The sequence below is a fragment of the Dorea sp. AGR2135 genome (genome assembly GCF_000420885.1).
In the GTDB taxonomy this organism is placed as follows: Bacteria; Bacillota; Clostridia; order Lachnospirales; family Lachnospiraceae; genus Dorea; species Dorea formicigenerans.
Genome location: NZ_ATVU01000010.1, coordinates 1 through 57,671 on the forward strand (window position 1 = coordinate 1; position 57,671 = coordinate 57,671).

Sequence of the window (57,671 nt, forward strand, 5' to 3'; positions counted from 1 at the left end):
GAAAACGTCGCGGTCACAAGAAAGCAATCATTGCAATAGCAAGAATGCTTCTAACAGCATTATACAATATGCTGAAAAATAAGGAACCCTATAATGCTGAACTTTACCGAAAAAGTGATGCTCTCCCTGTCAATCGTGAGATTACAATTGAACAGGCAATCTTAATTGCACAGTTCCAAGGTTATAAAATCAAGTCAGCTACTGAATAGACCTTAACTTTGCTACATATTCAATTTTAAATGACCACCATCTGATGGTCTTTTTGTGATGTCCTTAATGGAATGGATATCCTCTACTATTCTTTTTCAACCTTTGTTCTCCTTAGCATATATTTTACATAATCTGTATCCATATACAATTACATGTCTTTATAATCTGCCTGCTTTCCTTATATTATCTATGCTTAAAGCGTAGATTCAAAGCAAGCAATATCTAAGCAAGCAATATCTAAGCAGGCAATATCTAAGCAGGCAATATCCTTGTTCATTATAAGCTTTTCTTAAGAAAGCGTCAATACACGAACACAGTAATTCGTTAAACTGTAGGTTTAGGAGGTTTATCCTGTAAATCTATATTACAAATCTATACTGTAATTCAAGAATGCCTCGGCATTCTTGCTGCGAGGTGCGCGTCATGCAATTGCATGACATACTTCTACTGCGCACCTCTGCAATTCTGCCGGAGGCTATATCAGCTGGGGGATGGGCTCCCACCACTGATACCAGCTTGTTTCTCACCACCTATGGAGATGGGAGTCATCTCCCAGCTGATCTATTCTTTTATTATTATGCTACACCTTGTTGTCCTTTCTTACATGCTACTTCGAATTCTCTTAATTTTCTTTTTGCTTCTTCACTCAGATTTCCCGGCACATCAATCTGGACCGTCACATATTGATCTCCATGCTGATTCTTATCTTTCATAGAAACAATTCCTTTGCCTCTCAAACGAATCTTTGTTCCGGACTGAGTTCCCGGATTAATCTTACACAATACATTTCCGTGAAGCGTCTCAACCTTCGCCTCACCGCCAAGTACTGCTGTTGTGAATGGAACTCTGACTGTTGTGTAAACATCCATGCCCTTCCGTTCATATCCTGGTTTTGATGCGACTTTCACTTTCAGAAGAAGATCTCCTGCTTTTCCGCCATTGATTCCCGGATTTCCTTTTCCGCGAAGCCGAATACTCTTACCCGTATCAATACCGGCCGGAATCTTTACCTCCAATGCTTTGCCTACTGCTTTTCCATTATTTTCCGTCAAATGTATGACTTTCTCACAACCAAAGGCAGCTTCGTCAAATCCTACTGTAATTTCTGCTGTAACATCTGCTCCGTCCTGGCTGTAATTTCCATACGATCCACTTTCGCCAAAGCCACTTCCACTAAAACCAGTGCCGCCAAAGCCACTTCTTCCAAAGCCACTTCCACTAAAGCCACTCCTTGATCCTTTCGAAGAACTTCTTGTAGCGCCGCCAAAGCCACCAAAGCTTCCTCCAAAAATGTTCTTCAGGAAATCGTCCATATCGCCATTTCCTTCAAAATGATATTCATGGAATGTACCGTCCGGTCCTGCATACTGGTAAGTACCGCCTCCATTTCTGCTATAAGCGCCACCATAAGCACCACCTGCTGCACCGCTTCCATCGAATGCAGCATGACCAAACTGGTCATACATTTTTTTCTTTTCCGGGTCACTTAATATATTGTAGGCTTCTGTTGCTTCCTTGAAGCGCTCTGCCGCCTGTGCATTTCCCTGATTTGTATCCGGGTGGTATTTTTTTGCCAGTTTCCGATATGCCTTTTTTATTGTGTTCTTGTCTGCATCCCGGCTAATTCCTAGGACTTCATAATAATCTCTTTTTGCTGACATAATCTGTTCCTCCCTTAGTTTGCTGTTTTTCATATTCAAGAATGTCTGCAGATTGTATTCTGATACCCTCTGATATCTTAAATCACCCCACAGGAATTTACCTGTGGGGTAATCATATCTGCCATAAAACATAATTTCTCGATTACTTCAGAACTCTTTTTGTTCTACTTGTAATATAACACTCATTTTTTATAATGTCAACATAAGATTATATTTTTTTAACGCCCGGAATTATTCATATTTACAACCAATAGGCTCGCCCATTTTTACCAATGTCTCTGCCTGTGCTTTTGTATTGTGGATAATATCCTTGTCCGGTTCTGCCATGCCAGGCTCTGTCATCACCACAATCGTAGAACCACCGAATTCGAACATTCCTTTTTCGTCACCACGTTTTACCTGAGCAGAATCTTCTTCATGATTATTGATTTTTCCAACCATCAAAGCTCCTACTTCCATAAGAAGGATTGTTCCTAGCTCCTTTGTCTTTAGAAGACAGTATTCCCTCGAATTCATTTTGTAAATTGGATAATAATCATTTGCCACTGGGTTCACTGTATGAAGTACGCCGCGAATCTTCCGCTGTCTTGACTTTCTTCCATCTGCCACATAGCAGTACCGGTGATAATCATCCACGGTCAGACGGATCACATAAATCCAGCCGCCCATATAACGTTCTGCCAAACGCTCATCTTTTAAAAGCTGCGCTGCCGAGTACTGTGTGTGTTTGATCCAGAATCTCCCTTTCTGCGTGATTGGATACGCAGTGACTTTTCCATCGCTTGGGCTGATCAGAATATTTTTCTGTTCATTGATCGGTCTTTGCTCCGCCTTGATCTTCCTTGTAAAAAATGCATTATAGGAATTAAATTCCTGCTTTTCATAAATGCCAAGATCAATGTGATTCTTTTTTACAAAGGAAGGGATTATCCTCCTGGAAAGTCTTGTACTTAAAAACTTTCCACAAATATCAGAAACTGCCGGAGACAAAAATGGGCGGAGCAGCATTCTGGTCAGCGCATGACCATAAATAACTTCTAACAGGTGATCCTGTCCAGTCGTTCCGTCTATTTTCATTCCATCACGAGTGATATATGTCACAGCCATGTCTTTTCCCTCACTTAATGTTCAATCTCTCATATATTCTTTCATGATTCCACCTGGCTTTGCAGGAATTCTCTACCAGATATGCAGTCCATGCAGCACTGCCAGTGCGACAATGACAACCATGACAGTCTGTCCCAGCTTCTTCGGCTTGCGGAGTCTGAAATTTGTGATAAATAAAAGTCCGATGATCAGTACAAGCGCATGCAAGGCAATGATAAAATCTTTGCCAAGTATCGGACGGAACACATATAAAATAGGAAGTGCAACTGCCATAGAAGTAATCGGAAGTCCTTGATAACATTCCCTGTTTTCCGTGGTCTCTTCCTGACGGATTTCTTCAGACACATTATACCATGCCAGACGGATCAGTCCTGCCAGCACATAGAACATCAGAATCGTAACTCCGATACCATGGTTCATTCCCATACGATATGCGATCAATGTCGGACCCACACCAAAACAGATAATATCTGCCAACGAATCAATCTGAATTCCAAACTTTTTCTCCACTTCAGTACGATTTTTTTTCGTCCGGGCAATCTTGCCGTCAAACATATCACAAAATCCTGACAGTGCCAGACAGACAATCGCCATTCTCGGATAACCATTCATAGAAAACAGCATTCCTCCCATCGAAATCAATACACTTACATAAGTCAGCACTACTGTGTAATCATATACACCTAACATCATTCATTTTCCTCAACTTTCTTGTCCCTTTTTAACATTTCTTCCTATTGTAAAATTCGCAAAAATTGTAAGCAGTGCACTTAAGAGCAGCTCGGTGTAATATCCCAGGCCACGGCTTAAGAGCATTCCCGGAAGCAATAACTTACTTCCAAATATTGGTAAAAATATTCTTAAAAATAACTGTTCGCTGATTCCCATTCCTCCTGGCAGTGGCAACATATCCACAGCCACAGAGATGGTTCCCTGCAATATAATGATGACAAATGCAGAACTTCCGGAGAGTCCAAATGCTTTATATACAAACCAGGTTACCGCGAACAATGCAAATCTCTGGAATACTGTAATTGCAAACACTTTCACAAGCACCCATACATGCTCCCGCAGATACACTGCCGTCGCACGGTACTGATCCATAGAAGCATTCACCTTTTCAAGTCTTGAACTCTTTTTCTTCATCAAATGCATTTTTTCCAGAAGGTCAAGTCCTTTTACAAGAATTGATCTTGCAAGCATCGGATGAAATACAAGTACCAGCATTCCTGACACACAGAATACATTGAGTGCCGTCCCCAGATAAAAAATGTGACGAACCCGGTAAAGGTGTGCCTTAATAAAGCCCTGACCAAAAATTGTCAGTGTAACTCCGATTACCACAAGTACCAGCTTATATGTAATAGTCACGATCATAAGAACAAGCGTAGACACCGGAATCGGAATCTTCTCTTTTTTCATATAGTATATCTGAGCCGGCTGTCCGCCTGTCGCTGACGGAGTAATACAGCTAAAGAAAAAACCGACCGACGAAAATAAAAAACAGGTCCATTTTTTCAGTTTGATTCCAAGCGTATGCATCATATAAAAAATGATGATGGATTCACCCCAGATAAAAATCACGACACAGATCACACCCGGAATCAGCCAAAGCGGATTCACTGTCTTCACAATGTGGACGATTTTTCCCAGATCCTCCCCATGAAAGACGCCATACAGTGTTCCGGCAAATACAAGGATCAGGAATACTATATTAAATATCATTTTTTTCTTATCTGCCATTCTTCCTTCCCCCTGTCGGCTGTTTCCTTTTAGCCCGAAAAAACGAATCCTTCCATACATGTTTCAGCCGGTTAATGATATGTTGCAGCCAATCTGACATATTTTCAATGATTCTCTGATAAATCCGATATCCATTCGTACGTCTGCTTATCTGCCATGTTACTTCTGCCACCAAAATTCCACTAAATACATCAACCAGTACATGCTGTCTGAGTGCAAGGGTAGAAATAAATACCAGAGCTGCGATAATCTCAGACAAATTCTGGTACCATTTTGGAATATTTTTACATTTTCTAAGTCCTATACAGCAAAACCAGCTCGCCATACAGTGAATGGACGGAAACAAATTTATCGGCTTGTCAATCTGGTACAGAAAACGAACTGCACCAGTAAAGATGTCACTGCCTGTAAGTTCCGGTCTTGTATTTGTAGTTGGGAAAAATACAAAACAGACAAAACAGATCAGCCGCGCATAAAAGTCAGCAGTAAAAAATTGATACCTGTGTTCCTCTTTCTGCGCCGCAATGAGTAGATAATTCACAACCCAGAATATATAGCATCCAAAATAAATTATGATGAATTGCGGCATAAATGGAACAATCCTGTCAACAGAACTCGACAGATTGCGTGCTGCAATTCCTGTTTTAATTAAGGGTGCACCCCAGTATACCACAGAATTCAACAAAAATGTAAATATCGGTGGCAATAAAATTCTTAAGATTTCTTTTTTCTCTTTTTTACACATTTTCTCTCTGCTTAATTTGTTCATAGTACCTATTTTATACGCAGAAAATAAAATAGCAACATATTTTAGAATATCTTAATAAAATTTATGAGTTTCCTTAAGAAACTGTGGAGTTTCGGCACTCTGCTAAGCTTTCCAGACCCTTTTGTCATATGCACACACGCTAAAAAGCCGACTAAATAAGTGATTTTCTCATTTAGTCGGCTGATCTATATTTTCAAGACTCATTCATAATCCTCAATGTGAATTTCCAGTCTGCCTGGCAAACAGATTTTTTATAAGAAGTCCTTGCAGGATACAAGAAGGTCTATCTTCTTCCACTGCGTCTCTTCGTCAATACAGTTTCCTTCTTCCACGGAAGCAAATCCACACTGCGGGGAAAGTGCAATCTGCTCTCCCACTACCGCTTTTGCTTCCTCATAACGTTTCTTAATTTCATCATGGTCTTCCAGAACAGGATTCTTTGTGGAGATCAGCCCTGCCACAAAGAGAGCGTCCTTATCTTTTAACACTTTCCAAGGTTCAAAAGAACCTGATCGCGCATCGTCATACTCTACAAAGAATGCATCATACGGAATGTCTGCAATGACTGGTGCCACTGCATCATAAAATCCAGAAAATAACGGATTCCCTTTGAAATTTCCTTTGCAGAAATGTGTTGCAACAACCATATCAACAGGCTTCTTTTCCAGTGCTTTTGTGGACACATTCCAAAACCAGTTCAACACCTCTTTCTGCGTATAGCCAAGTGCTTCTACTTTCTGTAAAAACTTCTCATCGATCAGGTAGGTCCATGAAGTATCGTCAATCTGCAGATAACGGCATCCATGATCATAAAAATCCAAAATTGCCTCCTGATAGGCCTTTGCAATATCATCAATCAAAGCTTTTAAATCTCTTCCATAATACGGAGTTTCTTTGTTGCCAAGCTGAAGGAAGTGATCGATCAGAATCATATTCGGACCGGAAATACATTTCTTCGCAGTCACACCTTCATACTGGGATGCCAGCCTGTGAAGATAATCCCATGCTTCCACCTCCGGGTGAACCTTATTCTTGTCATAGAAAATCTTTCCTGTCACTGTTCCAAGCTCGATTTCATTACTCGTTCCATTGATTTCCTTCGTAAAATGAATTGTATCAAATCCATCGAACTCTTTCAGCCAGTCCAGATGCCACCAGCGGCGGCGGAACTCTCCATCTGTGATAAATGAAAGACCATGCTCCACTTCTTTTTTAACCAGCTTTGCAATCTCCTCGTCCTCAACCTTTTTCAAATCTTCTCTTGTGATTGCACCACTTTTAAACTCTGCTCTCGCTTTTTTAATTGCCTCCGGGCGGAGGAAAGAACCTACAATATCATACTTTATCTGAATCATATCAAAATCTCCTTTTCCCATGTTTTTTGTTATCTTCTTCATGCATTACACTATACAAGAGAAAAGAAGATTTGAAAAATACATAAAAAGCGCAGTTTGTCATAACTTTAAGTTATGGCAAGGTGCATTTCTTAAGAAATTATTTTTCCATTGTGTCTGTTGGTCAGTATCGTCTAACTCTTCCTGATCTTGTGAAATATAATTGTCTCGAACAATATCTGCACTTTCTTCATATAAATGTTCCAGCGCCTCGAATTTTTCTTCAAACTGCCCGGAAAATTTGTTCCAGATCTGTGCATGATATTTCTGAAACCCGAAAAGATCTGTCAGATAACTAAACCGCTCCAAATCCTCAAATGTCATTTTTCTATTTTCAAGTAAAATATCTCTGTCCTTCTCTCCACAAAAATACAAAAATGCATATTTTTCAATATCTGCCTGATTCATATTCCGCCTCCTCTTTTTTGTTCCGTTTTGCCTCACTTTTACAACCGATTTTATCTTGATTCAACTGCAAAATCAATAGAAAAGGTGCAAAAAACGAGACGAAATTTGAGACCAATAAACGATACATTACAGATGTCGAAATCAATGCATTTACTTTCAAGAATGCCTCGGCATTCTTGCTGCGAGGTGCGCGTCATGCAATTACATGACATACTTCTACTGCGCACCTCTGCAAGTCTACACTCCGTTTCGGTCGGCGCAAAACCATTGTCCACCGGACAATGTGCGCCCTGCCGGAGGCTATATCAGCTGGGGGATTGACTCCCACCACTGATACCAGCTTGTTTCTCACCACCTATAGAGGTGGGATTCATCTCCCACCTGATATATTTTGATACTTATCCTCGTGGTGCTCCAGCCAGATAAAGACGCCAACACAAATCACTACAGAAATGAGTGAGCCTGCCGGAGCTGCACATCCCATTGGGAACAGCGTATCCTTAAAATGCACTGACGCATAGCTGCGAAGATATCCGGCTCCACTTACTGCAACTGCACCATCATTTGTAAATAATCCTACCAGCGGAACTGACACAAACTGTACGATAATCGTCATAATTAATCCATATGTCACCGTAATCATCAGCACATATTTTAATGTCAGCTTTGCACGGTCGTGTTTTCCCACTCCGATATTCTGCGCCACAAGTGCTGAGATTGTAGACATCATAGACGATGGAACAAGGAATAAAATACTGATGATCTTCTCCACAATTCCAACTGCTGCCGCATCTGTCAGTCCTCGCTGGTTTGCAAAAATCGTGATTACAACAAAAGATACCTGGATGAAACCGTCCTGCAGGCACACCGGAACTCCGACCTTTAAAATATTTTTCATGGTCATGCGTTTCGGTCTGAAATCCGATTTTTCCAAACGAATTCCACCCTTTCTTTTCAAAATCACAACCATCGATACAACTCCTGTGCGCTCGTCGTTCCAAGGGCAGCACCGGCTGCATCCAACCCCAGCAATCCAATAAACAGATACTCCAGTCCGATATTGGCCGCACATGCCACCGCAATAAAATACATCGGGCTCTTAGAATCCCCCATCCCCCGGAAAATGGAGCTGATAATATTATAAGCTGTGATAAAAGGAATCCCTATAAAACAAATAGTCAGATAACGAACTGTCCCTTCTACTGCCTCCGCCGGAGTAGACATAATCCCAACAATTGGTCGGACAAGCACAAGAAGGACTGCCACTCGTCAGATCTCTCTCCATAATAAAAATTACCTTTAAATTCTACTTCTGTATTTTCTCCATTTTACATATATTCTGGATTATTTCTTTCCATATTTTCTCTTTAAGCCCGGCATCTTTCCTTCCATCATTTTCAAGAACCTGTCTTTTTCTCCTGAATCCATTCCATCTTTCGCAATGATTGTGATCTGCCATTCCTTTGTAAAGAGAAGGAAATAATGCTCTGTCTCAATTAATGTATCCATAACTTCATATCTGACTGCATTTTTCCCACCGGAAAGCGGATTCTGGATCAGAATATCTGCATCACGAAATACAATTGGTGCGATCACTTCTTTTTTTCCATAAAGCTCATCCAATTTTTTCAGGAATCCTTTAATCTGTCTGCTCTCGATCATTTTTAATTCCCCATAAAAAATGACAATTGCAAATACTGCCAGCAGCATCGTAGACGGTCTTCCTGCCAACATACAATATGCTGCCAGCAGCACAAATGCTGCACTGGCAATTGCACTGATCTTACGGATTCCCGGCTTGATCAGATATTTTCTCGCCTCTTTTAATGCTGACTCATTAATAACCGACTGTACTTCCATTTTAACCTCTCCTCATATTTTATTCCTTATCACTTTTCAGATATTACAGCATATTTTTCCAAGCCTCAGGCTGCCTCTGCCTCAGACTCGATTATTTTCTTGAAAAAATGTGTTTTATAAACACATAGAGTACAATTACAGATGCGCCTAAGTATCCAATTGCACCAAGTGCCGGGATGCCCAGAATCTTCGGCTTCATATCTGTCGTGCAGATAATGCTGGAACTAATAAGCAGCGCCATGACCCAAAGACCCATGACCACATTTCTCGTGACGCGGCGCAACAAATTCGCCAGGTCTTCTCCTGCATGCAGATCCAGATTGATCCTCGTCTGACCTTTCATGTAACCGTCTAAAAGATCTGCCACAAGAGCCGGAATATCCACTGCTTTTCTCATAGACAGATAAATGCTCTTCGCCCCGGATTTTGCTTCTTTTTTCCAGTCATGCTTCTGGATAAACTGACTTTTCAGCCGGGATGCTGCAATCTCTACCATATTAATCTGCGGACTGATATCCGCAAGTACCCCCTCTACATGAGCAAGTCCTCTCACCAGCATAGTCAGTCCGTGGGGCATGGTGATTTTATTTTCCTTCATGACATCCATGAGATTCTGAAGGACTTCTGCCACGTCAATACTTCCCATATCTGCCGTTCCATACTTTGCCATCAAACCTCGAATGTCCTTATAAAGCTGGCTTGGATCTGGCTCTCCGCGAAATTCTCCAAGCGCCAGCACAGCATCCTGGATCATGCCGATATCATTAAGGGCAACACCTTCCACTGCCTTGGCAATCTGTTCCCGGTCGCGTTCTGTAAGTCGTCCCATCATACCCATGTCGATCCAGACAATCTTACCATCCCGGATTCGTACATTTCCCGGGTGCGGATCCGCATGAAAAAAACCGTCGTCCATGACCTGTTTGATGAAATTGTCCACATATTTGCTTCCTATTTCATTCATATCATAGCCATCTTCCAGCAAATGTTCCTTATCATCAATGGCGTAACCATCAATGTACTCCATCACAATAACCGAAGACGTGGTGTATTCTTTAAAAAGAACCGGCGTATCCACAAATGCAACGTCCCTGTTCTTCTCTTTGAACTCTTCCATATTCCCGGCTTCAATGATGAAATTCATTTCCTCTTGAGTGACCTTCCACAGCTCATTCAATACCATTTTAAAATCCACCATGTCAGTGATACTGATTGGTGGAACAAGGGATACCAGCTTGTGCATGAGTCCGATATCTCGCGCCATGGTCTCATAAATACCTTTTCGCTGTACCTTAATGACCACTTCTTCTCCAGTTTTTAACCGTGCCCGATGCACCTGCGCAATAGACGCTGAACCAAGCGGTGTCTCATCGATCCACTCAAATTCTTCCTGACACTCATATCCAAAAGAGTCCCGAAGCACCTCCTCCACCTCATAAAAAGGCATCGGAGGTACATCGGAACACAACTTCTGCAATTCATCACAATAATTCTTCGGTAAAATATCTGATCTCAGGGACATCAACTGACCGACCTTAACAAAAGTCGGTCCCAAGTCTTCCAAAATCAACCTCAACTTTTCCGGAGTGATTCCTTTTGAAATTTCATGCTTGTGAAGAACTGCCGCTATTTCTCGAAATCTTCCTTTGTATCCATTTTCATTTTTCTTTTCGGACACGTTATTCTTCCTCTGTCTCAGTTTCTTCTACAGTTTCCATCTTACTGTCCGTTTCAGCTTCGGCTTCTTCTGTCTCCGTTTTCTCATGGTCATCGACATCTTCCACCTCAGTTGCTGAACCTGGAATATCATCGTCCTCTACGACCTCCGCTTCCACAACCTCTGCCTCATGTACCGTATGCATCTTTCCATTGGAAGCTTTGTAATCTTTGATCGTAGACTTCACATTATGCTTTAACTCTTTGTTGAGCACCTTTCCCTGCTCAACTGTCTCCTCACCTTTTTTTGCAAGAGTATCCAGAATATCTGCAGATTTCTCCACTGCATACGCTGCTGTTCCGATTCCTGCAAGTGCCAGTTTCTTTAATCCTTCTCCTAATCTTTCCATAAGTCATATCTCCTTTACGTCTATTCTAAAACTTCTATATCACGGAAGTTTTGTTCTAAATTGGATTACTGCAATATCTGCGCTATCTTCGGCAAAAATATAATGCCCCCTGCGATTGCTGCCATAATTGCCGCAATGAGCACTGCTCCTGCTGCGGTATCTTTTGCAACTTTCGCCAACGGGTGATATTCTTCTGTCACCATATCCACCACCGCTTCCACTGCCGTATTCACATGTTCCAGCGCCATGACCAGTCCGAACAGCACCATACAGATGCACCACTCAATCGCTGAAATCTTCAAAATCACACCCGCAATCACAACAAGCACTGCCGCCACACAATGAATCTTCATATTCCGTTCTTTCCGGACACAAGTAAAAATTCCCTGAAAGGCATAGCCGAAACTTCGATATAGCGGATCTTTCTTTTCCATCTTCATTCGAATCACCTGCTTTTATATATGTCACTATTATAACAAATTTCATTGATAATATCCAGTATGCCCGCAAGTTTTCCCTTTTCAAACTGTATACCAAAATTGTACAATTCAAAAAGGGACAGGTTAAACTTCAATTGGGGACGGGTTTTTTTTCAAAAAACCCCGTCCCCAATTGAAATTGTATTAATTGTCTTATTTATTTTTCCACGGCCACCGTATCTCTGCCTTGAACAGGTCTGCCTCTGTCTCAACATGGAAGTGTCCACCTTGCAGTTCTGTAAAGCTTCTTACGATTGCAAGTCCCAGACCGGAGCCCTCTGAATTTCTGGATCCATCACCGCGTACAAAACGCTCGGTAATCTCCTGTGGATTGAATGTCAATTCATCTTTCGAAACATTTTTCATCTGTACTACGATTTCATTTTCTTCTCTGAAAATATCCACAAATACCCTTGTATGTGGCATTGCGTATTTGGTAACGTTCACGATCAGGTTTTCAAAGATCCGGTATGTCTTTTGTCCATCCAGAACAGCCGTCATCTTTTCTTCCGGATAATTACATTTGAATTCCAAATCTGCTTTTTCGATTTTTTCATCCAGTTCCAGCTTCACCTGTTTAAACAGGTTCACAACATCAATATCTGTCAGATTCAATGTTACATTTTTGCTGCTTGCCTTACTGATATCGAACAAATCTTCAATCAATACCTTCAGGCGCATGGATTTTCGTTCCAGCACATCGACATACTCTTTCTTTTTCTCTTCGTCTTTTTCATCTTTCAGAAGATTAACATAAGTAATGATTGCTGTCAGTGGTGTTTTCAGATCGTGGGACACATTTGTAATGAGTTCTGTCTTCATACGCTGGCTTTTTATTTCCTCTTCCACTGCTTTTTTGTAGCCTTCCTGAATCTTTTCAATCTCCGGTTTAAATGGATTGAACATGCCAAGATCTTCCTTGATTTCCACATTCATGTTGCCTTTTGCCAATTCTCCGGTTGCTTCTAAAAGTCTGGCGTATTTTCGCTTTATGTCTTTGTAATATTTCCGCAAAATGAAGAATAATATAATGGAATATATGACAAGTGCCTGCATGCGATAGTCCCAGAAAAGACATACTAAAAATAATACGGCAAAGTTGCAAATAACGATTCTGAGTAAAATTTTGTTGCTCTTATCCGTCAAATCTACTTCCTGCAGCGATTTCCATACTTTTGCAACAAATGCTTTAAATCTTTTTCCAAGGGATTTTGCAGTATCTTCTCCGTTGCTCCCTATCGTTTTGATTTTCTTCCAATGGCGTCCGACCATGGTCTGCTGTTTCAAGTATCCTTTTATTCCCAGCGGTATGACTCTTCTAAGGCTCGCTGCGATCCAGTATGTGGCTGCAAATGTTCCGAGCCACACCATCCAGTCTAAGAAATCCGGATACCCTTTCTTCCGGCTTAACAATGCTCCGCTTTGATTCATCAAGACTTCAATCAGCACAAAAGCTGTAATCACAGTCACCTCCAACGGAGCATGGAAGATTTTTTCATTTCCTGTCTGAAAAGTCTTGAAGCAAGGATATAGCCATGCCGCAGCCGCTACAACCAGCATCCACAACAAAATTGTATGATTCATTTCATCTGGTGCGTAATACGAATCTGGATTTCCGATTTTATAATCATTGATATACTCCTTCAGATTCTCCGTTGACATTGCAAACAAGTATGTTCGGTTCTTCGGTGTCTGCAAGGTTACTTCCTCATAATCCTCATCCGTATCAGGATAAATCGTCACTTCACAATGAGACAGCCAGCTGTCCTGAAAATAATTCCCGATAAGCTTTCTCATGGTTACCGTCTGTTCTTTTGCATAATCACTTTTCTTAATGTTGACACTTGGTTTCCCATTTGCATCATACGAAATAATCATTCCAAGGGCATAATTTTTTAGATTGCTTTCTGTCAGATTCTTCCCTGAACTGACCGTACTTTTTTCAACATCACCGCCATTTTCATCAAGCACCCGATAGTCCAGGTAAGAATTCAAATGTGAATACTCTGACATTTCTGCATTGTAAGAATCATACAGAGATTTTTCAACATCATCTGCGTACTTTCTTCCACTTTCTGTATTATAGAGCAGATACGTACTCTCCAGAAAATGTCCCAGAAAATCTGACGATTTCTCTGCATTTTTAAATGCTTTTGTCTTCGTCTCAGTTTTCATCTGATACCAGCCAAAATACCCGGTCATCATTGCCAATGATGGAATCAATATTGTAATCATGATAAAAAATATAGCTAATTTATGCCTGTTTTTCAATTTTGTATCCAACTCCCCACACCACCTTCAAATATTTTGGTTCCTTCGGGTTAATCTCAATTTTCTCACGAATATTCCGCACATGCACCATGATCGTGTCTGTGTTGACTGCACGTTCATTCCACACACGTTCATAAATCTCGTCTGCAGAGAACACCCTTCCAGGATTCTTCATTAACAATAATAAAATTTTATATTCCATCGGAGTGACTTTTACAAGCTCCCCATCCACACGAACTTCCACTCGTTCTTCATCTAGTTCAAGACCTCCGATCACGTGAATGTTTTGCGTCTTTTCTTTGTCTCCTAATTTTTCCATAAATCTCCGGTATCTGCGAAGCTGTGAATTTACTCTTGCAAGCAGCTCTAATGGAGTAAATGGTTTTGTTACATAATCATCAGCTCCCATATTAAGCCCCATGATTTTATCCACTTCTTCTGATTTTGCAGACAGAAAAATCACCGGAAAATCGTATTTTTCCCGAAGCTTTACCGTCATCTGGATCCCGTCCATTCTTGGCATCATCACATCCACAATTGCCAGATGGATTTCTTCCTTCTCAATTACTTCCAGTCCCTCAACTCCGTCTGCCGCCTGGAATACTACATATCCCTGGCTTTTCAAATATATCTCAACACCCTCTCGGATTTCCTTATCGTCTTCAACGATCAGCACATGATTCATTTCCATACTCTTATATACCTCTCACTTTCCCATACTTTTGCTGCCTTTCCAAGTATACCATATCCGGCACCTCCTTTTCGCTTTTCTTTCATTTTAACTTTAAAATGTTTTCTTATGTTTATGCTTCATAAGTTCTTTTCTTTTTATATTGTAAATAGCATAAAATGTAATCTTAAAAAACAGCATGCAAAAATTCGAAAGATTTTCTAAAGATTCTACAATTGAATTTCTCGCTTTAACGTACTATACTGATTTTATATATTTCGATTGCTATGAGGTTCGTCTGTTTTCATAATCTCATTGCTATCATACCTATAAAAATAATATGAGGTGAATTTATGCATAAAGAATTCTTAATGGGTAATGCCGCCATCGCGCTCGGCGCTGTAGCTGCCAGTGTAAATGTGGTCGCAGGTTACCCAGGAACACCTTCTACCGAGGTTCTTGAGACGGTCGCAAAATACCGCCCGGATGATGTCTATGTAGAATGGTCTGTCAATGAAAAATCCGCTATGGAACTGGCTGCCGGCGCTGCTTACGCCGGAGCGCGTTCTCTCGTCACTATGAAGCAGGTCGGTTTAAATGTTGCATCTGATCCACTTATGAGTTTGGAATATGTTGGAGTCAAAGGTGGCATGGTCATTCTCGTTGCCGATGATCCGGGACCGATTTCTTCCCAGACCGAGCAGGATACAAGACATTTTTCCAGATTTTCCAAGCTCCCTTGTTTCGACCCTTCTTCCGCCCAGGAAGCTTATGAGATGATTCAAGAAGCATTTGAATACTCCGAAAAATATAAAACACCGGTATTCCTCCGTCCGACCACAAGAGTCTGTCATGGCTATGCAACCATCGAGATCAAGGATAAATCCGAATACTACCACAACAAACCGGAAGGCTTTATCAAGGATTCCAAGCGCTGGGTCATTTTCCCGAAACTGTCTTTTATGAATCATCAGAAAATTGAAGCCAGGAACAAAGAGCTTTCCGATGTTTTTTCTTCTTATGAAAAGAACAAACTGATTCCGGCTTGTGACAAATATGCCGACTCAAAAAAAGGGATTGCTTCCGGAGGAATCAGCTATACATACGCTATGGAGACATTAAAAGAGACTGGTATGGTACGCCATCTGAAAGTCTCTACACCGCACCCGTTTCCTGAGAAACTGGCAGTCGAGTTCTTAACCGGACTGGACGAAGTGCTCTGTCTGGAAGAATTAGATCCAGTCATCGAACGTGAATTAATTTATATTTGCGGGAAATATCATTTAAATACGAAGATCATTGGCAAGCTGAGCGGTGATACTGCCTGTGCCGGAGAAAATACACGAGACAGCATCTCTAATTATATCCATACATTTCTTGGATTAGACACGTCAAAAGCACAGGAACTTCCAGATCCTCCGGCTCTGCCTGTACGTCCTCCGGTTCTGTGTGCCGGCTGTCCGCACCGGGCTTCTTTCTACGCAGTCAAAACTGCCATGAAAGGTAAGAAAACGATTTTCTGCGGTGACATCGGCTGTTATACACTTGGAAATGCCATGCCTCTTGACATGGTTGATACTTGTCTGTGCATGGGCGCCGGACTCAATATTGCACAGGGCGTAGAAAAAGTAGAACCCGATACCACCTGCTTTGCATTCGTGGGTGATTCTACATTTTTCGCCTCCGCGATCACCGGCGTAGTAAATGCAGTCTACAATCAGGCAAATATGGTACTCGTTGTTCTCGACAACTCTACAACTGCCATGACCGGCCACCAGCCACACCCTGGCACCGGACGGACCGTCATGGGAGAAATTGTCCAGAAAATCAATATTGAACAGGTACTGCGAGGAATTGGTGTCACCGAGATCGAGACCATCAATCCTCTGAAACTGGAAGCTTCTGTTTCTTGTGTTAAACGCATGGCAGAAAAATCCGGCGTAAGAGCAATCATTTTCAAAGCTCCTTGTATTGCCGTTACCAAGCCAAAAGCTCCGCTTCATGTCGATCAGGATTCCTGTATCGGCTGTAAAAAATGTATCCGTGATCTGGGCTGTCCGGCGATTGTGATGAATGATGGAAAAATCTGTATTGACGCTTCTATGTGTACCGGCTGTCATCTTTGCAGCCAGGTGTGCCCGGTCTGTGCAATTGCAGGAGGTGACGATCATGAATAATATCGTAAATAATACAACTACAGCAAATGTTATAAACACTTCCGATATCGCAACAAACAGAAATATTGTTCTGTGTGGTGTCGGCGGTCAGGGAACTGTCCTCGCCTCCAAGCTCCTTGCAGCAGCAGCTATGAGCAAAGACATTCCTGTCATGAGTGCTGAAACCATCGGTATGGCACAACGTGGCGGCAGCGTTTTCAGTCATTTGCGTATGGGAAAAAATCTATATTCCCCAATGATCAAAACCGGAACTGCCGATCTTATTATTGGCTTTGAACCTGGAGAGACGGTACGAATGCTGCCTTACCTGAAAGAACATGGGCAGGTTGTCGTCAGTACCCACGCGATCAAACCAGTTACCGCAACACTAAGCGGCTCTTCCTACGACGCGCCTCCGATGATCGATTATCTGAAGAAACATGTGGAAAATCTGACTCTTATCGATGCAGATACTATCTGCCGGGAAATCGGTTCTCAGAAAGTATTGAACATGGTACTTTTAGGTGCAGCTATCCGCACCGGAGTTTTAGATTTTTCCCTTGAGGAAATAGAAGAAGTAATGAAAAAGACCTTGCCGGAGAAATTCCATGAAATGAATTTAAAAGCACTACGTTACGCATAAATTATATAACATAGAAAGGATTTATCACTATGCAGATTTCATCAAATCAAATTGCACAAGTTAACCAGCAGATTCAGGCTTTATTAAATGCCAATAATTTCTATGGGAAAAAATTAAAAGAAGCTGGCGTATCCAGCATTCAGTCCGCAGAAGATTTCGAAAATCTTCCATTTTCTGAAAAGAATGATTTAAGAAACGCTTACCCACTTGGACTTATGACTGCTCCTGAAGAAAAAATTGTTCGAATCCACTCTTCTTCCGGAACAACCGGGCTTCCGGTCATTATTCCATATACAGCAAAAGATGTGGATGACTGGGCAATCATGTTCAAGCGCTGCTACGAAATGGCAGGCATGACGAACATGGATCGTATTCAGATCACACCGGGATATGGACTGTGGACTGCCGGAATCGGTTTTCAGGCCGGCGCTGAAAAACTGGGCGCTATGGTCGTTCCTATGGGACCCGGAAACACAGACAAACAGCTTCAGATGATGATGGATATGAAGACAACTGTTCTTGGTTCCACTTCTTCCTATGCACTTCTTCTGGCAGAGGAAATCGAGAAACGTGGAATTAAAGATAAGATTCACTTAAAAAAGGGAATCATTGGCTCCGAGCGTTGGGGCGAAAAAATGAGAAACCGCATCAAGAGAGAGCTTGGAATTGAGATTTACGATATCTACGGTCTGACTGAGATTTACGGTCCAGGAATCGGAATCAGCTGCTCACATGACTGTGGTATGCATTACTGGGACGATTACATTTACATTGAAATCATTGATCCGGTAACTGGAAAAGTCCTGCCGGACGGAGAACTTGGCGAAATCGTCATCACGACTCTTGTAAAAGAAGGTGCACCTCTGATCCGTTACCGCACTCATGACCTGTCACGTATCATTCCGGGAGAATGTCCTTGTGGAAGCAAATTCCCACGTCTTGATACAATCATGGGACGTACTGATGACATGATGAAGATTAAAGGTGTCAATGTATTCCCAAGTCAGATTGAGGAGATTCTGAAAGAATTCTCTGAAGTTTCCAGCGAATATCAGATTCGCATCTCACATCTGGACGGAAAAGATACCATGCGTATCTATGTTGAGACAAATGGAACAGTAGACTTCCAGGATCTGAGCAAACGAATTGCTTCCGTAGTTAAGAGCCGCATCGGATTCACACCACTTGTAAAAGTCGTTGAGATTGGACTGCTTCCGAGAAGTGAGAAGAAGACGAAACGTGTGATTGATGAGAGGTATGAGTAAATTCAAGAATGTCACGTCATAATATATAAGCCGTCTGCCATCGCTATGCTCCGAGTATATAACATTTCGATAAGCCACTTAAAACTGTAATCATGTTCAGCATTAGCTTCCATGATTACATATGTCTTATCTCCATTATACTCAAGTCGCATAGCGATGGCAGACGGCTTTTTTATTATCCACTACGTTAAATTATATTTTACTCATTGAAAAGCAAGATGTAATTCGATATAATTCTGAATCCAGAAAGGAAAATCAAGTTATTAATTATTTCTTCAGGTCGTCTTCACCGAAGCTGTATGGCAAGAGTTCACGCATGGTGAGGATCTTTTCTTCTTTGTCGTTGGCGATGAGGATTGGTGTGTCTGGCAGGAGAAGTTCACTTAGTACCTGGCGGCAGGCTCCGCAAGGCATGGTGAGTTTTTCTGCATGGGTAGTAATTGCCATGGCTTTGATATCTTCTTTCCGATAGCCTCTGGAATATGCTGCAAATATGGCGCTTCGTTCTGCGCAATTTGAAAGTCCGTATGATGCATTTTCGACATTGGAACCGGTTATATATTGCCCGTCAGTTAATTCAACGCATGCTCCGACTTTAAAATCAGAATATGGTGCATAGGCATTATCGATAGCATTCATGGCATATATTTTCAATTTATTGCTCTTCTTCGTCCTTCTTTTTCCGGTCATGGATTCTACCCTGAGGCGGAATACCGCTGTCATTGGAATCACTTTTTCATTGAACGGAAAATCTTCTCTCCGGTACTGCTTCATTAATATCCTTAATGCCTCGTACTTTTCTTCTTCGTTAAGCATCTCGATATATCCCTGACCAATTACACTTTCATACTCCATGGTGCAGTTTCCCTGAGCTTTATCCAAAATCAACTGATGTCCACAGTCCATTTCGAAAGATGCCCGGTTGTCTTTTTCTATTAACTCGTATTTTTTTCCTTCCAGTGCCCCGTGAAAATAAAGTACCGGCATATCATTTTCTACCTGAAGTCCAAAGTTAAGCGGAACGATGTATGGATAATCTCCATCATGAAGTGCTATCCTGCACACATCACATTTTCTCATTACTTCTAATATCTCCTGTTTATCTGTAATCTCTCTGTCTCTTCGTCTCATAAAATCATACCTTTCAATTATTTTTGTGAATAATTCAAGAATGCCTCAATTTTAATATAATCATAGTAACATATATAAAAAGTATCTTCCAGTTTCATAATATTAGACTTTCCACATCCGGTAAATATAATGATACTTCATGCCATCCTGCCGGAGGCTTTTTAGTATAATAGGAAATGCGATTTCCTATTATACTAAGAAAATACGGCAGGATCACCCCGCCGTATTTTTACGTGTCTTTATTTGTTTTGATCCTAAAATCTTACGATTCTATTTTATGATTTTTACTCAGCTTTTTTTGCTGTCATCTTAGGTCTTACTACGAAGATTACAAGTACAAGACCGATTACTGCTACGATTGCTGCAAGACGGAATACTGAATTCACACCATTCTGAATATATGCAACATTTGTAGGATCTGCTGCTGTACTTAAGTTGTAAGCAGCCCCGAATACTGCTGCTGCAATTGTGTTTGCAAGTGAGTTTACGAAGTTTACAAGTGATGTACCTACACCCATGTCAGCCGGCTGTAATGTTGCCTGTGCACTTGGTGTGATAGATACGGAACGATAACTCTCAGCAATACCTGTGATCGCCAGTGCTACAAAATAAATGATGATTGATGTACTTGGTGTTGTAAATCCCATAACTGCCATTGGCACTGCTACGAATAATGTTCCAACTACCATAGCTTTCCAAGCATTAGATACTTTCTTACCAACCCATACACCTGCCATTGTTGGCAGGAAGATTGTGATGATCGTACGTGGCATCTGAAGAGCTCCTGCTGCACTTGTGGAAGCTCCCATAACTTTCATAGCTCCGATTGGTGCGTATACGTTCATAGCACTCTGATAGAAGTAGCAGATAAATCCAATAATCAGAAGTACTGTGTACTGTGAGTTTTTGAACAGTTTCAGAGGAATCAGCGGCTCTGCTGATTTTCCTTCAATTTTTACAAGTACAACTAATGCTACGATACCGATTACGAAACCTGCGATAATCATCGGATTTCCCCATCCCATAGATGAACCGAAGTTCAAGGCAAGAAGAATACCTGCAAGTGCTACTACAAGTGCGATGATACCAGGAACATCAATTGCAACTTTTCCTTCTCTCTTAACATTTGGCATATTCATACCAATTAGTACAACTCCAAGAATAAGTGGTACTGCAGGCATAAGGATAGCAACTTTTAAAAGTCCCATATCTGTCAGGATCCCTGCGATAATACTTCCACCGAATCCTCCGACAGCGATTGCTGTTGCCAGCATACCCATTGCCTTTGGAACATCTTTTCTCTCATTGATCAGACCAGCAATGATGTATGGAGCTGCTGTAAATGCACCCTGTGCAAATCCGATTAAGAGACGAAGAATCATAAGTGGTACTAAGGAACGTACAAATGCAAATGCAATACCGCATACTGCGCAGATGATTCCAGGAATCACTACAATATTTCTACGTCCGATTAAGTCTCCAAGCTTTCCACCAATAGGAGTCATAATAGACACTCCCATTCCGGCAAAAATAGAAAACAGGGATACATATCCCATTGCGTTAACACTCTCCAGAATTGGAGATGTCAGTGTCGCAAATACGAGTCCATACATTGCTACGGAAAGCATCATACAGATACATCCAATCTGAACTGCATTCTTTTTGCCCTTCGGAAGCGGAATTGCTACCTGTGGCTGTGTTTGTTGTTGTTCGTTTGCCATGATAATTACTCCTTTTCTCTCATTTTTCTTTAGATTTATTTATTTGTTATTTTTTAACCACTGAGTTGCGCAGTATGCCAGACAGCTTGGTCCGATCGGGCATACACCCTCATTAAACTGAACCTTTGGATTGTGAGCTCCGTACTGGCCTCTCTCATCCGTATATCCTGCTGACAGATACATAAATGTTGATGGAACCTTTTCTGCGATTGATGCAAAATCCTCTGAAGCACTTGCAGAAATTCCCGGATAAGGCATCATTCCCGGAATATTCATTTCCTTCATGTATCCTACAAATTCATCTGTAAGTTTTGGATCACAAATAAGCGGCGGTACTTCTGAAAGCATTGTAATCTCAGCAGTTCCCCCATAACTTTCTGCTGTCTTTGTTGCAACCTCTTTCATTCTGCGGACCATAAGCTCTCTTGCCTGCTTATCATTACTTCTGATTGTTCCTTTCAGTGTTGCAACATCCGGAATAATATTCTCAGCTGTTCCACCCTGGAACTGACCTACTGTCATAACGCATGCTTTGGTAGGATCAACCTCTCTTGCCATGATAGCTTCTAATGCAAGATATACATGAACTCCAATGTTGATCGGATCGATAGAATTCTGTGGATAAGCTCCGTGAGAACCTTTTCCTTTGATATCGATCTGGAATCCATCTACAGAATACATCATAGTTCCGTTGTCATTATACATATAGATTCCTACCGGCATTTTTCCTGCTGCCACATGATAAGCAAGGGCTGCATCTACCTTCGGATTCTCTAAAATACCATTTTCAATCATATTCTTGCTTCCCAGGAAGTTCTCCTCAGCCGGCTGGAACATAAATTTAACTGTTCCTTCCAGTTCAGACTCATTCTCTTTAAGCATCTTAGCTGCTGTAAGAAGCATAGCTGCATGGAAGTCATGTCCACATGCGTGAGCTTCTTTTCCTGTTGGACATGCAAATGGTTCTCCACTTTCTTCCGGCATCGGAAGAGCATCCATGTCTGCACGAAGCATAATACATTTTCCGCCGTGACCTAATGTCGCGGTAACTCCATAACCACACTCCTTAGGTTCCAGCCCATACTCAGTAAGCTTTTTCATAACATATGCCTTTGCTTTTGGCATATCAAGACCAACCTCTGCATTTGTGTGGAAGTAGCGGCGATTTGCAATCGTTTCTTCGTTGAGCTCCTGAGCTCTTTCATAATAGTTCATATTGGTTCCTCCTTTTTATATGGACACGTAAATATACATTTACGCAAAACAAGGGGCAGACTCATGCCTTACATGTTCTTACCCCTTTGTAACCTGATTCAGCTGTGTGAAATTACTCCCATTTATTTTATTCACAACAGTCACCTTTTCCCTTCAAACCAATCTTAATTTCTGTAAATGTCATTTATGGAACATATCCAGCACATTTCCGGAACACTTCAAGAACATTTACAGAATACTTATGGAATATTTATGGCATAATTATAGCAATGCTTAATAAAATCGTCAATCATTTTTACACTATATTTGATAATTTTAATCAGTGATTAACATTTTGTGCAATTATCCCATATTTAAATCAAAAAAACTGTGCAATATTTCATTTAGTCACTTGAATTATGCACACATTTCAATTAGAATATACAAGGGAGGCGAGTACTATGAAACAAAAAATCGTGATTATTACAAGTAAATACCTTCATCCTTTTGTTGAAAAGGCATTTGAAGATTTTAAAGAAGACTGTACTGTGACCATTGCAGATTATACGAATTTTGATCACATTACAGATATTTATAGAAAATATGAAAAAACTGCTGATGGATTTATGATAAGCGGAACGACTGCCATGGCAGCAATCGAACATCATATTGGGGAATTCCAGAAACCAGTCATCTCCTTTCATGCTGACCTGATTTCTTTTTACCATGCCCTGGTCAAGCTTTTTCTTGAGCGGAGAGACCTGGATCCGACAAGATGTATTTTCGACTTTATGCTTCCAATCGTAAAAGATCCTGAGCACCCGGTTGAAGCCACTGCCGATTATCTGATTCATGAAATGGATCTTAATAATCTTGCTTTAACAATGGATAAATGGGCTAGCCAAAGTACAATCGGTGATTTTTCAATGGTGGAGATGAACATTGCACTTCGGACAATCGAACTTTGGGAAGCCGGCAAGATTGATATGGTATTGTGCGCTTACAGCAGCACCATGCCGCTTTTGGACGAGAAAGGCGTTCCGAACTACTTCCTATATCCGGTAAAAAATCAGCTGGAGTCCCAGATCAAAGAACTTCTTGCACAGATTAAACTGGAAAAATACAGAGAAAATCTTCCGGTTGCAATTGCAATTGCTGACCGCAATAAAACTTCCGGCGAAAAATCTGATGACAGTGTTCAGGATGCTGTCCAGAAAGTTGCAAAAGCCCTTCTGATCGATGCAGTATTTCAGGCTGAATCTGAAATTTATTATATTTATACTACTCATCGTGTCGCAGCTATGCTGACAAAGAATTTTGAGGTAGAATATCTGGATTCTGCATTAAAAGATGACTATGGTATTTCAACAGCAATTGGATATGGTATTGGAAACAGTATTACCGAAGCAAAGAAGCATGCCGAAAATGCATTGCGTGAATCCTGGAGTTCAACCGGAAGCTTCGTCATGAATGAGTCAAACCAGATTATCGGACCGCTTGGTTCTTCCCAGCTTCCGAGTTTCCAGCAGAATCTTCCAGACGATATCTTTCAGATTGCCGAGAAATGTAAGTTATCTACACTTACAATCCAGAAGCTGATATCAATTGTTAAGATGAATGGATCTTATGAAATAACTACAAATGAACTGGCAAATCACCTTGGTGTTACTGTCCGTAATGCCAACCGTATCCTGCGCAATCTTGAAAATGGCGGCGCTGCCACGATTGCACATACCCGTTCCACTGCTTCAAAAGGTCGTCCAGTTAAAGTATATCGCTTAAACTTATAAAAAGTATAGGAGCAAAACTGTCAAAATTACAGATTGCTCCTTTTTATTTATGTGAAACAGACATAGTAAAAGCGGATACCAACCATTTTATTGATATCCGCCCCTACTGTGTTGGTTCAATCATCTTCAATTGTTCCTTTCTCTTTTTCATTCTTTAATCTTCTGTGTTCGGTGGTCCGTACCTTCCTTTCATAATCTAGGGGGGAGTATCAGTACTAAACTTATCTGCTTTTTCTTTCCCGATACACTTCAAATAACTTTATGAATATTTACAACTCGCGTTTGTCTTATATTTCATATCTGTTATTTGATGGTTTTATATTAACACGCGCGAGTTATTTTGTCAATATATTTGATTATTTTATTTGTATTTTTTATCTATTCGTTTTTATCTTTACTATTTTCAGAATTCTCTTATACTAAAGTCCTTACTTCAATCATATTTCCGTCCAGATCATAAAAACGCACAACCTTCTGTCCCCAACTATAAGTCATCAGTTGGTTTACATATTTGATGTCCGGATATAACTTTTCCAACTTTTCTACAAATGCTTCTATATCTGATTCTTCAAAATAAATTTCACAGGCATTATTTTCCGGAATGACTTCCTTTTCCAGAAAGCTTTTCCAGATTTTTTCGTCCTGAAGGACGAGCCCTTCTGTCAGAACCACATTTCCATCATTGTCCAGTATCGTATCCAGACCAAATAAATCATGATAAAATTTTTTAGATTTTTCGATATCCTTTACAACAATCAACACATTTCTCAGCTTCATACACTTCTCCCCTGTTCTGTCATACGGATTTTCTTCACACTGTTATAAAATGAATCCTTCTTCTTTTGAACGTTTATATTTTTCAAAAGAAAATTTCCTTTACTCCGGTTTGATAATTCGAATCAGTCCCTTATCCAACATAAGCGTCCTATTCCATGGATTCAAAATCACCCCTTTAATCTCCGGTACTGTAAGCGCTGCATCAAATAGTTTATCTATATCTACAAGAAATGTCGATTTTACACTGTCTGCACCTTTCATTTCTTCATTAAAACTTGTAAACGCATACCACCAGTTTGCACCGTCGGAAGTCTGAATCATCTTCAGATTCATTTGCGTAGTTCCAATAGATGGCTCAACCGCTACGATTACCTGCCCTGAGTCCTTCATACGTCTTCGAATCACAGTCAGCGTATGTGCAAGCTGCTCCTGAGTCGCTTCCTTTTGCAAAGCTTGTATTGCCACCTCTATCTTTTCATTTCCTTGCAATGTTTCATCCTGTCTATCCATAAATATTTCTCCGCTTATTCTAGTTTCCCTTTTCTTTTAATTTCAATAGTTTTTCAACATCTTCCAAAATTCTTCAAAGTTCTCTGCAATCCAGTAGACATTTCCTTCATCATTTGATTCTTCTTTAACTTTTCCAAATGATTCCATTTTTCTTCTCCTAAAATAAATCCAGCATATTATCCAGATATATTTCTTCCCTGACATGTAATTGGTACTCCGGCTTTGTCATATAATAAAGCAAAAATTCCAAAATCAAAGCACTTCCGAGGCTCCGTCCTTCGATTTTAAAATTTGAAAATCCCATTGGCAGATAGATATTTTGAATAGCATCAATTCCGATAAACCCCGGATTAGTCATTGCCTTTGAAAAACGGTAACCATGATTTATATCCGGCGCAGTACAGTGATGCTCCAAACTGTTCTCTCCCAGATTCTTGCGGCTGACTGCTTCGTAACAGCGTTTCCTGTCCTTACAGCCAAACCAGCAGCATTCATTACACAAAAATTCCACTTTATCTTTTTGCATCTGGGACAACGTATTTAACTTGTCGAAAGATTTATTCAACCTAAAATCCGGTACAACATACTGAAAATCTTTTCGATTCACTTCATTCAAGAACTGTTCAAAATCTGTCAACACTTTCGTTGTTGACGAGACAAAATACAGCCCAGGATAATTCTTTTTCAAATATTCCAGCAACAAATCTGAATAAACAATTACCCCGTTTTTCTTTACTTTAGTCTCTTTATTTTCCACATTCTTTTCAAATAATGCACAAAGTTCATTACACCTTTTATCCGACAAATGTTCCTCTCTAAGTAATGAATTGCTAAATGTCAGACGGGATGAAATCCCATATTCCTGCATCAATTCCAGAACCTCTTCCGGCTCCTGTTCTCCAAATCCGGCACGGCCGCCACCCCAGATACAGTCCGCCGGGGCTCCGTAAATTGAGCCAATCTCACACCAGTCATAAAAATATTCTCGATGTTTGCGAAATAAAGGCAAAAATTCACGGTACAATTCATAAAATTCGAACAGCCCCGGAAGATGGTAGTATGCTATACTTTTCTTTGTATTATACATTTTTTCCCAGATTCTCCAGCTTCTGAATTGCATCTACATCTTTTGCAAGTTCATCTCTTGCATTTGCATAATAACATTTCTGGAACAGCATATCCCATGACAAATAACTTGCCATGCAATCAAACTGCTTACAAATCAATTCGTATTGTATATTATCTAACGGTGAGCCGCCTACTACAATCAACCCAATCTTTTTTTCTTTTAGCTGCAGTCCGCGGCAATAACATTTATCGATGACCTGTTTCAACTATGCTGTCATTCCCCACCAGTACACAGGTGTTGCAAAAAGAATCATATCTGCTTCCACCAGTTTATTAATCGTTGGATTCGTATCGTCCTGATCCACACAGCCTTTATGACATTGACAGGCACCACAGCCTTTACACGGACTGATATGTAACTTATCCGGAGCAATCACCTCAATTTCATTCTTTTCATCCGCTCCTTTTATAAATGCATTGATTGCTGTCAATGTATTTCCCTTTCTGGCACTTCCATTAATAATCACGATTTTCATAATATCTCTTCCTCCCTCTTATTAATTGCATTTTAATTAATAGTACTTTTTAATTTTTCTGCCAGCTCAATTAATTTTTTTGCTTTAGGATTTATAATCTTTGTATCTTTTATCAACTCATACACTTCCATTGGATACCCCATTTCTGCAATTAGTTTTGCAGTTGGATAAGACATAATCATTGTATCAGGAACTGTTTCCGCTGACTTATCCAAAATCCTGTGAATTGTTTCTTCTTTAGATATAAAATTATCAAACCATTTTTCAATATGTCCTAAAACGGTTTGCAAATTCTCCTTTAGGACTTCCATATCGGTATCATTTTCTATAATCCACCATTCTTCATTCTCTTCTGGCTTCACTCTTTTTCTAATCTGGCAGTCATATTCTTTAAATTTACAATTTGATATCATATCGCTTTTCTCAAAATACACACCTATGTTAATGGTGAACATACAACATTGTGCTGTATTATTTTTATTTCTCTGAATATTGACAATCCGGGCTAATCCGTCAGGACGAAACACCCTGTAATCAGATGCTTCTTTTCTATATCCCAGCGGTTTCAAAATAGCATATAAATATTTCAATAATTCTTTATATTTTTCTTCCATAAATGATTTGTTCCACCCATTCTTTTGCTTCACCCAGCCCATATAGTATATCATGATGATTAAAACATATTAAATAAGACTGCTCACAATCTATAATATAAAATTCAAAACCAAAAGAATCTTCCAATATTTTCTGCAGTTCCTCACCATTCGCAATCCAGAAAGCGTTTTTATCATCAGCTTCATTAAAAAGCATAACACACTCTTTGTCTTTTATATAATCTTGAATCAAGCTCCATGCATTTTCATCTTGAAAATGTGCATTGTTTTTGAAGTTCTCCCATATATAGAGAGCATTTCTTATACAATACTTTTCAATAATCCTCGTCCGTAGACCGCTTACATAATCTAATGGTAACATATATGATTTCAGATGATTATTTAAAATAGCTTCATTTACTTCATTCGCAATATATCCCATGACTCACTCCTTACAAAGCTTCAAAATGATATCTTGGTTTTCCGACGCTCTTCTTTCCGTATTCAATTGCCTCAGTCGGACAATAACAAATGCATGCCATGCAATGCGTACAATTTTTACTCCAGACAGGTTTCTCCTGTTCCAGGTGAATATTATTAAGCGGACACTTTTTTACGCATTGTCCGCAACCGATACAAGAATCATTTGCCTGAAATGCGTTGGCTTTCACAAAAAATTTATAGAAAATAGGATTTACCGGTCCACTCATAAAACGGTCATATAGATTATTACGTGGTGGGCAAAACTCTTTTCCGGCTTTGATATATGCAATGATTTTTTTAATGACAGGTTCTGCTTTTGTTACAATTTTCCATGCTTCTTCTGCTTTTGGCGCATCAAACATGGCAATATAATTCTCCGGCATGAGAATCTGTGCCGTTCCCATATATTGAAATTTCTTTTGTTCTGAAAGCTCCCGATTGTAGTTTGCTGCATTTCCTATCTCACTGCCACAATTCATAACAAACCAGATACGTTTTCCACCAATGAATTCCGTTTTATCAATCCACTCTGATACAATTCTTGGAATACGCCAGGCATAAGTCGGTGTCACAATAATCACATCTCTGCCAGTCTGCAATGGCGATGTATCATTTTCTTTTATTTTCATGTTTAAATCTACTGCATTTTCCTGTATTGCCTCGGCAATCCGTTTTGCAATATATTTACTGTTTCCTGTTCCTGAAAAATAAAGAACCAAAATATAGCTCCTCCAAATCCTGATATTTTGTAACTATTCTGCGTCAGCTCCTACAAATATTTCACGATATCTTCCAGTTTTCGCTTCGGTACTACATAATCTTTATTCTCATCGAGATAATATTTGATATTTTCGTCTTTTGCGTCTTCCATTTTGCTTGTATGACTCGGATAACCAAATGCTACAACTGTATGAAGCTTCTGTTCTTCTTTAAGTCCAAACATATTGGAAAGTTCTGCTTTATCACAAGCCCCAATGATACAGCTTCCTACTCCATGGTTCCATGCCGCCAATGTCATATTGCTGATTGCCAGTCCGGCATCTGTATCACAATATTGCCCCCGGTTAATATTCTCATTTTCTATAATTCCTATGAATAAGACCGGTTCTTCCCCGGCTTTCGGCTGCCCTTCCTCTTTCGGAAGATAACCTGCCCATTTCGTATATTCAAATACTTCTTTTACCTTCTCCTGCGACTTCACAACAACATAGCTTAATGGCTGTAAATTTGCCGCACTTGACGCATAGCGGGCTGCAGTCAGCATTTCATCAATGATCTCATCCGATATTGGCTTCTGCTTAAATCTCCGGTAAGTTCTTCTTAGCTTTAATAATTCCATCAATTCCATATTTTTCACCTTCCGCTTTCTTTTTAATTCCGTTCATATATTTTCTTACTTCTTCGAATGACTGGTATCTGATTTTTCTAAGTTTTCAGCAATATTTAATATGTATCTGCACCTCGGGAAACTGGAACAGCCATAAAATTGTTTTCCTGTATTTGCTCCGCGGCGTGCCGTTCGAAGCACAAGTTCTCCGCCACATACCGGACATATAATCTTCCCTGTTGTTGCAGGTATCTCCATTTGCACTTCTTCTAGTATTGTAGGATTCATCATTGCTGGCTCTTCTTCTATTTGCGTCATGACCTTTTGCTCTACAGCCGCTGATTCTGCAACAACGGTTTTAGCATCTACAGCCGCCTCTTCTTTTTCAGTTACTTCCAGCTCTTCCGCTTCGACTAAATCAATTAACTCTTCATATCTGGCAGCGTAATCTTTTCTTTCGCCCGTATCTCTCTCCAACATTTTTTCACCAAATCCAAGCATTTCCTTTTTTGTTGACTTTGGAAGTTTTGACTCAGCATTCATTCTCCGAATGGTCGCAATTAATTGATCTGCCCTTATTACTTGTTCTTTCACTTCTTTTTTCGCATACCTGTCATTTAAGTACGTCTTTTCATTTGCCAACACAACTAATGATTTATGAAATGATGAAAAACTCATTCTAACCATTGCACCCATGACAGCATTCCAGCAAAATCATCAGCTTGCTTGTTACAATCACGAAATCAATCTGTGCTTCCCTGCCATCTTTTGCCCGGATACAGATATCCTGCAATACAACCAAATCCAGATTACTATTTTTTAATTCATAAAGAACTTTCTTCTCTCCATCAATTCCTGCTTTTGTGAGAATTATTTCTTTCTGAATATTCTCTTTTACTTTCCCAGTCGCTCTTGGAAGTAACTCTTCCAGTTTTGCCAAATGCTCCTCTGCACTGTTTGACTCCTTTAAAATTATAATTTCCGGCTTTGAAAAAATCCCCATAACTCTTTCCTTTATCTAATGTTTACTTCATAATAAATAATTTTATCATTTTCTCATATGATTTACAATCCATATATACTGTATTAAGTTTTTATTGTCTATCAAGAAATATTAGTACATATGAAGAATTTATGATTATATTAACAGTTTGTAGTTTACTCATCGCAATTCTGAATTGTACATATAGAAAATAGCATCTTAAGCTCCTGCAAAGCTTAAGATGCTATTTCTAACTAATCATTACTTAACTTATTTCTGCACAATATTTATATCTACTCAAAAATGTTGATTTTACGCTGTTTTTCTCTATCTATCTTCTGATTTACTCCATTTTTACTCCAATTTTAAGCCAATATTTTCAGTTCGGCTACTTCTTCTTTTTTCTTTTCTTCTGAGACGTGCGTGTATAAATCAGTTGTCATTGCTAATGTGGAGTGACCTAAGAGTTTCTGCACTACCTGTTGGTCTACTCCATTTTCATAACACCTTGTAGCGTATGTATGTCGCAGAGTGTGACAGGTAAACAGTTCAAATATCTTCGGCTCTCTCTTTTCTTCCTTTGCCAATTCAATCTCTATTACATTGATTTTTGCCACATAGTCTTTGATTGCACTATTGACGTTGTAATAATAAACGGGCGAACCGTCCGAACAGGTAAATACCAAGTTTTGAAATTCTTTATGCTGTTTCCATATCGAGCGTTTCCACATCTTCTGCTCTGTCTGCTTTATCTTCTGATTTTGTAAAATCTCATACACTTCATCTGTCATAGGAATAACACGATTACTGGATATGGTTTTTGCAGTTGTGTAGGAAAACTTTGAACCCTCGACGGGACTGGAAGCCTTTGAATAATGAATTGTCTTATTGATTGTAATTTCTCTTTTTTCAAAGTCACAATCTTCCCATTTCAGCCCAAGCACTTCTCCAATCCGACAACCTGTTGTCACAGCAAATTTCAGAACATTGATATGTATATAAGAAGAAGCAAATGTAAAGAATTTCTTCTGTTCCTCTCTTGTTAATACACGTCTTTCTTTTTTCACTTTTGGGGGCATTTCCACAGCAATACAGGGATTTTTTCTAATATATTCACTCAATACTGCTTTATCAAACATATCACTCAGCATAAATCTGATGTTCGACACCGTTCCATGTGCAAGACCGCTATCTATCAATTCATTTATGAATTTTTGAACATGATATGTTTTAATGTCCTGCAAATACATCTTTCCGATAGAGTTCTTCACTCTTGCGTTATAGTAACTGTGATTTTTATATATCGTAGTCATTTTAACTGTTTTCTTCTTATACAACTCCGTCCACGTTACATACCATGCGTTTAAAGTGATACTTTCGCCGTTGCCATTCAAACCATGTTCATCTTCATAAACCGCTTCTCGCAACTTCCGTTTTAATTCATTCAGTTTAAAATCATAAAGCGTTTTACGTTTTCCTGTTTTACTTGTAAATCTTGCAATATAGCGTCCATCTGCTCTCTGTGAAATTCCCTTACCGAGTTCTTTTCCTTTTAAATCTTTACCCATACCAACTTTCCTTTCTTCTACTGAAAGAAATATGGTAAAGTAAATATTTCAATTTTCATTATATCCACACCCCATTTTCTTTTCAAGCCCTTTTGCATTGATATTCCAGCCATTCATCAAGTAATTTCTTATTTGCATACAACCGATTACCAATGCGTACTGTAAATCTATTTTTCGGATTGTTCAACAGTTCTCTTGCCTTTGTTTTCCCAATCCCCATATACTCACAAAATTCATTTATATTTAGTAATGCTTTCTCGATACGATTACCCCTTTTCCTCTAATTTTCTTGCTTTTATGTAATCATCATACAACTGCTTCTGTGTGATATTCATTTCTCCATTTGCTACGAGATTACCGATATAATCTCTCTGCTCTATCTTCCCAACCTCTGCAAACAGCTTCAAAGACGGGGCAACATACTTTTCCAACCACTCCCATACCTTTTGCAGACTTTTCTTCTGTGGTTGCATGGTAAGTTTCACCTTGCCTATATTTTTCATCAGTTCCGCCCACGCTTGATAGGTTGGATAAAGCCTTTTTCGTGTTGTCATGCTGTCTGTCGGCTTTTCTAAAAATCGTATTTTGCTGTTCAACGCTTCCATTGCCAGTCCTGCCACATCTCTATATCTCAATAATTCCTGTACTACACTTACCGCCATTTCCTGCCGAAATCTCAACTCATATCTATTCCAATTTTCGTCTAATTCTGTTCCATACTTTTTATTCTGTTCATATCCCTTTTCATAAAATACCAATCTCAAATTACTGGCTGAACTGCCGAGATAAAGACTACCACCTTTACTCTGAAACACTTCTTCTTTCAGTTCTCCCGAGTCGTGAAAATCTATCTCCCTTAGTTTTGTGGAAAGCAATCCCTCTTTTGTCCGTACAATCAAATCGGGAATACTCAAATAAGGTTTTCTATCATCTATCGCCAAATCAATCCGAGGAACATTGATATGATACTGACAAACTCTGTTCAAGAAATCAAACCATGTTTCCTCATTGAGTTGTAAAAAATTCTCATAGTTGCGACAGCCTTTCCCACTCATCAAAATCTGAAAGCCTTGATACTGTGCGTTTCCTGTCGGCTTTAGCACTTTGATATTATCGAAGATTGCCACAACCTCATGTCCTGCAATCCCCTTTTCATAGCCTGTTACGGTCATAAGTTCCAATGGTATTCTCAGTACATCTTCTATAACTGCTTCTAACGGAACTTCCTTAATGGTTATCTGACACCAGTCTATCAAGGCACTTAATGCTTCTTTCTGTCGTATTACTCCCCTGTTAGTATAGGGGAGTTCTGGAAGAAAACTCCCGCTTCTTTCTTCCAAAATTACCATACCTCCTCTCTGCAATAGCGTTGCCATTGCCCTGCCCTCAACCTGCCGTTTGGTACGTCAGAACGAGGGCAGGAACTTTGACCGCCTACATATTTTTGTTTGGAACAGGGCGGATACCCTTACAGGTAATCTTCTCCACTAATACAGGAAAGTTTCCTCTCTGCACATAGGGGGCATATACTGGTTCTTCCAGTTCCACCACCGCATAAGGCTCAATCTTCGGAAGTTCCGTTGCTTCCAAGCGAATATCCACGCTGTTCCCAAGCTTCATGCTTCCAAGATGAAGTTTTAAGGCTTCCACTTCCTCTGTTTTCTTCTTACTGTCTTTATCATAACGGTAACAGTTATCCGCACCCATGAAACGAAGTTCTCCAAAGGCTTCTTTTACCTGTTCTTTTGTCAATGTAATCTGCATACACATTCCTTTCTCCCCGTTGAACCGATAGGTCAGTTTCTCATATTTTCATTTTCCTATTACGACGTCGTTTTTAGTTCAGTTATTTCTGAACTTGATTGTATATTAGCACAGTTATATTCGTTTTGCAATAGTAAGTTTAGTTTTTTATAAACTTTTTGTTTTCTTTTTTCTGAACTTGTGGTATAGTGTACTTAGACGATACGATATGAGAAGTTATAACGAGATATGGAAAGAGAGGGTTTTTCAGATGAATACAATCGCAGAACGGATTAAATTTGCCATGAAAGCAAAAAACAAGAAACAGGTGGATATAGTCAAAGATACAGGTATCAGCAAAGGGGCGTTCAGTTCCTATCTTTCGGGACAGTACAACCCGAAAGCCGATAAAATGGAACTGATTGCCGACTCTTTAGATGTAGACTTGCGGTGGCTTTACGGACAAAATGTGCCTATGGAACATACAAGCCAAAATGACAATGCTCTGCAATATGTCTTTTACAACAACTCCTGTTCCGAGTATCTTCTTGATAATTTAGACGATATATATATTGCCATGATGACGCAGTATACCGCCCTTATTCCACGCTTTTATGTTCTTGTCAATCGTGCTGGAAATGCAATGCACATACTGCCATTATTTTTGAAAGAGGATAGTTCCCAATTCTATGAATGTCCGTCTGATTTCTTCTATTCCGACAGGCATACCATTTTTACAAGAGATTTTGAAAGTATTCACATGATATTAACAACAGCCACGATTTACTATTATGGAATTGATACAAAGAGTTATGAACCGAAAGTTACCATGCTTTCCTACTCACAGGCTGACGACTGCTTTTATATCGACAACGGAATACACGACGGTCACATCAAGGCATTTGAGAAAGAACTGACGAAAGAAGCACTTTACTTAAAACATAACGCCCAGTAACAGACAAGAGGACTTGCAAGGTTTCTGACCTTGCAAGTCCTCTGCTGTATCATGGTGCTGTTGGCTGTGTCCGTTCCGTCAAGGACTGCCCTACGGCGTATCGGCTTCGCCTTGTTCCTTGACCTCACTAGGTATAGACAAACTGGAATACGTTTAATCATTCTTACACATTTATTGTGTTTATTTGAATAACGCAAACAAAAGTACACAATAATGTAGTAATATTTATAAAAATATTACTAATTTTTTTATTCTTACAACGAGAGCCAATGCTGATAATGATAAATATAACACTTAAAATCAGAAAAAACAAATTCCATAAGTTCAAATGATACATAGGAGTACCTTTTATAAATCTTGACACCAAATTACTAATATCCCCCAATAAAATAAGCACAGTTAAAGTTGTATCCGCAATATACGATATAAAAGCAAATCGTTTAAACTTTTTGTAAGACCATATAGCTACCGACAAAATCAACAATAGAATAGGAAATGAATAAATAAAAACAAAAAACCACATTAACTTTGTTGATGAACCTATTGCGTCCATTTATACTCCCCTTTCCTCTAAATATAAAATATCTTTACTCTATTATTTTTAGAGCAATTTCTTGAGCAAGACTACTTGAAACTCGTTCTTTTTGCAAACTATCTTCAAGATATACAGCAAAATATTCTCTTTGTTGTCCCTTTTCAGTAAAACCTATAAACCATGCTTCTCCATTTGTGCCAGAACCCGTTTTCCCATATACTTTTTTCTCTTGCTCATCTTCAATTAACATAATTTTCTTTAATATTTCGACATTCTGACTATCATAGAAACTTTTACCTTCAAAAATTTTTAATAAAACCTCTACCTGTTCATATGGCGATATTTTTAAAGATGAACCTAGCCAAAATCCGTTTAATTCTTTGTATGGATTTATATTACTTCCTTCCCATGCAGAAACATCGCAATTACCATACTCCAACTCACTTAGTTCTTTTTTTACTTCTTGTTCCCCCACATTATTTATAATCTGATGAAAATACCATATACAAGATGTCTGAAACGCTTTTTTCAAAGTCAAATTCTCGTTCCATTCCGGATTTGGATATTGAGTTCCATCATAGTTCATAGTGGAAGTTTCATCTTTAATAATATCGTTGTGTAGTCCTATTAATGTAGAGATAATTTTAAAAGTTGAATATGGGGATACTTCTTGTTCTGCCATATCTTTATTGTACAGAGAATACTTGTTTTCTGACGGACTATATAAAACTGCACAACCAGTAATACCATTAAAGTTGCCACTTAAATCAAGTGTTTCTTCCTCATTGCTCTCGCTCACTTTTTCTTCTGTTTTATCATCTGTTTTTGATTGTTCTAATTGATTTGTTTCTATCAACTCCACTTTTTCTTCTCTAGATGAACACCCCGATAACATTATAAAACATATTACTGAAATACAGGTAATCTTGAATAATCTTGACATACTTTCTCCTTACAACTTCCAATTTGTTACATTGTCATAATATCATAATTTGTAAGTATTTACATCATTCCTCATAAAAATAACGCAGACAATATCTCTACTATCTGCGTTATTCCTCTAATGTCTTTTTGAAATATTTACTCCATTTTCTTTCAACTTTTACTCCAAATTTACTCCATCTTAAAAATCTGTTACGATATTTTGCGGTATTCTACGATACCTTTTCTTTGAAGAAAAATGTCTGTAACCCTTGATTTCAAGCCAACTTTTCAATATTTCCAAGCACTTTATTCTGTTGTGAGATTTTCTCTCAAATTATTTCATCACAATATTGATAATCTTCTTCGGAACGTAGATTTCTTTTACGATATTTCCTGTCAGTTTATCTGCGATTGCTTCTTTTCCTGTTGCAATTGCATCGTCTTTGGAAATGTCTGTTGGTACTGAGATGACAGCTTTTGTCTTACCGTTGATCTGTACAGGTACCTGGATTTCGTCATCTTTCATCTCATTCTCATCATATGTCGGCCATCCGGCTTTGAATACGCTGCCTTCGTGTCCTAACTGCTCCCAAAGTTCCTCTGCTACATGAGGTGCAAATGGGGAAAGCAGTACTGCAACTGTTGACAGTGTCTCTTTGTCAATTCCGCCTTCTTTCTTAGCAATCTCGATGAGCTTATTGTTGTGTTCCATGAATGCAGAGATGACTGTATTCAAACTGAAGCTCTCCAGACGTGTCGTTACATCATAGACAAGTTTATGACGCTCTTTGATCATCTCTTTCGAAGCTTTTACATCTGAATCTTTGCTGTCCATAACAAGATTCCACAGACGTTTCAGGAAACGGTTTACTCCATCGATTCCACGGTCATCCCACTCTGCGTCTAACTCCGGTGGTCCTACGAAAAGCTCATACATTCTCAGGGAATCGCATCCATAATCTCTTACAAGATCATCCGGTGATACAACATTTCCCTTAGATTTACTCATCTTGATTCCGTTCTTTCCTGTAATCATTCCCTGGTTGAACAGTTTGTGGAATGGCTCGTCAAAGTCAATGACTCCGATGTCGTTCAGGAATTTTGTATAGAATCTGGAATACAGAAGGTGAAGAACGGCATGCTCTACTCCACCAATGTACATATCTACCGGAAGCATCTCATCCGCTTTTTCTCTGGAAACCAGTTCTTTGTCATTATGATTATCCACATAACGCAGGAAATACCATGATGATCCTGCCCACTGTGGCATTGTATTTGTCTCTCTCTTAGCGTCAGCGCCACACTGTGGACACTTGCAGTTTACCCACTCATCGATTGCAGCAAGCGGTGACTCACCAGTTCCTGTCGGCTCATAGGATTCCACCTCTGGCAGACGAAGTGGCAGTTCTTCTTCCGGTACCGGAACATTTCCACACTTCGGACAATGAACGATCGGAATTGGCTCTCCCCAGTATCTCTGACGTGAGAATACCCAGTCACGCAGCTTGTAGTTTACGGTTGCGCGTCCGATTCCTCTCTCCTCGATGATATGTGGTGCCTCTTTTTTCAGTACAGCAGACTCCATACCATTCCACTCACCGGAATTGATCATTGTTCCGACAGCGTCTGTGTAAGCCTCTGTCATATTCTCGATCTCTTTACCATCTTTTGCAATAACCTGAATGATCGGGATATTGAATTTTCTTGCAAACTCGAAGTCACGGTCGTCATGAGCAGGTACACACATAATAGCTCCTGTACCGTAATCAGCCAGTACATAATCAGATAACCAGATTGGAACCTTTGCTCCATTTAACGGGTTGATCGCATATGTTCCTGTAAATACGCCTGTCTTTTCTTTATCCTGCATACGGTCAACATTAGATTTCATAGATGCATCGTAAATGTATTTTTCTACTGCATCTTTTGTCTCGTCTGTTGCAAGGCTCTTAGCAAGTTCATGCTCCGGAGCCAGTACCATAAATGTTGCTCCGTGAAGTGTATCTGGTCTTGTTGTATAAACTGTGATTTTCTCATCTCTTCCTTCTACTGGGAAATCTACCTCTGCACCGTATGATTTTCCAATCCAGTCAGCCTGCATCTTCTTAACTTTCTCAGGCCAGTCAAGCTTGTCCAGATCATTTAGAAGTCTGTCTGCATATTTTGTGATACGAAGCATCCACTGACGAAGATTCTTCTTTGTAACTTCAGCTCCACAACGCTCACATTTTCCGCCTACAACCTCTTCATTGGCAAGACCTGTCTTACAGGATGGGCACCAGTTGATCGGGAACTCTTTCTCATAAGCAAGTCCTTCTTTGAACATCTTTACAAAAATCCACTGTGTCCACTTGTAGAAGTTCGGATCTGTTGTGTTGACTTCACGATCCCAGTCATAAAGAGCCGCAATCTCATTGATCTGACGCTTAATATTTTTAATATTAGCTGCTGTTGAAATCTCCGGGTGAACTCCCATCTTAATTGCGTAGTTCTCTGCCGGAAGTCCGAATGCATCCCAGCCCATTGGATGAATGATATAATAACCCTGCTGTAATTTATATCTGCTCCATACGTCAGAAATTACATATCCTCTCCAATGACCTACATGAAGTCCGTTACCTGAAGGATATGGGAACATATCCAGGCAGTAATATTTTTCTTTTTTCTTTCCATTCTCATCAAACTGGACATTGACCGGATTCTCTTCCCATTTATCACGCCACTTTTTTTCGATTGCCTTATGATTGTAAGGTATCTTAGACATATTGATTTCCTCTCTTTCTGCAATACTGCATCTAAAATAAATGAAAGCCTTCTCATCTCCAAAGAGACGAAAAGGCTTGATTCCGTGGTACCACTCTTCTTCATATGAATTCTCATATGCACTCATTGCTTCTGTAACGGGAAGTCCCGCTCCTGCCTATGTTGTCCTTACGATAAATGTCTGACCTGTTCAGCAGAAGAACTCCGAGGCGAGTTGGGAGATTACGTCATTGCCTTGCACCTGCCGGCAACTCTCTGAAAACGATAGGCTCTTAATACTCCTCTTCCATGTCTCTTTCATATTCTTCATTATTATAAGGAGAATGATAATATAAGTCAAGACTCAATCCGAAGTTTTCAATGTTTTCTATTGTTTCCTGGATCCAAATTATATCTGTAATTTGGATTCTGATTTTCCACCTGTACATCTAACGTATAAGTTCCAACATGAATTCTTGAATGTTTTTTACACTTGTTATAGGAAGAAAGAAGCATATTTCTATTAACTGAAACATGCTTCTTTCTTTTTTGCACATTCTTAATTATGGTAAACCCTGCAGGGGGAGCAGGATTTCTATAGGAAATAATACTGTTCAAGTATTAACCTGAAATCTTCTGACATTGCTGTCTGATAGACTTAATCGCACTAGTAATAGGAATCGTCATAATCCGGTCTTTATGATACAAAAGATAAATCTGTCTCTCTGTATTCACATTCGGGAATTCAAACTTCAATAATTTCCCCAATGTCAGAGAATCCTGAATTGCCAGACTACTTACAAATGCAACTCCCATTCCTTCTTCTACACTTCTCCGGACCAGATCGGAAGATTCTGCCTGCATGGCAATCTTCAACGGCTTTGCATGCAGATTCAGCGCTTTCTCAATGCTTTCATATGCAATCTTTGTTCCACTGCCTGATTCCCGTATAACAAATGTCTCTTTCTTCAGCTTATCAAGCGGAAATACCCCATTCAGACTCCGATATTCTTCTGTATTCGGTGTCGCAAGTACAATCTGATCTTTTAGAAGCGGCATACACATACATTTCTCATGATTGGTACGGATACTCCCTATTCCAAGATCTGCTTCAAATCTTAAGACCGACTGGATCACCTGACTGCTGTCTCCTTCCAGCATACGATAATCAATCTCAGGATATTTAAGTCTGGTCTGTTTCATAATCCTCGGAAGAATATAATTCCCCGGAACTGATGAAGCAGCAATCGTTACAGTTCCTTTTACTTTTGCTTCCGTCTTATTCAAATGTGCCAGTGCCTCATTTTCCGTCTCCAGAAGCCTGACTGCATATGGATAAAACAGAACTCCCTCTTCTGACAATATCACATCTTTTGTTGATCTAACCAAAAGCTGGACTCCCAATTCCGCTTCCAATTGCTTGATATGAGTACTGATTGTCGGCTGTGAGACAAATGCTTTTTTTGCAGCAACAGAAAAGCTTTTACAGTTGACAACATTAATAAAACTTCTTATGTAATCCAATCTCATTATTCTCTTTTTCCTCTTTTCCCCATGTCTTTCTAAAAAATGTCTTTTTAGTTTCAAGAATGCCTCGGCATTCTTGCTGCGAGGTGCGCGTCATGCAATTGCATGCCACACTTCTACTGCGCACCTCTGCAAGTCTACACTCCGTTTCGGTCGGCGCAAAACCATTGTCCACCGGACAATGTGCGCCCTGCCGGAGGCTATATCAGCTGGGGGATTGACTCCTAGCTGATATATATTTTAAATCTCCTCGTCCCAAATGTCGAATTGATAGTTTTCATAGTTTTATTGAATTTTTCTATACTTTATTAACGTTTCCAATAGATTTTCTTTTATTTATCAAGATTATTGATATTTATCTATTTCATTTTGTATCTGCTCTTATAATCACAACCTAAAAATAATTAAATTATGACATGAAAAATCCCACATTTCTGCGGTTTGTAGTGATTTTTATTTTTTACAAGTGTGAAGACCGGTTTACATTTTTCCTATGCTATCTTTAACTGTCATGCTTATTCTAAGATTATTCAAAAATTCTCATAGAATCGTCTAAAAACTTCTTTTTTCAGGTTGTTACTGTCTGTACTTTAGTGTATAATATAAACATCAACTATTCGATACTGGATATGCCGGTATAATATTATACATAAAGGAGAGTTTGCCATGGTAAATTTATTAACTGGCCCTAAAGGCAGCGGAAAAACACAACAAATGATCGAGCAGGCAAATAAGCAGGCGAAAGAATGTAAAGGTAATGTCGTTTTTATCAAAAAGACGCATCGCGATACCGCAAGTGTTGCATTTGATATCCGTACAATTTGTATGGATGATTTTCCATCTATTACGAATACCGATGAGTACATTGGTTTCTTATATGGAATGTATAGCTCCAACCACGATATTGAGTGCATTTTTATCGATGGTATTTTAAAGCACGCAGATATTTCCATTGAAAATATTCCAGGATTTATTGACCGTCTGAAAAAACTCTCCGAGGAATGCGGTATCAATTTTTATGTAAGTATCAGCGCAGAAAAAGCAGAATTAAAGGACATTAATTTGGATGGCTGCACTCTTTTAAATTAAATGGATCAAATAATGAAACAAGCGGACAGTCTATCTTAAGATGGACTGTCTGTTTTTATGCATATTTTCTACAACGAATGAAAAGGTAACAAAATACTATGAGCGATAACAATTCCGGAATCAAAGCATCAAAAAGACGCCAGATGGAAGCCAGGCGCAGACGCCTCAGACGCAGAAAAAGAAAACGCGCCATGCTGCTTGGAGGCATGTTATGTACAGCCTGTCTGATTCTATTTAGCACAATATATGGCATCCGTCATCTGTTGCATAAACATACTGACACAAAAGAAGCCGTTAAGACTTCCCCGAAGCAGACAGCCAAAAGTAAGGACACTTCCTCTTCCAAAGAAAAAATTGACACTTCTGCTGTAAAAACGCAAGAACTTGTCATTAACACAGATACTAACTCTGACAAGGGGAAAAAAGGCAGCTCCTCAAAGGGACCTACCACCATCACTATAAGTTCTATGGGGGACTGCACACTTGGAACTGATGAAAGTTTTGATCAGTCCACCAGCTTTAATGCTTACTACAACGAATATGGCGCAGACTATTTCTTTAAAAATGTCCGTTCTATCTTAGAAGCTGATGATTTGTCTGTTGTAAACTTTGAGGGAACACTGACCGAAGAGACGAGCCGGGCTGATAAAACCTTTGCATTTAAAGGGCCTGCCAAATATACTGACATTTTAACCGGAAGTTCCGTGGAAGCCGCCAATATTGCAAACAACCACAGCAAAGACTACGGCACAAAAAGCCAGGAAGATACCATCGAAAATCTGTCAAACGCAGGCATTGCTACATTTGGCTATGAAAATGTCATTGTGGTGGATGTAAAAGGTATCAAAGTCGGACTTACCGGTATCTATGAACTTGCCGAGCATGAGCAGAAAGCAACGCAAGTCAAAGAAAATATCCAGGCATTAAAAGATGCAGGGGCACAGATTATTATCGTTAATTTCCACTGGGGAATTGAAAAAGAATACACACCAAATGCTACCCAGAAAAAACTTGCACATCTTGCCATCGATGAAGGAGCCGACCTTGTCATTGGTCATCACCCACATGTACTGGAAGGCATTGAAAAGTATAATGGAAAATATATTGCCTACAGTCTGGGAAACTTCTGTTTTGGGGGAAATAAAAATCCTTCTGATAAGGATACGATGATCTTCCAACAGACTTTTACCATCGACACAGACGGTAAAGTTGCCGATGACGATAACATTAACATCATTCCTTGTTCTCTGTCTTCTTCCAGTAATAAAAACGATTATTGTCCGACACCTCTTGAAGGTGATGAAGCAGAACGCGTCAGACAAAAGATAGAAAAATACAGCGAAGGGCTCTAAGCCTTCCGCTGTATTTTTCATTTTATTCACAAATGTTACTTAATTTTAAGGCTTACAACTGTATCTGCCTTCTCGCCTTTCTTATATTCCATCGTCACAGTCTGTCCTGCTTCACACCGGACTACATCAATGTAATCAACTACAGACACATCGAAAATATCCTCTGAACCATCAATCATCAGATAATAATGAGAAGTTCCATCAATGACCGCCTGTGCAATCTTTGTAATCTCTCCGGTGATTGTCTCAATCTCTCTGTCGTCCTTCGCTTCTTCTTTCACACCATTGCTTAAGAGCAGATTCAGATAATTGTCCTCACACTGACTCACACTGTCTCCGATAGCAACGATCTGATATTTCTGCACGTTTACCATGGCATATTTCTTAACCAGTCCCGCATCATCCTTTAATGCGATAAAATAAGTCGGCTCTCCGGATATATTAAGAAGCAGTGGAAATGTTGCGGTATACTTCAGATTCTGCACCTGCCCTTCTGCTGAAGACATAGCGGAAGCTTCTGTTGCTCCCTCACATTCATAATACTTTGTTTCCATTGTTCTCTGATTGGATAATACAAATCCAACATTAGACTGATCTCCGTTGACCGAAGTCACGCCTGTGTACATCCATACGTCATCGTCCAGTGCAAGATAATTGTAACCATCTGTTGTCTTCAGGCAATCTTTCTGGCTCAGCACACTGTTGAAAAATCCATGTTTCAGTGTTCCATAATAGTCAAACAGATTGACAAGAAGATCTGCAGAATAGACTCTGTCTACCCACTCCGGAACATCTGTTGTCTTATAAGTCGTTGTTTCACCAGTAATAGCATTACAGATCACAACTTTACCGATCGTCTCACCGCCAAACAGACCGATGTTATATTTTTTCACCGGCGCGATCCAGTATGGCACACCATCATCATCAATTTCAAAGCTCAAATCCCCGTAAATGTATGTCGGATGTGCAAATCGCAGATGCCGGTAAATGTTCCGGTTAAAGTACTCACTGTTCACATATTTCATGCCTTTATCCAGCTTTACAAGCTCTGTATTCTGATTTGCCATATTAATACGAATATATGCCGGTATTCCTTCTGAACGGTTCGTAAACCACTTAATAATACTGGCATATCGAAGTGGCGTTACACGCACCGGATTATCCTTATAATTAATCTGGGAATAGATGTCATCTGCCTCAAACTGTGAAACCATATCTACCATACTTCCCATCTTACGGTCTCCCAAAAGTGCGGCAGTATCTCTGTCCAGAAGCGGAATCTTATCAAAGGAAAGCTCTTCTACATCTTCTGTAAAATTTCCCTGCTCTATCTTCATCAGCTTCTGATATTTCTTCGCATTAACAATCGGGGAAGATAAAATACTTCCAATGAAATAAACTGCACCAAGCACAAGCAAAAGTATCACGCCTGCCCGGAGTATTTTGCTCTCTTTCAAATCGCTGATACGAATTTTCGCAGGATTTCTGAATCCATAAAAAAAGAGTTTCACAATTAAAGCTATTACGATTAGAAATAATACTGCTCCCCACGTATCTGTAGAGTGAATGTTGATTGCCGGTATAGTCACATAATAATAAATTGCTGCAACGATTACCACAATCAGGGCTATTAAACCTTTTGTCTTTGTTTTCATAACTTTCTCCTTTTAAAACTTTCTCTTCCATGCAAACATAGTAAGGAAAGTAAGGAACGGGAAGATTTCCAGACGTCCTGCAAGCATATCTATACAGAATACAATCTTTGACAAGATTGAAAAATCTGCAAAATTTCCAGTCGGTCCGACTGCCGAAAGTCCCGGTCCGATATTATTAAGTGTTGCCATTACAGATGTAAATGTCGTAGTAAAGTCCTGATTATCCAAAGAAATGATCAACACAGATACAATTGCCAGCAGTGCATATGCCATCAGATATACATAGACCCCTCGTAAAGTCTCATCGCTGATCTTCTTTCTATTGATCCGGATCAGATTCACAGATTTCGGATGCACAAGCTGCTTGATTTCTCGTTTTACTCCTTTGAATACAATCATGAGACGTGACACTTTAATCCCGCCTCCGGTGGAAGATGCACAGGCTCCAATGATCATCAGCAGCACTACAATACACTGGGAGAATGTCGGCCAAAGATTGAAATCTGTCGTCGCATAACCCGTTGTCGTAATGATCGTTGATACCTGGAACAAGGCGTACCGGAATGCTTTCATGATACTGCCATACATCTGATTTGTATTCAAAGTGATCAGAATTGTTGCTGTCGCAATAATTCCAAGATACACTCGAAGTTCTTCATTTTTCCAGAATGCTTTAAAGTCTCCCAGGAGCATAAAATAATACAGGTTAAAGTTGATTCCAAACAGAATCATAAAAATTGAAATAACGTAGTCAATATATGCACTGTCAAAATGTCCTACACTGTCTGCATAATTGGAAAATCCTCCGGTTCCTGCAGAGCCAAACGCATGGATCAGACTGTCAAACAGATTCATTCCTCCAAACATAAGAAAAATGACCAGAATCAGTGTCAATCCAAAATAAATTCCATACAGAATTCTTGCTGTCGTTTTAGTCTTTGGAACAAGCTTATCTTTCTCCGGTCCCGGAACTTCTGCACGCATTAGATACATGGAATTCTTCTTGTCCAGATTCGTCAGCATCAGAACAAAGACAAGCACTCCCATACCTCCGATCCAGTGAGTGAAACTTCGCCAGAACAGCATGCACTGTGGTAATGCTTCTACGTCTCTTAAAACGGAAGATCCAGTTGTTGTAAATCCAGATACCGTCTCAAAAAATGCATCTACAAAATTCGGAATACTTCCAGACAATGTAAATGGAAGTGCTCCGAATAAGGACCATGTGATCCAGGCACTGGCAACAACAACCATCCCTTCCTTTCCATAAATCACCTGTCCCTCCGGTCTCTTTCTTCCGGCTATTACAAAAATGCATGTCAGAATCACTGCCGGTATCACAAATGACAGGGCTTCTTTTTCTTCCCCATATAATATTCCTACAAATGCCGGAAGAAGCAAGAGCAATGCTTCCACCCCCAGCATTCTGCCAAGGATATAACGTACCATTTTTCCATTCATATCTTATGACTCCCTACGCAAGTATATCCTTGAAATCATTGATCGTGTGCTCTTTCGCGATCACAATGACACTGTCACCGGCTTCCAGATGATCGTCACCATTCGGAATGATAATTTTTCTGTGGCGTCCGATACATGCAATCAGGTTATTCGGCTTAGTAGGCAGATCTTTTAACGGAATATTGGTAAAATCACATTCTTTGTTAATGATGTATTCCTGTGCTACAATCTTACCATTCAGCAGGCGATACATCGTCTCAATATTGGCACTGCTGTAAGAATTCATTCTTGCCTTAACGTAAGCAAGGATTGCATCTGCTGTCGCGCTCTTGGCAGAAACCGTACTCTCAATTCCAAGGCTCTCTACCATCTGTGCTCTTGTATCTGCATTGACCTTCGCAACAATTTTCTTGATCCCTCTTGTCTTTGCAAAAAGTGCCATCATAATATTCTCTTCATCCATGCCGGTCAGGGCAACAATGGCATTGGCATTCTCAAGACCTTCTTCAATCAAAAGCTCCTGATCCGTCGCATCTCCATGAATAATCGTTGCCTTCGGAAGTAATTCACACAATTCCTCACATCTTGCCTGATTCTGCTCGATGATCTTCACCTGCATGCCAGCCTGCTGCAACTGAACTGCAAGATAAAAACATACATGACCGCCGCCACAGATCATAACCTTCTTCACTTTCTCTTCCTTATGTCCAAGTGCACGGAAGAACGATTTCAGATTCTGATGTGATGCGACCACATGCATACGGTCTCCCTTTTCAATTACAAAATTACCATCCGGAATATAGACCTGCTCACCACGCTTGATGGCGCATACAAGAATCTGGAATTCATATTTCTTGTTGATCTCTGCCAGTGATAATCCCACGATCGGGCTTATCTCAGAAATCGGGAACTCTACCAGTTCCACTCTTCCTTTCATGAATGATTCGACTTTATTCGCCTCTGGGAAAAGCAACATTCTTGATATCTCATTAGCTGCTGCCAGCTCTGGATTGACCGCCATACTAAGATGCAGGTCTTCCTTCAACAATTCCATCTGGCGATAATAAAGAGGATTTCTCACCCTTGCAATGGTATGCTTGGCACCAAGTCGCTTTGCCAGAAGACAACTGATCATATTCATCTCATCTGTAGATGTACATGCAATCACAATGTCTGCATGCGGCACATCCGCCTGTTTTAAAACTTCTGCATCCGCACCATTTCCATTAATACAGAAAATGTCCAGATTGTTCAAAGCTGCTTTCAGCTTCCCGGCATTTTGGTCAATCAGGGTAATGTCATAATCTTCTTCTGACAACTGTGTTGTCAGCTTATGACCTACCTTTCCATCGCCGATAATCACTATTTTCATTTCTTATCCCTCGTTATATTCTTCTTTATATTTTCACTGAATGCCTGAAAATTACTATTTTTCAAGTCGAACGTATATAGGCATAGAGATTATAGCACTTTTAATCACAGAAAAAAAGCCCTAAACGGGCTTTTCTCCTGTTAAAACTTTAATTAACTTTTTCTTATCTTTCTATTCTTCAGCGGCCCTTTTTGCGATCTCTGCTTCTTGTACTTCTGAAGGTGCCTGTTCATAACGTGCAAATGTATATTCATAAGTTCCTCGTCCACCTGTCATAGAGCGTAATGTCGTGCAGTATCCGAATAATCCTGTCATCGGGACATCTGCTTCTACGATCTGATTTCCTGCGCCAACCGGCGTCATACCAAGCACACGGCCACGTCTCTTGTTAAGATCTCCCATTACATCTCCGGTGTACTCATCCGGAACTGTTACTTTCACAGATACGATTGGCTCAAGAAGTACTGGAGATGCCTCCATAAATCCTTTCTTAAATGCCTGGATCGTAGCAGTCTTAAATGCCATCTCAGAAGAGTCTACCGGGTGGTAAGATCCATCGTAAAGTGTAGCTTTGACACCAACAACCGGGTATCCTGCAAGAGGACCTTTCACTACAGATTCCTGAAGTCCTTTTTCTACTGCCGGGAAATAATTCTTTGGAACTGCTCCTCCTACAACTTCTTCATCAAATTCATAAGGTTTTTCCAGGTCTCCTGACGGAGCAAAGCGCATCTTCACATGTCCGTACTGCCCATGTCCACCAGATTGTTTTTTATATTTGCTGTCTACATCAGACTGTTTGCAGATTGTCTCACGGAATGCAACCTTCGGAGTCTCCAGTGTTACTTCGCATTTGTAACGGTCTAATAACTTGCTGACTGCAATCTCCAGATGCTGATCTCCAATACCATAAAGAAGTGCCTGACGATTCTCGCTGTCGTTGACTACCTTAAGTGTTACATCTTCTGCCATCATTTTCTGAAGTGCCTGAGATACTTTATCTTCATCGCCTTTATTCTTTGTTACATATTTCATATATGTATAAGGTTTTGAATATTCTGTCTTACCATAAAGAACCGGTGTTGTCTTTGTGGACAATGTATCCCCTGTTCTTGTTGCGGTCAGTTTTGCGATGGCACCGATATCTCCTGCAAACAGCTCACTGACTTCCACAGGTTTGTTACCGAACATCGTGTAAATCTTACCAAGCTTCTCATCTGTATCTGTATCTGCATTATAAAGTGTATCGTCACCTTTTAATACACCGGAGCAAACTTTAATAAATGAATATTTTCCAATAAACGGATCAACCATTGTCTTAAATACATAAGCCGATTTGGCTCTTGCGAAATCATAATTCGCTTCATAAATCTCATTTGTCTTGCGATTGATACCTGCACATTCTCTCCAGTCCGGACTTGGGAAGAATCTTACAATATCGGACAGAAGATTGGCGACGCCCTGTGCCTGGATATTAGATCCCATAGCCACTGGGACAATACTTCCTTCCATAACCTCTGTTCTCATGGCAGAACGGATTTCTTCTACCGAGAACTCGTCTCCTGCAAAATAGCGCTCCATATATTCGTCACTAATCTCTGCGACTGCTTCCAGAAGCTTCTCACGGTACATCTCCAGGTTCGGTTTACAGTAATCTGGAATCTCACATTCCTCTCTCTGTCCAAGACCTGTATAACGGCGTCCTGCATTCTTGATGACATTGACATATCCGACCAGTTTCTCATTCTCACGGATTGGCTGGAAATGTGGTGCAATGACTTTACCAAATTTATCTGTCAGATCCTGAACGACCTGTCTGAAGCTGGCATCATCCACATCCATCTCTGTTACATATACCATTCTTGGAAGATTGTACTTGTCACAAAGCGCCCAGGCTTTTTCTGTTCCGACCTCTACACCTGCTTTACCGGATACAACAATAACTGCCGCATCTGCTGCACTGACTGCCTCTTCCACTTCTCCTACAAAATCAAAATATCCCGGAGTATCTAACACATTGATCTTTGCCTTTTCCCATTCGATTGGTGTCAGGGTAGTGCTAAGAGAAAATCCACGTTTCTGTTCTTCCTTATCAAAATCACTGATCGTATTCTTGTCCGCTACTTTTCCCATACGATTCGTTGCGCCTGATACATACGCCATGGCCTCAACAAGACTTGTCTTACCACTGCCCCCGTGCCCTAACAGGACAACATTTCTGATCTCGTCCGTTCTGTAAACTTTCATATTGGTTGCCTCCTTATATTATGTAGTAATTCTCAAGAATTCTTTATAATACTTCTTCCTGATATCCCATGTGTATATTGTACTAAACAAATCAAATTATTACAACTATTTTGTGCAAATATTATATGAAATATTGATTAATTTTCTAACTTTTGCGATGTACAAACATTTTTGCCTTAAAATTCAGTTTTTGCTTTGTTACTTTAAAGTAACAAAGCATTGACAAATCATAAGTAAGCAAGTTACAATAATTGACAGACATATTTTTTGTCTTATGAAACACCAGGAGGTTTTACTATGAAAGAAAAGGTCGGCTTTATCGGTCTCGGACTCATCGGTGGTTCTCTTGCAAAAGCAATTCGAACCTACTTTCCGGATTACGAAATCGTAGCCTTTGATAAAAATAAAGAAGCTCTGGCACTCGCTACCCAGGAATCCGTCATTGATGTTGCGGCAACTACTATTGATGATAATTTTCGCAACTGTTCCTACATATTTTTATGCGCGCCGGTTGCTTTTAATGTAGCATATCTGAAGCAGTTGACAGAATATCTGAACGACGCTTGTATTCTGACCGATGTAGGCAGTGTAAAAACGAATATCCATGAGGAAGTTATTAAGCTTGGCATTGAGAAATATTTCATCGGAGGACACCCGATGGCTGGCTCTGAAAAAAGCGGTTATGCCAATTCCAAAGCAATGATTCTGGAAAATGCTTATTTTGTTCTGACTCCTTCAAAAGAAGTATCTCAGGAAAAAATAGATAAATATGAGCAGCTTGTCTCTACGATCCATGCACTTCCAATTATTCTGGACTACAAAGAACATGACTATATTACAGGCACTATCAGTCATCTGCCGCATATCATTGCTGCAACGCTGGTCAATTACGTAAAGGACAGCGATACAAAAAGCGAGTTGATGAAACGTCTGGCTGCCGGAGGATTTAAAGATATCACACGTATTGCCTCCTCCTCACCGACCATGTGGCAACACATTTGTCTAAAGAATAAAGACAACATTTCACAGATTCTTGCTTCTTATATTAAATATCTGGAAGAAGTAAAGAGCATGATTGATTCCGGAGATGGGCAGGCAATCTATGACTGGTTTGATTCCTCCAGAATATACCGGAATTCACTTCCGGGAGCATCGTCTGGTCCGATTAAAAAGGCATTTGAAGTATACTGTGATATTATTGATGAAGCTGGTGGAATCGCAGCCATTGCAACAATCCTCGCTTCGAATGGTCTCAGTATCAAGAATATAGGAATTGTGCACAACAGAGAATTTGAAGAAGGGGTTCTGCGTATAGAATTCTACGATGAGTCTTCCTCTAAGAAGGCCGCAGAGTTACTGCAGAAATTCAGGTATATTGTATATGAGCGATAGAATTATCTGCCCATGCAAAGGATTGCATGGCGAAATTATGATCCCGGGAGACAAGTCCATCTCCCACCGTTCCATTATGTTAGGTGCACTTGCACTTGGCACAACAGAAATCACTAACTTTTTAGAAGGTGCTGACTGCCTGTCTACTATCGGCTGTTTCCAGTCTATGGGGATTCAAATTGACCGTACTCCAGAGAAAATCATTGTTCACGGAAAAGGCATGCACGGTCTGGCCGCACCAAAAGATATTTTAAATGTAGGGAACAGTGGCACAACAACTCGCCTGATGTCTGGTATTTTGTCTGCCCAGGATTTTACAAGCGTGATGTCCGGTGATGCATCTTTGAACTCCCGGCCAATGGGTCGTGTTATTACACCTCTCACTCAGATGGGAGCACATATCACAAGTGTAAACGGTAATCTGTGTGCTCCGTTAAAAATAGAACCAGGCACGCTGCATGGAATCGATTACACTTCACCGATAGCTTCCGCACAGGTCAAATCTGCCATACTTCTTGCAGGACTTTATGCAGATGGCGAGACTTCTGTTACAGAACCGGCTTTGTCCAGAAATCACACAGAACTGATGCTGAAAAGCTTTGGTGCTGATATCACTTCCACAGTCAACCCTGACGGTACTGCCACAGCACATGTAAAACCATGTCAGGAACTATACGGTCAGTCTATCTGCGTACCGGGAGACATCTCCTCCGCTGCTTACTTTATTGCAGCCGGACTTTTAACCTTGGATTCTGAGCTGCTTGTAAAAAATGTAGGAATTAACAAAACCCGCGCAGGCTTTTTGGAAGTGTGCCGAAATATGGGCGCTGACATTACTCTGGTCAACGAATCACTTGAGGGAGGTGAACCTCGCGCGGATATTCTTGTCCGTACAAGTAAACTGCATGGCACAACGATAGAAGGTGCATTGATTCCGACGCTCATTGACGAAATTCCAATGATTGCCGTCATGGCAGCCTGCGCCGAAGGTACCACTATCATCAAAGATGCAGCCGAATTAAAAGTGAAAGAAACAAATCGAATCGACACGACAACAGAGGCTTTAAGATCCATGGGTGCTGACATAACCCCGACTGACGATGGAATGATCATTCAAGGTGGACGTGCTCTTCACGGTGCAAAGATCAACAGTTATCTGGATCACCGGATTGCCATGGCCTTTGCAATTGCAGCACTTAGCGCCGATGGAGATACCATCATACACGACAGCCAGTTCGTTGATGTATCTTACCCCGAATTTTTCGAGATTCTGGACGGATGCCGATAAAAGCGGCATCGTAAAACGCAATTTGACACGTAGTGCTTTTGCATTTCACTACGTGTCAAATTCATTCAGCTGATCTACAGACCCATTAAATGCTGTTTTAATATCCTGGTCTTATCTCTGGCAATTGGCAGGATCTGATCTTCATATCCCCGCATGCGCAAACTGAAGCTGTTACTTCCCCATGGGAATACTTCCCGCACTTTATCGAGATTTATTATAATACTTTTGTGAATCCTGAAAAACTGTTCCGGATTCAGCTTCTTTTCATATTCTCCGATAGATTTGTTTTCGCAGTATTCCCCTTCTGTTGTGTAAATCTTGCAGCCTCGGTTATATGTCTCAATGTAAATAATATCTTCCACATTTTCAATAATAGTTCTTCCGTCACTGTTGATTGCCAGGCGGCGGATGGGTGCCTGTTTTCCCTGGCTTTGTGAATCTGCATGCTGCACATTTTCTTCTTTCCCGCCAACTTTACACCTATCCAACACTTTTTGAATTCGCTTCTGGTCAAAGGGCTTCATTACATAATCCTCTACCCCCAATTCAAATGCCTCAACTGCATATTCGGAATAAGCTGTCACAAATATGATTTTTGCCTGTGGCTGCATATAGTGAATTGCATTTACAAGTACGGTGCCTGATATATCTCCCAGGTTGATATCGAGAAAGAACAGTTCATACTTTCCGTCTCCTGCAAGCTGTAATGCTGCTGCACCGCTGTCTCCTTCTACTATTTCTGCCTCTTTCAGTAATTCCTGAATCTGATGCCTCAGTTCACTTCTTGCTGGTCTTTCGTCATCTACGATCGCTATTCTCATGCTTCCTTCACCCCTTTATAAAAGTATAACTTCACAGTACTTCCCTTAGGCGTACTCTGAATCTGAAGTCCACGTTCCTCTCCATATACACTCTTCATACGCTTATGTACATTCTGAAGCCCGATGCTGCTTCCTACCGGTTCATCTTTTGCTATTTTTTCCAGTACTTCTTCTGGAAATCCTTTCCCATGATCTGAAATTTCTACCCGGTATGCATCTGCTTCCTCAGTAATTCCAATATAGACATAACGGCATCCGGTCCGGTCAATTCCATATCGCACTGCATTTTCTACAAGCGGCTGTAAGATCAACGTTGGAACCAGAATTTCCATTTTCTCTGGCACATCATAAGTCACCTGGAGCTTCTCCTCAAATCTTGCCTTCTCAATCTGAAGGTAATCTTTGACATGTTCCAATTCTTCTCTTAGCGGAACCATATATGCATCATAATTTAGATTATAACGAAAATAATCTGCCAGTGTAAGCAGAAGTTCCCTCGCTTCCTCCGGATTTTCCCTGCATACCCACGATATGGTATTCAATGCATTAAATAAAAAATGTGGATTCACCTGAAACTGCAATGCCTTAAATTCGGCTTGTGCAAGCAAATTCTTCTGCTGTTCCAGTTCTAATACCGCAAGCTGTGAAGATCCAAGCGTCATCAAATGCTGTAACAACTCTATTTCACTTTTTCTGTCCATCCACTGGCGTTTCATCCATACCGTCAGACTTCCGACCGGCTGATTCTTCACCTGAAATGGCACCGAACTGATCGAGTAATCCTGCGCTGTATGGATCCATTTTTTCTCTCCGGTCTGCGCTTCGTATTTGACAAGTTTTCCTTCTTCCATTGCCTGTCTGCAGATTTCCGGAACCGGATCTCCATACTTTGCCTGATAGGAAATTGCCTGCTCATCTTTCGCTCTGCACTGCCACTGTATGACTTTTTCCCGGTCTGTAAACAAAATGCCGGACCACTGCGTTTCCTTCAAGATAATATCGGATAGTTTCTTCATATTTTCTGCTTTATTCAACCCGCCATCTTGCAAAAGCGGAAGACATTTTTGGGAAAGTACAGACATCTTCTGAATCTGTCTGGAGCTTTCCAGATCCTGAAAAATAAATACCCCGTTAAAATTGGAAATAAATACAATCATCCCAATCGCATTCATAATAATCATTGGAAGTGCAGCATCTACAATTGTATCTACTGCTACTTCCAGTGATACTGTCATGCGAAGCAGAGATGCCATGTCACAGATTTCTGCAAAACATGCCAGCAGGAACAGATCCGTATATTTCCACTTGCCTCGTTGAAAATAAGGGTAGAATCCTGCTCCCAAAAGTCCGAACAAAATTGTAGCAAATGCAGAACCCCTTGCAAATACTCTCGGTGTCGAGAAGATAAGTACATATATTGCTCCTATGGCTGAAGAATATAATCCCACTAACGGTCCTCCAAGAAGTCCTGCAGACATTGCACCAATGACTCTTGTATTCAAACTGTAAGATGTAATCTTCACTCCGATGCAGGTCGATAAAATAATCAGGCCTGCGAAAATCATTGATAATATCAGATCTCCTTTCAACCCTCTTTTTTCCTGCAGAATCAATTTTTGCACTGTCTGGATCCTGGATAAAAGATTCGCTATGATCGCAAGCAATGCGATATTTACAATCAATGCATATACAATATCTTTGATTGACACGTATCCTTCCTCCTGTCTGTCCTTTACAATACTTTTCACAATTCAAGAATGCCTCGGCATTCTTGCTGCGAGGTGCGCGTCATGCAATTGCATGACATACTTCTACTGCGCACCTCTGCAAGTCTACACTCCGTTTCGGTCGGCGCAAAACCATTGTCCACCGGACAATGTGCGCCCTACCGGAGGCTATATCAGCTAGGGGATTGACTCCCACCACTGATACCAGCTTGTTTCTCACCACCTATAGCGATGGGAGTCATCTCCCAGCTGATTATATCATGAAACTTTAGAAACAAAAACCCCCGGCATATCGAAGTATGCCGGAGGTCTTTGTTATTTATGAATGATGTTTTTAGCGAAACGGCTAATTATATGACTGCGTCTTAGTAAGTAACAGTCTTCTTTTCATTGTATACGTCGCGGTCAAGCTCACCAAGCTTGCTTGCTACAAGCAGACCGATCAAAACGTCTACATCTACGTTCATTAATGTACGGAACATTCCTGCGAACCAATCAATACCGATCAATACTGCAATACTTTCAAGTGGCAGACCAAGTGATGTTGCAAGGAATGTATATACGATAACAGATCCTCCTGGTACTGAAATTGTACCAAGGCACATCAGGCAGGAAAGAAGAATTGCCATTCCCATCTGATATGGTGTCATCTGGATTCCTGTGGACTGAGCCATGAAGAAGATTGCTGCTACATAACACTGAGCTGCACCGCAACTGTTCATGGACATCGTAATCGGTCCTGTGAAATCAGCGACTTTACGGCTGATACCGAATTTTGTAACTTCATCTTCCATCTTAGTTGGAAGGCAGATAGCTCCGGAAGTTGTTGTAACTGCCATCATAGACATTTTAGCAAACTTCTTAGGCATCTTGAAAAGATTTACTTTTGTTACTGCTGCTGTAAATGGTCCAAATAACAGGAACTGGATAGCATCACCAATCAAAAGTACAAGTAAGAACTTGAGCATCGGAATGATTACCTTAAATCCTGTAGTTCCGGCAACATTAGCTAACAGACAAAAGATACCGATCGGGGCAACGTTCATAACAATTTTGATGATGTTTGTAATAACACCGTTAATTCCCTGTACCCACTCGATAACATTACGGTTACCACTCTCTTTTGCGTAAGCGCCCATAGCTACTCCAAAGAAAAGAGAGAATACGATACATGGAACCATGGATCCTTCAGCCATGGAATTAATGATGTTTGTTGGAACAAATCCAAGGATCGTATCCTGAATAGATCCCGTCTCAACAGATGAATTTGCTACATCTGCTGCACTTGCGATCTCAACTCCGATGCCTGGCTGTAACAACATAGACAATGCTACACCTAAACCAGCAGAAATAACTGTGAAGATAATGATCCATTTGAATGTATGAAATCCCATCTTACCAACATCTTGTCCATCGCCGCCACCAACTGCGGAAGCAACAGCAGACATAACAAGCAGTACTACTGACATCTGAATCAGTCTGATAAAGATATCTCCGATAAACTTCAGGTTAGAAGCCCACTCGCCGACCAGTGATCCGAACACGATACCACCTGCAGTAGCGATCAGTATCTGAGTTGTCAGAGATATTGAAAAACGCTTTTTATTTTCCATTTGTGAAACCCACTTTCTCATTCTTAGATTATCCGGTGCTTCTTAAATTTCATCTGCACTGAATATACCTTTTTCTCTGTTAATTATTAAAATGTGACTTTATTCAATGGGACGGCCGTGCCATATGTTTGACTATATTCTACATTTTTCACAGAGCAAGTCAATAGATTCTGTTTCAAGTGTGGTTTATTATGCTTAAACGGTTGTTTTTTTGTTTTATCAGTAGCAAATTTTAATAGTTAAATTTCCCGTCATTTTTTTCTTCTAAGGCTTTGATCATATGATAAGTATATTCACAATATGGAACAGGAATTTCATACTCTTTTCCCATACGCATCATCTCACCTGCGAAAATATCAATCTCTGTGTGTCTTCCTGCATCCAGATCCTGCAAAGTTGAGAACCTCGCCTCTTTCACGGTTCCGTGAAAGAGAAGTAAACGTTCCGGAAGCCGCACACCTTTTTTTGCTGCCACCTGAACCACTTCCTGCCATAGTCCAGTTGCAACAGCCCGCACGTGTTCGCTATCTTTATATGCGCCAAAACCTACGCCAAGAATTGCCTGTGGAAGATTCTGGGAAACGTTACTTACATATTTCAGCCACAGATCTGTCATAATATCCGACACAAAATTGGCTCTCACTGAAGTTCCTTCAAAAAGATCTAACACTGCCTGTACACGTTCTGTCGGCTCCGTATGATCCTTCTCTCCAAAGAATACCCCGGCAATCCGGTCAAAATGGAGTTCCATATGATTGCCGTCACGGACAGCATCAATCCTCATCAGAGAATATAACATATGCTCCATACCAATTTCATTTCCAATAATCTCCTCGCTGGTCACGC

Annotated in this window: 51 protein-coding genes, 2 pseudogenes and 1 other annotated feature (1 of these 54 running past the window's edge); of the genes and pseudogenes, 10 read left to right on the plus strand and 43 right to left on the minus strand. The window is 40.2% G+C overall.

What is annotated here, in order from left to right; translation table 11 throughout:
* Positions 1-209: pseudogene (locus tag G593_RS18500) on the plus strand (IS110 family transposase); the annotation flags it as partial.
* A 576-nt stretch (positions 210-785) separates the two neighbouring features.
* Here G593_RS18500 and G593_RS0107915 read toward each other — a convergent pair.
* The 15 genes from G593_RS0107915 to G593_RS0107980 form a co-directional block, all read right to left on the minus strand.
* Positions 786-1,871 (minus strand): DnaJ C-terminal domain-containing protein, encoded by a 1,086-nt coding sequence (locus tag G593_RS0107915; protein ID WP_029731319.1) that lies wholly within the window; start codon positions 1,869-1,871, stop codon positions 786-788.
* 231 nt (positions 1,872-2,102) lie between these two features.
* On the minus strand, positions 2,103-2,978 hold the full coding sequence (locus G593_RS0107920; RefSeq protein ID WP_005341427.1) for a phosphatidylserine decarboxylase: 876 nt from the start codon (positions 2,976-2,978) through the stop codon (positions 2,103-2,105).
* Between the two features lie 72 nt (positions 2,979-3,050).
* Entirely contained in the window at positions 3,051-3,671 is a 621-nt protein-coding gene (locus G593_RS0107925) for a CDP-alcohol phosphatidyltransferase family protein (protein ID WP_005341426.1), read from the minus strand.
* Positions 3,672-3,680: 9 nt separating this feature from the next.
* A complete protein-coding gene (locus G593_RS0107930) occupies positions 3,681-4,721 on the minus strand; it encodes a lysylphosphatidylglycerol synthase transmembrane domain-containing protein (protein ID WP_005341425.1) in 1,041 nt (346 codons plus the stop codon).
* Positions 4,711-5,466: a phosphatase PAP2 family protein gene (locus G593_RS0107935; RefSeq protein ID WP_022279276.1), complete on the minus strand. Its 756-nt coding sequence runs from the start codon at positions 5,464-5,466 to the stop codon at positions 4,711-4,713. Before G593_RS0107935 ends, G593_RS0107930 begins: the two co-directional genes overlap by 11 nt.
* Before the next feature lie 275 nt (positions 5,467-5,741).
* The gene (locus G593_RS0107940; protein WP_022279277.1) at positions 5,742-6,845 is read right to left on the minus strand and encodes a 5-methyltetrahydropteroyltriglutamate--homocysteine S-methyltransferase; all 1,104 of its coding nucleotides are present in this window, start codon (positions 6,843-6,845) and stop codon (positions 5,742-5,744) included.
* Between the two features lie 99 nt (positions 6,846-6,944).
* Positions 6,945-7,292, minus strand: coding sequence for a hypothetical protein (locus G593_RS0107945; RefSeq protein WP_022279278.1), 348 nt, complete (start codon positions 7,290-7,292; stop codon positions 6,945-6,947).
* A gap of 370 nt (positions 7,293-7,662) precedes the next feature.
* Positions 7,663-8,262 carry an MATE family efflux transporter gene (locus tag G593_RS18505; protein ID WP_049946469.1) on the minus strand — a complete coding sequence of 200 codons (600 nt, stop codon included), beginning with the start codon at positions 8,260-8,262 and terminating at the stop codon, positions 7,663-7,665.
* On the minus strand, positions 8,253-8,558 hold the full coding sequence (locus G593_RS20775) for an MATE family efflux transporter (RefSeq protein WP_049946470.1): 306 nt from the start codon (positions 8,556-8,558) through the stop codon (positions 8,253-8,255). Before G593_RS20775 ends, G593_RS18505 begins: the two co-directional genes overlap by 10 nt.
* A gap of 78 nt (positions 8,559-8,636) precedes the next feature.
* Entirely contained in the window at positions 8,637-9,152 is a 516-nt protein-coding gene (locus G593_RS0107955) for a YcxB family protein (RefSeq protein WP_005341418.1), read from the minus strand.
* A 91-nt stretch (positions 9,153-9,243) separates the two neighbouring features.
* Positions 9,244-10,830 (minus strand): ABC1 kinase family protein, encoded by a 1,587-nt coding sequence (locus G593_RS0107960; RefSeq protein WP_029731323.1) that lies wholly within the window; start codon positions 10,828-10,830, stop codon positions 9,244-9,246.
* Position 10,831: 1 nt separating this feature from the next.
* Positions 10,832-11,218: a hypothetical protein gene (locus tag G593_RS0107965; RefSeq protein ID WP_005341412.1), complete on the minus strand. Its 387-nt coding sequence runs from the start codon at positions 11,216-11,218 to the stop codon at positions 10,832-10,834.
* Between the two features lie 65 nt (positions 11,219-11,283).
* Positions 11,284-11,658, minus strand: coding sequence for a diacylglycerol kinase family protein (locus tag G593_RS0107970; protein WP_005341410.1), 375 nt, complete (start codon positions 11,656-11,658; stop codon positions 11,284-11,286).
* Positions 11,659-11,850: 192 nt separating this feature from the next.
* Positions 11,851-13,980: a sensor histidine kinase gene (locus tag G593_RS0107975; protein WP_029731324.1), complete on the minus strand. Its 2,130-nt coding sequence runs from the start codon at positions 13,978-13,980 to the stop codon at positions 11,851-11,853.
* Entirely contained in the window at positions 13,952-14,659 is a 708-nt protein-coding gene (locus tag G593_RS0107980) for a response regulator transcription factor (protein ID WP_005333997.1), read from the minus strand. The genes G593_RS0107975 and G593_RS0107980 overlap by 29 nt, the downstream gene beginning before the upstream one ends.
* Before the next feature lie 332 nt (positions 14,660-14,991).
* Between G593_RS0107980 and iorA the strand changes: the two genes are divergently transcribed.
* From iorA to G593_RS0108000, 3 genes are read left to right on the plus strand one after another with little or no spacing between them, the layout of a single operon-like run.
* Entirely contained in the window at positions 14,992-16,815 is a 1,824-nt protein-coding gene (gene iorA, locus G593_RS0107990; RefSeq protein ID WP_029731326.1) for an indolepyruvate ferredoxin oxidoreductase subunit alpha, read from the plus strand.
* A complete protein-coding gene (locus G593_RS0107995) occupies positions 16,808-17,437 on the plus strand; it encodes an indolepyruvate oxidoreductase subunit beta (RefSeq protein WP_005334003.1) in 630 nt (209 codons plus the stop codon). The genes iorA and G593_RS0107995 overlap by 8 nt, the downstream gene beginning before the upstream one ends.
* A gap of 29 nt (positions 17,438-17,466) precedes the next feature.
* Positions 17,467-18,702 (plus strand): phenylacetate--CoA ligase family protein, encoded by a 1,236-nt coding sequence (locus tag G593_RS0108000; RefSeq protein ID WP_005334005.1) that lies wholly within the window; start codon positions 17,467-17,469, stop codon positions 18,700-18,702.
* A gap of 267 nt (positions 18,703-18,969) precedes the next feature.
* Here the strand turns inward: G593_RS0108000 and cdd are convergent, their stop codons facing one another.
* The 3 genes from cdd to G593_RS0108015 form a co-directional block, all read right to left on the minus strand.
* The gene (cdd, locus tag G593_RS21115; RefSeq protein WP_044994263.1) at positions 18,970-19,833 is read right to left on the minus strand and encodes a cytidine deaminase; all 864 of its coding nucleotides are present in this window, start codon (positions 19,831-19,833) and stop codon (positions 18,970-18,972) included.
* Between the two features lie 284 nt (positions 19,834-20,117).
* Positions 20,118-21,554, minus strand: a complete 1,437-nt coding sequence (locus G593_RS0108010) for an MFS transporter (protein ID WP_005338824.1) — start codon at positions 21,552-21,554, stop codon at positions 20,118-20,120.
* A gap of 39 nt (positions 21,555-21,593) precedes the next feature.
* Complete coding sequence (locus G593_RS0108015) at positions 21,594-22,769, minus strand: M20 family metallopeptidase (RefSeq protein WP_005338822.1); 1,176 nt, start codon at positions 22,767-22,769, stop codon at positions 21,594-21,596.
* Between the two features lie 440 nt (positions 22,770-23,209).
* On the opposite strand from G593_RS0108015, the gene G593_RS0108020 reads away from it, so the two are divergent.
* The gene (locus G593_RS0108020) at positions 23,210-24,538 is read left to right on the plus strand and encodes a hypothetical protein (protein ID WP_029731331.1); all 1,329 of its coding nucleotides are present in this window, start codon (positions 23,210-23,212) and stop codon (positions 24,536-24,538) included.
* A gap of 414 nt (positions 24,539-24,952) precedes the next feature.
* Here G593_RS0108020 and G593_RS0108025 read toward each other — a convergent pair whose 3' ends face one another.
* The 14 genes and pseudogenes from G593_RS0108025 to G593_RS0108090 form a co-directional block, all read right to left on the minus strand.
* Positions 24,953-25,315: a VOC family protein gene (locus G593_RS0108025; protein ID WP_029731332.1), complete on the minus strand. Its 363-nt coding sequence runs from the start codon at positions 25,313-25,315 to the stop codon at positions 24,953-24,955.
* A gap of 99 nt (positions 25,316-25,414) precedes the next feature.
* Positions 25,415-25,825, minus strand: a complete 411-nt coding sequence (locus G593_RS0108035; protein WP_029731333.1) for an SseB family protein — start codon at positions 25,823-25,825, stop codon at positions 25,415-25,417.
* A gap of 157 nt (positions 25,826-25,982) precedes the next feature.
* Complete coding sequence (locus G593_RS0108045) at positions 25,983-26,912, minus strand: hypothetical protein (RefSeq protein ID WP_029731334.1); 930 nt, start codon at positions 26,910-26,912, stop codon at positions 25,983-25,985.
* Positions 26,905-27,429, minus strand: a pseudogene (locus G593_RS21465) (flavodoxin family protein). The gene G593_RS0108045 and the pseudogene G593_RS21465 overlap by 8 nt, the downstream one beginning before the upstream one ends.
* Before the next feature lie 32 nt (positions 27,430-27,461).
* On the minus strand, positions 27,462-28,043 hold the full coding sequence (locus G593_RS0108055; protein WP_029731335.1) for a DUF4304 domain-containing protein: 582 nt from the start codon (positions 28,041-28,043) through the stop codon (positions 27,462-27,464).
* Positions 28,027-28,464, minus strand: coding sequence for a DUF6756 family protein (locus tag G593_RS0108060; protein WP_049946472.1), 438 nt, complete (start codon positions 28,462-28,464; stop codon positions 28,027-28,029). Before G593_RS0108060 ends, G593_RS0108055 begins: the two co-directional genes overlap by 17 nt.
* Before the next feature lie 10 nt (positions 28,465-28,474).
* Positions 28,475-29,224 carry an EFR1 family ferrodoxin gene (locus G593_RS0108065; RefSeq protein WP_029731337.1) on the minus strand — a complete coding sequence of 250 codons (750 nt, stop codon included), beginning with the start codon at positions 29,222-29,224 and terminating at the stop codon, positions 28,475-28,477.
* A 50-nt stretch (positions 29,225-29,274) separates the two neighbouring features.
* Positions 29,275-29,853, minus strand: coding sequence for a nitroreductase family protein (locus G593_RS0108070; RefSeq protein ID WP_029731338.1), 579 nt, complete (start codon positions 29,851-29,853; stop codon positions 29,275-29,277).
* 45 nt (positions 29,854-29,898) lie between these two features.
* A complete protein-coding gene (locus tag G593_RS18520; RefSeq protein ID WP_242827064.1) occupies positions 29,899-30,528 on the minus strand; it encodes a topoisomerase DNA-binding C4 zinc finger domain-containing protein in 630 nt (209 codons plus the stop codon).
* A complete protein-coding gene (locus tag G593_RS20790) occupies positions 30,512-30,835 on the minus strand; it encodes a nuclease-related domain-containing protein (protein WP_242827065.1) in 324 nt (107 codons plus the stop codon). Before G593_RS20790 ends, G593_RS18520 begins: the two co-directional genes overlap by 17 nt.
* Positions 30,836-31,179: 344 nt before the next feature.
* The gene (locus G593_RS0108080; protein WP_029731339.1) at positions 31,180-32,382 is read right to left on the minus strand and encodes a tyrosine-type recombinase/integrase; all 1,203 of its coding nucleotides are present in this window, start codon (positions 32,380-32,382) and stop codon (positions 31,180-31,182) included.
* 82 nt (positions 32,383-32,464) lie between these two features.
* Positions 32,465-32,644 carry an excisionase gene (locus G593_RS21470; RefSeq protein ID WP_081445676.1) on the minus strand — a complete coding sequence of 60 codons (180 nt, stop codon included), beginning with the start codon at positions 32,642-32,644 and terminating at the stop codon, positions 32,465-32,467.
* Between the two features lie 4 nt (positions 32,645-32,648).
* A complete protein-coding gene (locus G593_RS0108085) occupies positions 32,649-33,758 on the minus strand; it encodes a replication initiation factor domain-containing protein (RefSeq protein WP_196801963.1) in 1,110 nt (369 codons plus the stop codon).
* Between the two features lie 58 nt (positions 33,759-33,816).
* Entirely contained in the window at positions 33,817-34,146 is a 330-nt protein-coding gene (locus G593_RS0108090) for a hypothetical protein (protein WP_004613680.1), read from the minus strand.
* A gap of 250 nt (positions 34,147-34,396) precedes the next feature.
* On the opposite strand from G593_RS0108090, the gene G593_RS0108095 reads away from it, so the two are divergent.
* Positions 34,397-35,080 (plus strand): helix-turn-helix domain-containing protein, encoded by a 684-nt coding sequence (locus G593_RS0108095; protein ID WP_029731342.1) that lies wholly within the window; start codon positions 34,397-34,399, stop codon positions 35,078-35,080.
* A gap of 587 nt (positions 35,081-35,667) precedes the next feature.
* On the opposite strand, the gene G593_RS0108105 is transcribed toward G593_RS0108095, so the two are convergent.
* The 3 genes from G593_RS0108105 to G593_RS0108120 form a co-directional block, all read right to left on the minus strand.
* Positions 35,668-36,558, minus strand: a complete 891-nt coding sequence (locus G593_RS0108105; protein WP_029731344.1) for a penicillin-binding transpeptidase domain-containing protein — start codon at positions 36,556-36,558, stop codon at positions 35,668-35,670.
* 315 nt (positions 36,559-36,873) lie between these two features.
* Positions 36,874-39,303 (minus strand): leucine--tRNA ligase, encoded by a 2,430-nt coding sequence (gene leuS / locus G593_RS0108110; RefSeq protein WP_029731346.1) that lies wholly within the window; start codon positions 39,301-39,303, stop codon positions 36,874-36,876.
* Between the two features lie 59 nt (positions 39,304-39,362).
* Positions 39,363-39,600: a binding site (T-box leader), on the minus strand.
* A gap of 302 nt (positions 39,601-39,902) precedes the next feature.
* Positions 39,903-40,811, minus strand: coding sequence for a selenium metabolism-associated LysR family transcriptional regulator (locus G593_RS0108120; RefSeq protein ID WP_029731347.1), 909 nt, complete (start codon positions 40,809-40,811; stop codon positions 39,903-39,905).
* A 663-nt stretch (positions 40,812-41,474) separates the two neighbouring features.
* Here G593_RS0108120 and G593_RS0108130 point away from each other — a divergent pair.
* The gene (locus G593_RS0108130; protein WP_005338775.1) at positions 41,475-41,897 is read left to right on the plus strand and encodes a hypothetical protein; all 423 of its coding nucleotides are present in this window, start codon (positions 41,475-41,477) and stop codon (positions 41,895-41,897) included.
* A 98-nt stretch (positions 41,898-41,995) separates the two neighbouring features.
* Positions 41,996-43,249: a CapA family protein gene (locus tag G593_RS0108135; RefSeq protein WP_029731350.1), complete on the plus strand. Its 1,254-nt coding sequence runs from the start codon at positions 41,996-41,998 to the stop codon at positions 43,247-43,249.
* 35 nt (positions 43,250-43,284) lie between these two features.
* On the opposite strand, the gene G593_RS0108140 is transcribed toward G593_RS0108135, so the two are convergent.
* From G593_RS0108140 to G593_RS0108155, 4 genes are all read right to left on the minus strand, one after another.
* The gene (locus G593_RS0108140) at positions 43,285-44,904 is read right to left on the minus strand and encodes a hypothetical protein (protein WP_005338773.1); all 1,620 of its coding nucleotides are present in this window, start codon (positions 44,902-44,904) and stop codon (positions 43,285-43,287) included.
* Between the two features lie 12 nt (positions 44,905-44,916).
* The gene (locus G593_RS0108145; protein WP_022279846.1) at positions 44,917-46,365 is read right to left on the minus strand and encodes a TrkH family potassium uptake protein; all 1,449 of its coding nucleotides are present in this window, start codon (positions 46,363-46,365) and stop codon (positions 44,917-44,919) included.
* A gap of 13 nt (positions 46,366-46,378) precedes the next feature.
* Entirely contained in the window at positions 46,379-47,737 is a 1,359-nt protein-coding gene (gene trkA, locus G593_RS0108150; protein ID WP_029731351.1) for a Trk system potassium transporter TrkA, read from the minus strand.
* Between the two features lie 171 nt (positions 47,738-47,908).
* Positions 47,909-49,984, minus strand: coding sequence for an elongation factor G (locus tag G593_RS0108155; protein ID WP_029731352.1), 2,076 nt, complete (start codon positions 49,982-49,984; stop codon positions 47,909-47,911).
* 297 nt (positions 49,985-50,281) lie between these two features.
* On the opposite strand from G593_RS0108155, the gene G593_RS0108160 reads away from it, so the two are divergent.
* The gene (locus G593_RS0108160; RefSeq protein WP_005334100.1) at positions 50,282-51,376 is read left to right on the plus strand and encodes a prephenate dehydrogenase; all 1,095 of its coding nucleotides are present in this window, start codon (positions 50,282-50,284) and stop codon (positions 51,374-51,376) included.
* The gene (gene aroA / locus G593_RS0108165) at positions 51,366-52,664 is read left to right on the plus strand and encodes a 3-phosphoshikimate 1-carboxyvinyltransferase (RefSeq protein ID WP_029731353.1); all 1,299 of its coding nucleotides are present in this window, start codon (positions 51,366-51,368) and stop codon (positions 52,662-52,664) included. Before G593_RS0108160 ends, aroA begins: the two co-directional genes overlap by 11 nt.
* A 74-nt stretch (positions 52,665-52,738) precedes the next feature.
* Here the strand turns inward: aroA and G593_RS0108170 are convergent, their stop codons facing one another.
* From G593_RS0108170 to G593_RS0108185, 4 genes are all read right to left on the minus strand, one after another.
* Positions 52,739-53,485 (minus strand): LytR/AlgR family response regulator transcription factor, encoded by a 747-nt coding sequence (locus tag G593_RS0108170; protein ID WP_029731354.1) that lies wholly within the window; start codon positions 53,483-53,485, stop codon positions 52,739-52,741.
* A complete protein-coding gene (locus G593_RS0108175) occupies positions 53,482-55,194 on the minus strand; it encodes a histidine kinase (RefSeq protein ID WP_242827066.1) in 1,713 nt (570 codons plus the stop codon). Before G593_RS0108175 ends, G593_RS0108170 begins: the two co-directional genes overlap by 4 nt.
* 383 nt (positions 55,195-55,577) lie before the next feature.
* Positions 55,578-56,825, minus strand: coding sequence for a dicarboxylate/amino acid:cation symporter (locus G593_RS0108180; RefSeq protein WP_029731356.1), 1,248 nt, complete (start codon positions 56,823-56,825; stop codon positions 55,578-55,580).
* Positions 56,826-57,057: 232 nt separating this feature from the next.
* A protein-coding gene (locus G593_RS0108185) for a ketopantoate reductase family protein (protein ID WP_022279853.1) crosses the window boundary here: on the minus strand, positions 57,058-57,671 show its 3' portion. The gene runs 304 nt beyond the window's last position; 614 of the gene's 918 nt are visible here — the last part of the coding sequence; its start codon lies beyond the right edge, outside the window; the stop codon is at positions 57,058-57,060.

Coding starts and splice junctions, on each gene's coding strand:
- G593_RS0107915 (WP_029731319.1), bottom strand. CDS start 1,871: ATGTCAGCAAAAAGAGATTATTATGAAGTCCTAGGAATTAGCCGGGAT.
- G593_RS0107920 (WP_005341427.1), bottom strand. CDS start 2,978: ATGGCTGTGACATATATCACTCGTGATGGAATGAAAATAGACGGAACG.
- G593_RS0107925 (WP_005341426.1), bottom strand. CDS start 3,671: ATGATGTTAGGTGTATATGATTACACAGTAGTGCTGACTTATGTAAGT.
- G593_RS0107930 (WP_005341425.1), bottom strand. CDS start 4,721: ATGGCAGATAAGAAAAAAATGATATTTAATATAGTATTCCTGATCCTT.
- G593_RS0107935 (WP_022279276.1), bottom strand. CDS start 5,466: ATGTGTAAAAAAGAGAAAAAAGAAATCTTAAGAATTTTATTGCCACCG.
- G593_RS0107940 (WP_022279277.1), bottom strand. CDS start 6,845: ATGATTCAGATAAAGTATGATATTGTAGGTTCTTTCCTCCGCCCGGAG.
- G593_RS0107945 (WP_022279278.1), bottom strand. CDS start 7,292: ATGAATCAGGCAGATATTGAAAAATATGCATTTTTGTATTTTTGTGGA.
- G593_RS18505 (WP_049946469.1), bottom strand. CDS start 8,262: ATGGTTGTGATTTTGAAAAGAAAGGGTGGAATTCGTTTGGAAAAATCG.
- G593_RS0107955 (WP_005341418.1), bottom strand. CDS start 9,152: ATGGAAGTACAGTCGGTTATTAATGAGTCAGCATTAAAAGAGGCGAGA.
- G593_RS0107965 (WP_005341412.1), bottom strand. CDS start 11,218: ATGGAAAGATTAGGAGAAGGATTAAAGAAACTGGCACTTGCAGGAATC.
- G593_RS0107970 (WP_005341410.1), bottom strand. CDS start 11,658: ATGAAGATGGAAAAGAAAGATCCGCTATATCGAAGTTTCGGCTATGCC.
- G593_RS0107980 (WP_005333997.1), bottom strand. CDS start 14,659: ATGGAAATGAATCATGTGCTGATCGTTGAAGACGATAAGGAAATCCGA.
- iorA (WP_029731326.1), top strand. CDS start 14,992: ATGCATAAAGAATTCTTAATGGGTAATGCCGCCATCGCGCTCGGCGCT.
- G593_RS0107995 (WP_005334003.1), top strand. CDS start 16,808: ATGAATAATATCGTAAATAATACAACTACAGCAAATGTTATAAACACT.
- G593_RS0108000 (WP_005334005.1), top strand. CDS start 17,467: ATGCAGATTTCATCAAATCAAATTGCACAAGTTAACCAGCAGATTCAG.
- cdd (WP_044994263.1), bottom strand. CDS start 19,833: ATGAGACGAAGAGACAGAGAGATTACAGATAAACAGGAGATATTAGAA.
- G593_RS0108010 (WP_005338824.1), bottom strand. CDS start 21,554: ATGGCAAACGAACAACAACAAACACAGCCACAGGTAGCAATTCCGCTT.
- G593_RS0108015 (WP_005338822.1), bottom strand. CDS start 22,769: ATGAACTATTATGAAAGAGCTCAGGAGCTCAACGAAGAAACGATTGCA.
- G593_RS0108020 (WP_029731331.1), top strand. CDS start 23,210: ATGAAACAAAAAATCGTGATTATTACAAGTAAATACCTTCATCCTTTT.
- G593_RS0108025 (WP_029731332.1), bottom strand. CDS start 25,315: ATGAAGCTGAGAAATGTGTTGATTGTTGTAAAGGATATCGAAAAATCT.
- G593_RS0108035 (WP_029731333.1), bottom strand. CDS start 25,825: ATGGATAGACAGGATGAAACATTGCAAGGAAATGAAAAGATAGAGGTG.
- G593_RS0108045 (WP_029731334.1), bottom strand. CDS start 26,912: ATGTATAATACAAAGAAAAGTATAGCATACTACCATCTTCCGGGGCTG.
- G593_RS0108055 (WP_029731335.1), bottom strand. CDS start 28,043: ATGGAAGAAAAATATAAAGAATTATTGAAATATTTATATGCTATTTTG.
- G593_RS0108060 (WP_049946472.1), bottom strand. CDS start 28,464: ATGGGATATATTGCGAATGAAGTAAATGAAGCTATTTTAAATAATCAT.
- G593_RS0108070 (WP_029731338.1), bottom strand. CDS start 29,853: ATGGAATTGATGGAATTATTAAAGCTAAGAAGAACTTACCGGAGATTT.
- G593_RS18520 (WP_242827064.1), bottom strand. CDS start 30,528: ATGGGTGCAATGGTTAGAATGAGTTTTTCATCATTTCATAAATCATTA.
- G593_RS20790 (WP_242827065.1), bottom strand. CDS start 30,835: ATGGGGATTTTTTCAAAGCCGGAAATTATAATTTTAAAGGAGTCAAAC.
- G593_RS0108080 (WP_029731339.1), bottom strand. CDS start 32,382: ATGGGTAAAGATTTAAAAGGAAAAGAACTCGGTAAGGGAATTTCACAG.
- G593_RS0108085 (WP_196801963.1), bottom strand. CDS start 33,758: ATGGCAACGCTATTGCAGAGAGGAGGTATGGTAATTTTGGAAGAAAGA.
- G593_RS0108090 (WP_004613680.1), bottom strand. CDS start 34,146: ATGCAGATTACATTGACAAAAGAACAGGTAAAAGAAGCCTTTGGAGAA.
- G593_RS0108095 (WP_029731342.1), top strand. CDS start 34,397: ATGAATACAATCGCAGAACGGATTAAATTTGCCATGAAAGCAAAAAAC.
- G593_RS0108105 (WP_029731344.1), bottom strand. CDS start 36,558: ATGTCAAGATTATTCAAGATTACCTGTATTTCAGTAATATGTTTTATA.
- leuS (WP_029731346.1), bottom strand. CDS start 39,303: ATGTCTAAGATACCTTACAATCATAAGGCAATCGAAAAAAAGTGGCGT.
- G593_RS0108120 (WP_029731347.1), bottom strand. CDS start 40,811: ATGAGATTGGATTACATAAGAAGTTTTATTAATGTTGTCAACTGTAAA.
- G593_RS0108130 (WP_005338775.1), top strand. CDS start 41,475: ATGGTAAATTTATTAACTGGCCCTAAAGGCAGCGGAAAAACACAACAA.
- G593_RS0108135 (WP_029731350.1), top strand. CDS start 41,996: ATGAGCGATAACAATTCCGGAATCAAAGCATCAAAAAGACGCCAGATG.
- G593_RS0108140 (WP_005338773.1), bottom strand. CDS start 44,904: ATGAAAACAAAGACAAAAGGTTTAATAGCCCTGATTGTGGTAATCGTT.
- G593_RS0108145 (WP_022279846.1), bottom strand. CDS start 46,365: ATGAATGGAAAAATGGTACGTTATATCCTTGGCAGAATGCTGGGGGTG.
- trkA (WP_029731351.1), bottom strand. CDS start 47,737: ATGAAAATAGTGATTATCGGCGATGGAAAGGTAGGTCATAAGCTGACA.
- G593_RS0108155 (WP_029731352.1), bottom strand. CDS start 49,984: ATGAAAGTTTACAGAACGGACGAGATCAGAAATGTTGTCCTGTTAGGG.
- G593_RS0108160 (WP_005334100.1), top strand. CDS start 50,282: ATGAAAGAAAAGGTCGGCTTTATCGGTCTCGGACTCATCGGTGGTTCT.
- aroA (WP_029731353.1), top strand. CDS start 51,366: ATGAGCGATAGAATTATCTGCCCATGCAAAGGATTGCATGGCGAAATT.
- G593_RS0108170 (WP_029731354.1), bottom strand. CDS start 53,485: ATGAGAATAGCGATCGTAGATGACGAAAGACCAGCAAGAAGTGAACTG.
- G593_RS0108180 (WP_029731356.1), bottom strand. CDS start 56,825: ATGGAAAATAAAAAGCGTTTTTCAATATCTCTGACAACTCAGATACTG.